The sequence below is a fragment of the Enterococcus pseudoavium NBRC 100491 genome, from assembly GCF_001544295.1.
GTDB lineage: Bacteria > Bacillota > Bacilli > Lactobacillales > Enterococcaceae > Enterococcus_A > Enterococcus_A pseudoavium.
In genome coordinates this window covers 115,189-164,784 of the sequence record NZ_BCQF01000003.1, presented here as the reverse complement: position 1 = coordinate 164,784, position 49,596 = coordinate 115,189, and the positions used below count along the sequence as shown (strand labels likewise).

Genomic DNA, 49,596 nt, shown 5'->3' with positions numbered 1-49,596 from the left:
TTAAAGACAATCTTTTAGATTGTCTTTTTTTTGTGAGCAAAGTAGTAAGTTGATTTTAGATTTCGTGTTATGCTTTGTATGAGGTGATGAGTTTCATGTATATAGAAATAGCAGATGAATTAGTAAAAAAGCTTGAACAATATCAAGACAGTCGAATTGTATTAGATTTGGATGATGGTGTAGGACGCTATTCAAAGTCCGGTAGTTGTGCATTAAATATTAGTTTTCGTTTACTGATTTTGACTAAGGATCAAGATCATTCGGATTATACGTTAGATGTTGAAAGTAATATCGGTAAAATTGCTATTAAGAAACATTCAAAAATGTATTTGGAAGATCAAATGACGTTAACGTTTGATCCTCGGATGTCTTTGATTAAATTAAAGGGCCCGAGCGGTCAGATTGACGGAAATGTTCAAATTATTGATTTACGCGAAAATAAGGAGTGAGCTCGTTTAAGCTCACTCCTTATTTATTTTGGTCTTTTAACATCAATCATTTTTGCGATATGGCTGTAAGTGTTACCAGCTAAACGAGCTAATGGATTCAATGCTAATGGGTCAATATATTCTTTTTCTGAATTAAAAATTTTTTCATCAAAATAGTAGTTTAAAACTTCAAGGATAAATAGATCGCTAATAATCGTATCTTCGTGATCATTGACCGGAATATATTGATGAAGTCGAACTTCAAAACGAATCGGTGCTTCTTGAATAGCGGGCACAGAAACTTCATGGCTGTCTAATAAAGTCAGTTTACTATTAGCTAATTCGCTTTCTTCAGCAGGTAGAGAAGCTGCTGACCAATTCATTTCAGTGAGTAGCTCATCGTTTACCAAATGAATTACAGCTTCTTGTTGATGGAGTAAATTGTATGCTGTATCCTTCATTTCCTGGTCGTTACGATTGATGGATAAACTGACTAAAGGCAATTCTTTAGCAACAACATTAAAGTAGCTAAAAGGAGCTGCATTTACTACTTTTGTCTCTTGATTAAGTGTGGTGATCCAAGCAATCGGGCGAGGAATGATACTGCCAGTCAAAAATTTGTAATTTTGTTTAGTAGTTAACTCTTTGGCGGAATAAAAGAACATCGCAATTCTCCTTATTGCCGTTTTTTATTGGCATCTGATGTATCAAAAGGTCGAACATAGGCTTCAATTTCTGCCCGTTTTGATTGTAGATGTGGAGGTAATGATAAAATCTCTCCGGCATGGTCATAAGTTTCATCTTGTAAAAATCCAGGACCATCGGTTGCTAATTTAAATAAGACACCAGGGGCTGCTAAGAAATATTCGGATTGGAAATAGAACCGATCAACAAAACCAGAATTTGGGAATTCAAGGGCATTGATTTTTTCAATCCAGTCTCGGAGGACCGTGTCATCGGCAACTCGTAAAGCTAAATGATGGACATTACCATAGCCTTCTTGAGCAGGTAATAGATCAGGCTGATCATCTACTATGATAGTCGCACCATTTCCCCCTTCAGCTACCTCAAACTGGTGTAGACTGCCTTCTGTAGCAGTTTCCTCAAAGCCTAATAGATTTTCTAGAACTAATTTCAAGTGTTCAAATTTAGCAACTGTTACGATGGTTGGTCCTAAACCAAAGATTGCATGTTCAGCAGGAACGTTTGAATTTTTCCAAGGCGTCCCACCGGCAACCCCTTGATTTTTTTCGTCGGAAACTAATTGGAACCATTGATCATCATAGTCCTGAAACTCAAGGTATTTTTTACCAAAGTGTTCTTTAATTTCACCGTGTTCAACCCTTAAATTAGAAAAACGAGTTGCCCAATATTCTAGTGAAGCATCTGTTGGAACACGGAAACCTGTTCGAGAAATTGTATTGGTTCCTTTTTTTCCTTTAGGAATGTTTGGAAAATCAAAGAAGGTCATATCAGTACCGGGAGCTCCCGTATCATCGGTAAAGTATAAATGATAAGTTTCAATATCATCTTGATTGACCGTTTTTTTGATCATCCGTAAACCTAAAATATCAGTAAAGAACCGATAATTCTTTTCGGCGCTAGAAGTCATAGCTGTAACATGGTGTAATCCACGAATTTGTGTGTCCATAATAAATCCCTCCTGTTTCTTACTAAAAGTAAGTTTACGTGAGTTTATTTTTTTAAGCAAGGATTTTGCCTTTAGTTGATATTTTTGGACTGAATCATTAGGATAGAAGTAGGAGGTTGATTATGAAGAAAAATGTTTTATTTGATTTGGATGGGACTTTGACGGATTCAAGTGAAGGCATCTTGAATAGTATTTGTTATATGATGGAAAAATTGGGCTTGGAAATTCCTGATGAGGCAACCTTGCACAGTTTTATTGGACCGCCGTTAAGCGAATCCCTGCATCAATTATACGGAATGTCTTTTACTGAAGCACAGCAAGCGGTGAACGTGTACCGGGAATACTACGGAAATCATGGGATTACGCAATTAACGTTGTATCCTGGGATCACAGAAATGTTGACGGATCTATCGCAGGAGTATCATTTAGCTATTGCTACGTCAAAACCAGAAGCTTTTGCTAAACAAATCATTGAGACTGCCGGATTAACCAACTTTTTTTCTGGAATTTTTGGTGCTGATTTAGCTGGAGAGCGTTCAACAAAAACGGAAGTATTGCGGTATGCTTTAGCACAGCTAGAACAAGTTCCTGGTGTGATGATTGGTGATCGAAAATTTGATATTTTAGGAGCGAAAGCAAACCGGTTGAAGAGTATTGGTGTTTTGTATGGTTTTGGTGATCTGGAAGAGTTACAGGAAGCCAACCCAGATCAAATTATTGAAAAAGTTGAAGATATTGGGGCGGCCATAAGGGAAATATTTTTTGAGGAAATTGAATAAATTCGTTGTTTTAGATAAATAAGTAACCTGTTGAAATAAAAAAATCCCTCAAGCGAGGGATTTTTTTGTTTCTAATTAAACTTCGTCTTAGTACCAGCCGTTTGCTTGCCAGAAAGCTTGAGCACCTTCCCACGAACCGTAGCGAGAAGTTACGTATTGGTCAGCAACGCGTTCTTGGTTAGCAGCAGAGTAGTCACCATTTAAGTATGAAGCTGATAATTGGTAACGTCCGATGTATTGACCGTTAGTGGCTGTGTAAGAGCCGCTAGATTCACGTTGGGCAATCCATTCTTTAGCAGCGTTCGTGCTTGCAGGGGTTGTTGCTTCAGCAGCAGGAGCCGCTTGGGTTTGTTGTGCAGGAGCCGCTTGTTCAACAGCAGCAGTTTCTTCAACCGGAGCGGCTTGGACAGTCGCAGTTTGAGCAGGGGCTACTGTTGCAGAGCCTTTTGCATCCGTATCAATTGTTAAGTTTTGACCTTCAAAAATCATGTCAACATTAGAAATTTTGTTTTCTTTTGCGATTGAATCAATCAAGCTGTTGTCGCCAGCAAATTTGATTGAGATTTTTGATAAAGTATCGCCAGATTGAACAGTGTAGTTTTCAGCAGCGTGAGCATCGTTTGTTCCTAGTGCAAATACTGCACCGGCAGTTAGTAACGTAGTAAGTACAAGCGTTTTTCCAAATTTCATTATGTAAATTCCTCCAAAAAGTTTTTAATTGAATCAGTCATTTCGACTACGAGACATACTTTACCATCCTTCTGTGTGTCTGTGGTTATAAACTAGTAACAAGAAGTTACAGTGTGGTGTAAGAATGTAACAAACGATGTCTAAAATGGAGCTTTTGAAATACTTAAACTCTTTTAAGAATGATTAAATGGCACTGTCAGGTAAAGGTTTTTGGTGTTTTTTTCGGTAGGTTATTTTTGAAAACGCTTAGCAAAACTGCAATCTTGCAACCTTGTTGTAAAAAATCAGAAAATTGAGTCAGTAAAAAACGAATAAAAATAACGCAAGTTCCTTAAGAAATAGTTAACGTAGTAGTGTTATTCACTTTAAATATAAATTTATGGCTAAAAATAATTGTTGATTGGCGGAGCCGGAGCTGAATTTAGTTTCTTGAAACGGAGGTATAAGATATTTCAAGGAAGGGTGTCAGTTTTTTTGGGGACAGAAACGACGGAAGGGGCTGAATAAATCGTGAGCAGCGCTTCTTGACGATTTATTCAGCCTTATTATAGAAGAAAATAGAATAATACTTTAGAGGGACCAGCGAATCAGCTGGCATTTTTTTAGAGATTCAGCCCAAGTGGTATTAGATTTTTTGTTGGTATGATCAAATAAAAAAGAAAAAATGAGATCGCGGATTTTATTTGAAAAAAATTCTCAAATCGAAACGTTGATATAACAACACTTTTTAGCTGTTTAAAAAATAAAAAATAAAATCCATTGACAAAGGTAAAAAAACCACCTTACCATTGGTTTGTGGTTATAACCAGTTAAGGAGATAGGAGAATCCCATGGAAACCTCTTTTAAAAACAAAGCTTTGTATCATCAGCTTGTCGATCTGTTGAAAGAACGGATGGAAAATAGCATGATTCCCCATGACAAGCTACCCTCTGAACGAGAATTGACAGTTCAATATGGAGTCAGTCGGACGACGGTTCGTTTGGCTTTACAAGAATTAGAAAATACCGGTGATATTTATCGCCGTCATGGTAAAGGGACTTTTGTTTCCGATCTAAAAAAAGATGCTGCAGATTTAGCTGGCGCTTATAGTTTTACGGAACAGATGAAAAACCTTGGAAGAAATCCTGAGACAAGAATATTATCTTTTGAAAAGATTGAAGCGGATAAGTTTATCGCTCAGCATTTGAATCTTTCGTTAGGTGAGGCAGTCTTTAAGTTAAGTCGCTTGCGGATTGCGGATCGTGAACCGTTAATGGTGGAAGAGACTTATTTACCAGTCAAGTTTTTCTTGGATTTGGATGATCGATTGTTACGTAGCAAACCGCTGTATGATCTTTTTTCAGAGAACTTTGATCAAACTGTTCGATTAGCTGATGAAGAATTATATGCCAGCATCGCCGCAAAAGATGATGCCAAACAATTGATGATTCCAGAAGGGGCACCAGTTCTTCATCTAGCTCGACAAACCTATAATATGAAAAATGAAATTATTGAATTTACTTTGAGTGTTGCACGAGCGGATCAGTTTCATTATCAGATTCGCCATATTCGAAATAGTTAGGAGCGTTAAGAGATGTTCACATTAGAGAAAGAAAAATTAGAACAAATGGGTGCGGAAATTACCACCCGTGAGATTTACCAACAACCAGAACTTTGGGAAGAAATGATTGGTCTTTATCAAGCAGCAAAACCCGCATTGCAGGACTTTTTAGCTGAAGTTAAAGAGCAAGCCAAAGGTCAACGGACACGTGTAATCTTCACCGGTGCAGGTACTTCACAATATGTGGGAGATACCGTAGTTCCCTATTTGCGTAAACATGGAGATTTAAAAACTTTTAGTTTTGAAAGTATTGGTACGACCGATATTGTGGCCGAACCATTGGAATATTTGATTAAGGATGAACCAACTTTGTTAGTTTCCTTTGCTCGTAGTGGGAATAGTCCAGAAAGCTTGGCAGCAGTTGAAATTGCGAATCAAGTGGTTGATACGATCCACCATTTATCGATTACTTGTGCTGAAGCAGGCAAGTTGGCCCAAATCAGTAAAAAAGAAGCTAACAGCTTTCTATTTTTGATGCCAGAACGTTCGAATGACGATGGTTTTGCGATGACCGGCAGCTTCTCTTGTATGTCATTAGGCGCATTATTAACCTTTGACCAAACTGACTTTGAAGCAAAGCAAAAATATATTGAAACATTAACTACATTAGGTAGAGAAGTCATTGCACGGGAAAATGAGATTCAAAAAATTGTGGAGCTAGATTTTGAACGGGTAGTTTATGTGGGTTCTGGTAGCCTAGCTGGCCTGACTAGAGAAGCACAGTTAAAACTCTTGGAACTAACGGCTGGTAAAATTGCAACAGTCTTTGATTCATCCATGGGCTTCCGGCATGGTCCTAAATCATTCATTAATGAAAAAACTGTGATGTTCGGATTTGTGAACAACGATTCTTACACGCGTGATTATGACTTAGATGTCTTAGAAGAAGTTCATGGCGATAAAATTGCTGCAGGCGTCTTTGCGATTGGTCAAGCCGGGGTCCGGAATTTTTCTGGCGATACGTTTGAATTTGCGACTGAGGCTCAATTATTACCGGATGGCTACTTAGCTTTAGCAGATATCATGGTTGCTCAGACCTTTGCTTTAATGACATCGGTAAAAGTAGCCAATAAACCAGATACGCCATCACCAACAGGAACTGTAAACCGTGTTGTAAAAGGTGTAATTATTCACGAATATAACAAGTAGGAAGCATTCATTTGGGAGGAAAAGTCATGCACACATTAACCGCAGGAAAAAAAGCAGCGATGGATCGTTTATCAACAAAAGAAGGAATTATCAGTGCCTTAGCCATCGATCAACGAGGCGCTTTGAAAAAAATGATCAAAGCTTTGGGTGTCGAGCCAACAAGTGAACATATCGAACAATTTAAGAAGTTGGTTTCTAGTGAATTGACAGCGTATGCATCCGCAATTCTATTAGATCCTGAATATGGCTTACCGGCTGCACAAGCACGCCACGAAGAAGCTGGCTTGCTACTAGCCTATGAAAAGACCGGGTACGATGCAACGACACCGGGACGTTTACCGGATTTACTAGCTGATTGGTCAGTTTTACGTTTGAAAGAACAAGGTGCTGATGCAATTAAGTTCTTGCTTTATTATGATGTCGATGAAGATCCGGCAATCAACCATCAAAAACACGTGTTCATTGAACGTTTAGGCAGCGAATGTGCAGCAGAAGATCTGCCGTTTTATTTGGAATTGGTTTCCTATGATGCTCAAAATGCTGATGCAAATTCACTTGAATATGCGAAAGTCAAACCACACAAAGTAAATGAAATGATGAAGGAATTCTCAAAAGACCAGTATAAAGTGGATGTTTTAAAAGTTGAAGTTCCGGTCAATATGAATTATGTCGAAGGCTTTGCTACTGGCGAAATAGCCTATACAAAAGCTGAAGCAGCGAATTATTTCTTGGAACAAAGTCAAGCAACCGACTTACCCTTCATTTTCTTGAGTGCAGGTGTCTCTACCGAATTATTCCAGCAAACGCTAGTCTTTGCTAAAGCAGCCGGATCAACTTTTAATGGGGTACTTTGCGGCCGGGCAACTTGGAAAAATGGCGTAAAACCGTTTGTTGAATCAGGAGAAGCAGCGGCTCGCGAATGGCTGCAAAATGAAGGACGCGATAATATTGAAAGTTTGAATAAGATTGTCGCTGAAACGGCCAGTTCATGGCATACGAAGTTGCCGATTGCTGAAGCAGTCGTAAAATAGGAGGAAAACTTGTGATAGTAACCGTAACGCTGAATCCTTCGATTGATATTTCTTATCCATTGGACAACTTGAAGCTTGATACGGTCAATCGGGCTCCTCAAGTAAGCAAAACGGCTGGTGGAAAAGGGTTGAATGTCACTCGCGTCATTCATGATTTAAAAGGGGATGTGTTGGCGACGGGGGTGCTGGGAGGATTTCATGGAGCCTTTATCGCCGCAGAATTAGAAAAGGCCGGAATCAAACAGGACTTTACCCCAATCAAAGAAGAAACCCGGGATTCTATTGCTATTTTGCATGAAGGGTTTCAGACGGAGATTTTAGAAACGGGTCCCACCGTTGCCAGTGCAGAACAGACAGAGTTTCTAGATAAATTTCAAGAATTGTTAAAGCAAGCAACGATTGTTACTATTTCTGGCAGCTTAGCTAAAGGGTTTCCCTCGAACTTTTATCAAACGTTAGTGGGATTGGCACAGGCAGAAAATGTGAATACTTTAGTAGACACTTCAGGAGCTAGTTTAAAAAATGTTTTAGCTGGCCCCCAAAAACCGTATTTGATTAAACCCAATTTGGAAGAGTTGGAGGCTTTGTTAGGTCGGACTTTCTCAGTAGAGCGCCTGACTGAACTACAAAGTGCTTTACTAGAGCCGCTATTTGTGGGAATCGAATGGATCGTTGTGTCTTTAGGCAAAGCTGGCGCACTGGCAAAACATAACGACACCTTTTATCGGGTCACTATTCCAACAATTAAAGCCGTTAATCCGGTCGGTTCGGGTGATGCTACGATTGCCGGTTTTGCTTATGGACTTTCCCAAAAGCTCACGGATCAGGAGTTATTAAAAATGTGCATGGCAACCGGAATGGCGAATGCCCAAGAACAAACTACGGGCCATGTTGACCCAAGCAATGTCACAGAACATTTCAAAAAGATTGATATAAAAAAGATCGAGCAATAGCTCGATCTAAACGTTAAGTGTTATTAGAGACTAATTCAATCTTATAAAAGTTCCATTTCTTATAGGACTCCACGTATTCCAAGACTTGCTGCGTATCTTTACGCCTGGTTACACGAATTTGTAAGACCGTTGGTTCAGTCGAAGCTATTTGTAGCTTTGCGGCTTTTTCATCAGGGGTTGGAAATTTAATTTCATTGGTTTCGGTAAAAGCTTCTTCATTCATATGGATATTATAATCCAACTTGAAACGTTGATAAATAGAGCTGTAATAGCTTAATTCAGGATAATTCGGGTTCACGTATTGTTCGGGCAAATATGTTTGATGGTAGATATAAGGAACGCACTCCGTCGTGCGGAGCCGCTCAATGCAGTAATAAAATCCACTACTGGGTAAATTTAATTTGCTTAGAAATTTAGGATCATTGCCGCGTTCAATCGATAAGACTTTCACCTGATCGTTACTAATTGGGAAAAGCTCAATATCGGAAAACTCGACTAGTTTCCCTTTACGAGCCCGCGAGACGAATGAGCCGCGACCTTGATGGCGCACTAAAAAGCCATCTTTTACTAAATCGTTCAATGCCCGAATGACTGTAATTGAACTGACGTTGAACATTTCAGTCAATTCAGCTTCCGTATAAAATTTATCACCGTTTTCGAATTTTCCGGAAATGATTTGCTGTTTCAGCTCATCTTTTATGATTTGATATTTTGGAATTGCCATAGTCTTCCTCCAAATAATGAATAGAGATTAAAAATTCCATTAGATTTTTGAAAATCTCTTCAATAAATTGATTTTAACACATCGAGAGAGAATAAAAAGGATTGACTTTCGATTCGGAATAATTTAATATATTAATATATTAAAAACGCTTTCAAGAAGAGGTGAGGATTTGAATACATTTGAAATTAAAGAAGATTTTTTGTTGAATGATGAGGCCTTTAAGATTATGTCCGGCGCGATTCACTATTTTCGGGTGGAACCTTCCGATTGGTATCATTCACTTTATAATTTGAAAGCATTAGGATTTAACACCGTTGAGACATACGTGCCTTGGAATTTACATGAGCCAAAAAAAGGTGAGTTTCATTTTGAAGGTATTTTAGATTTGGAACGCTTTTTAACGTTGGCTCAGGAATTAGGGCTGTATGCGATTGTTCGTCCGTCTCCTTACATTTGTGCAGAATGGGAATTTGGTGGTTTTCCCGCTTGGTTGTTGCAAGCACCACTGAGTATCCGCCGGAATGAAACCGCTTATTTGGAACATGTTGCTGATTATTACGATGTCTTAATGAAAAAAATCGTCCCTCATCAGCTAGCCAATGGCGGAAATATTTTAATGATTCAAATTGAAAATGAGTATGGTTCTTTTGGAGAAGACAAGGACTATTTACGTTCGATTCGAGACTTGATGGTTGAACGGGGAATTACAGCGCCCTTCTTTACTTCCGATGGTCCATGGCGAGCAACCTTGCGTGCCGGCAGTATGATCGAAGAAGATATTTTAGTTACTGGAAATTTCGGATCAAAGGCAAAAGAGAACTTCGCCTCAATGCAGCAATTTTTTGATGAACACGGGAAGAAATGGCCACTGATGTGTATGGAGTTTTGGGATGGCTGGTTCAATCGTTGGAAAGAGCCGATTATTCAACGTGACCCTAAAGAGTTAGCAGAGGCTGTCAAGGAAGTTTTGGCCCAAGGCAGTATTAATCTATATATGTTTCATGGCGGGACCAATTTTGGCTTTATGAATGGTTGTTCTGCTCGTGGGGTGTTCGATTTACCCCAGATTACTTCCTATGATTATGGCGCACCGTTGGATGAACAAGGCAATCCAACGGAAAAATATTTCGCCTTGTATCAGATGATTCATGAAACTTATCCAGAGCTTGAGCAGCTAGAACCTTTAACAAAGCGATCAATCGAAAAGAATAAGATTCCATTGACTGATAAAGTCAGTCTTTTTGAAACATTGGAGACTATCAGTCAACCGCTTCAATCCACGTATCCACAAACCATGGAAGCCTTAGGACAAAATACCGGCTACTTGCTTTATCGTACGATGATTGAAAGGGATGCGGACGAAGAACGGCTGCGAGTGATCGATGGTCGTGATCGTAGTCAGGTGTTTCTTAACCAAGAATTGCAAGCAACTCAATATCAAACAGAAATTGGTGAAGATATTCATGTTGCTATGCCAGAAGCAGTCAATCAACTTGACGTTCTAATTGAAAATATGGGGCGAGTCAATTATGGTCACAAGCTCTTTGCCGACACACAGAAAAAAGGAATCCGGACAGGTGTGATGGCTGATCTGCATTTCATTACGAATTGGCAACAGTATTCATTGCCGTTAGAAAGTTGTGAGACTGTTGATTATTCACGTGATTGGCATCCGCAGCAGCCAAGTTTTTATCGCTATGAATTTACTTTAGCTGAAGTAGGTGACTGTTTCATTGATTTAACTAAATTTGGTAAGGGAAGTGTCTTTGTCAATCAGACAAATATCGGTCGTTTTTGGGAAGTTGGACCGACCCTGTCACTGTATATTCCCAACGGTTTGTTAAAAGTCGGTAATAATGAGATCGAGATCTTTGAAACAGAAGGCACGTATCAGCCGGAAATAAGTTTATTAAAAGCACCACTATATAAAGAAATGAGAGAGGGATAAAGATGAGTATTATCGGAGTAAGAATTGATGGACGTTTAATTCACGGTCAAGTAGCAAATTTATGGACAACCAAATTGAACATTACTCGTATTATGGTTGTTGACGATGAGGTAGCACAAAACGATATTGAAAAAAGTGGGTTGAAGTTAGCGACTCCAGCAGGCGTGAAGTTAAGTGTTCTACCGATTGAAAAAGCAGCGACCAATATTTTGGCAGGTAAATACGATTCTCAACGGTTATTGATCGTTGTGCGAAAACCTGATCGTTTATTAAAATTGGTTGAATTAGGTGTGCCAATTGAAGAAATTAATGTAGGAAATATGTCTCAAACCGATGAAACCCGCTCGATTACTAAGTCGATCAATGTCGTTGATGAAGATGTAGCAGTATTTAATGAGTTAAATGCTAAAGGTGTGCATTTAATTGCACAAATGGTTCCAAGTGATAAAGCAGAAGACTTTATGAGTCTTTTAGCTAAGTAGGGGGAATAGAAAAATGGATATCTTATGGTGGCAGATCTTATTATTAACATTATATGCAGGGTATCAAATTTTAGATGAATTACAAATTTATTCTTCATTAAGTGCACCCGTTTTTGCCGGTTTATTTGCGGGAATAGTTATGGGGGACTTAAAAGCTGGTCTTATTATTGGTGGTAGTATGCAATTAACCGTTTTAGGTGTAGGGACATTCGGAGGTGCGTCAAAAATTGATGCCAACTCTGGAACGATTTTAGCAACCGCCTTTTCAGTGGCTTTAGGGATGAACCCGGAACAAGCGATTGCAGCCATCGCAGTACCGGTTGCCAGCTTGATGATTCAATTGGATATTTTAGCTCGTTTTGCCAATACTTATTTTGCACATCGAATCGATAAGTTAGTCGAAGATATGAATTATAAAGGAATTGAACGGAATTTCTTAATGGGCGCTCTTCCTTGGTCATTATCGCGGATGGTTCCAGTCTTTCTAGCCTTGGCATTCGGTGGTGGTTTAGTCGAAAAAGTCGTTGCAGTTTTAAACGGCGATTTGAAATGGTTAGGTGATGGCTTATCTGTTGCGGGGGCTGTTTTACCAGCAGTCGGTTTTGCGATTCTGTTACGTTATTTACCAGTCAAAAAACATTTCCCTTATTTGATTCTAGGCTTTACGTTAACCGCGTTATTAGGAACCGTCTTCACCAATATGCAAGTTTTAGGTACTGGAGTTGCTAGTGTCGTGAAAGATTTCGACGGGATCTTCAATTCACTACCAATGTTGGCTGTTGCGTTGATTGGTTTCGCGCTAGCAGCAATCAGCTATAAGAATGGACAGTTGGTACCGAATGTGTCAGTTTCGAAGAAAGACGGCAGTTCCGACGATTCAGATGAAGGAGAGATTGAAGATGACGAAATCTAATTACAAGTTAACGAAGGAAGACTTTAAACAGATCAATCGCAGAAGTTTGTTCACTTTCCAGCTAGGTTGGAACTATGAACGGATGCAAGGCTCAGGGTATCTTTATACGATTTTGCCACAATTACGTAAAATCTATGGCGATGATACCCCTGAATTAAAAGAAGTGATGAAGACACATACACAATTTTTTAATACGTCAAACTTCTTTAATACAATTATTACTGGGATTGACTTAGCGATCGAAGAAAAAGAAGGAATCAGCGGAAAAGAAACCGTTTCTGGTTTGAAAGCTGGTTTGATGGGACCGTTTGCCGCAATTGGTGATTCGATTTTTGCCGCTTTGATTCCAACAATTTTTGGGGCATTAGCTGCGAATATGGCAATCAATGGTAATCCAACAGGGATCTTTATCTGGATCATTGCACAAATCGCAGTCATGATTTTCCGTTGGAAACAATTGGAGTTTGCTTATCGTGAAGGGATCTCTCTAGTGACGACGATGCAGCATCGCTTGACTGCCTTAACCGATGCAGCAACGTTACTTGGGGTCTTCATGGTTGGCGCATTGGTGGCGACCATGATTAATGTGAAATTCTCATGGGCACCAAGTATTGGAGATGTTACCTTAAATATGCAAAATAATCTCGACATGATCTTGCCGCGGCTCTTGCCAGCTGGGATCGTGGGGGCAGTCTATTGGATGCTTGGTAAAAAGAATATGACTTCAACTAAAGCAATTTTTATCGTGTTAGTAGTCTGTGTGGCACTATCTGCTTTAGGCGTTATTTCTAAATAATTCAGACGGAGGAAAAGCAATGAGTAAAGCCTTAGTTTTAATAAGTCATGGATTATTTTGTGAAGAGTTAAAAAAGAGTACGGAAATGATTATGGGACAACAAGCTAATATCTATACAGTCAGTTTGCTTCCTTCAGAGTCAGCTGAAGATTTTCGTCAAAAATTCGAAGCAACAATCGCAGATTTAACGGATTTTGTTGTATTGGCTGATTTGATGGGTGGAACACCTTGCAACGTCGTTTCCAGAATGATCTTAGAAGGCCAAGCAATCGATCTGTATGCTGGAATGAATATGCCGATGGTGATTGATTTCATCAATAGTGAATTGATTGGTTCAGAGATGGCTTTGGTCGAAGCGGCTACGAGCAATACTGTTCATGTTAATGAACGCATCAATAATGATGATGATGACGAGGATGAATAGATTCGGATAAAACGATTATTGATTAAGCCAGGGAAATGATTCCCTGGCTTTTTTGTCTGTCGCACCTTTTTTTGTACTGTGATTCAGTTAAACAATGTTAATGGAACTGGGGAATCAACGTGAATTTTAGCGGGAAAACTGCAACAATCACGTCAAAACAACGATTGGATACCAGAAGAGCTAGTTAAAAAACTATTTATCTCACAGAGTACGGTCTCTTTAGGACTATCGCCCGTTGCTTGCTATGTTGTAGCTAGTGAAAGAAAGACTGAAGGCAAAAAAAGAACGTTGATTTCTCAACGTTCTTAGAAGAGCCACCTGTCGGGCTTGAACCGACGACCTCTTCCTTACCATGGAAACGCTCTACCAGCTGAGCTAAGGCGGCATAGTTATTTAATACAAGATATAGAATAGCGAAGTAAGGACTATTTGTCAACTAGTTAAGTAGAAAAAATTCTAGCATTGAATCTTCTAAATTCTTTATTTTTAACAAAATCGGCGCTTAAAAGCTAGCGTCGATTTTGTTATAGAGGCGAGAAATAAGTGCGTTGTATCCCTGTGATTGATTCCAAACATTTGATAGTAAAATAATGCCGCTTTGTCCATCTTTGGAAAAATCGACAACTGTTTCAAAACGAGCCTTAACGCCACGTGTATGGTAACTATGGGTCATAGTATAAATACCACTAGCATATTTTTCACCAGGATAGGTTTGCCACAGTTGCATACGCTCTTGATTGGTTAAAAATTCATCATTGAAGAGGTTTTGAAAATAGCGGTAAAGATCCCCAGCCGACATAAAGACATTGCCTGTTCCTAATTCATCCGCGTAAGATGAAACAGTTGTGGGTGCGTAGACTGGGCCGTTGGCACTTTGTGAGTAAGAAAGTGCCTGTTTTTTATTCGTTTCTGAATAAAAACTGGTTTCTTTTAATTTCATGGGTTCCTTCAGCTGTTTATCAAAGAGCGAACGGTAGTCGGTTTGATAGACTGCTTCTAAAATTCCGGCTAGTAAAACATAATTCACTGGTTGATAGGAATAATTGGTGTTTGGTGCCGTGCTTGTTTGGTGAATGGTCTCGGATAATATTTTTTTGGTATCGGTAGTATTCAAAGCAGTAACTTTTTTTTCGTTAACACGTAGGCCGGAGCTCATATTCAGCATATCCTTAATAGAAATATTTTCGCTGTTAGGGATTTGTGGATAAAAGGAGCTGAGTTTTTGATCCAAGAATAGTTTACCGGCTTTGACAGCTTGCATAATCAGATAAGCGGTCTGGCCTTTTTGGACCGAGCCGATACAGTATTCAGTATTGATCGTATTGTGAATCCTTTTTGACTGATCTTTCCAGCCGTATGCTTTGTTTAAAATGACTTGTCCATTTTTAAAAACTAAAGCAGTTCCGCTGAAATTTTTTTCGACAAGAGTCTGTTCTAGATTGGCCGCTAAAGCATCTCTTGGTTCTATTGTTTTCTGGTTGTTTAGATTGGCCAAGTTTTTCAGTTGGCTGTCGGTTTCGCTTGAAGTTCGTGTTGCTAAGTGCGCTTTGTGGAGCTGCTCAACATAAATTCCACCTAGTGCTAGGATGAGAATTAACAAAAGTGAGAGACCCAATTTTAGGCTAAGTTTTTTTCTTTTTTGACGATGTCTTCCCGGCATAAAAATTCCCCTAGTTCTTATTGGAATTGCTCAATTTATTATTTCCATAATCCTAGCTTTATTTTGTAAAAATAGGATTGCATCATGAAATAAAAATTGATATTATAGTAGAGTATTCTTCCGGCATAGCTCAGTTGGTAGTAGCGCATGACTGTTAATCATGATGTCGTAGGTTCGAGTCCTACTGCCGGAGTTCTTGGAGGCGATCTTTAGATCGTCTCTATTTTTTTACACCTAAAAAGTGAATTTTGTATGAATAAAAATCTTAAATGTGAGGGAATTGTTGAGAAAAGCATGACCTTTTTTTAAAACCAGTCTGATCCCTTTGAACCTTGAAAAAATCCTCGTTATACTGACTAAACAAGGATGTCAGTTCAACCTTTCGCAGGATACACAGGAGACTAAGAAGAGGAATAATTTTCCCGAAATTGAGCAAACCTCTGGTATGTCCACATTAGTTGAATGATCTGGGGCATTCGAATGAACTAAATTTCTGTGAAAGTTTAGTGCTACGAATAAGGAGGGGTTCGATGGCAAAACGCGATGCCTATTTTGACAACGCAAAATTTTTCTTGATGATCTTAGTTGTGTTTGGTCATTTTCTGCAGCCATTTGCAAATGATCATCCCCTATACAATGATTTGTACTATTTCATTTTTACTTTTCATATGCCGGCATTTATCTTAATCGCGGGTTATTTTGCCAAAAGGGGGCCAAAACCGATCAAAAGCCTAGTGAAAAAGCTATTGCTTCCTTACATCTTTTTCCAACTGCTTTATTCAGGATATTACACATTGATTGGTTTGCAGGATGATTTTAGTTTCGATCTAGGAATTCCTCAGTGGTCGCTCTGGTTTTTATTGAGCTTGTTCTGTTGGAACGTTTTCTTACATTTGATCAATAAGTTTTCTGTCAAACAAGTTTTGATTGGTAGTGTGATCGTGGCATTATTAGTTGGCTATTTTCCCATTTTTGATCGTTACTTAGCGATTCAACGGACACTGACCTTTTTTCCATACTTTATGGTAGGATACGCAGTTCCCAAAAGCTGGATCGAAAAGTTGAAAACTTATCCAAAAAGAGGGGTCGCGCTCTTCTTATTTGCTGGACTGTTCCTATTTATCCAAGGGAATGATTTAATCAATAAATACTGGGTGTTTGGCTCTAAACCATATGAAGCTTATTTGAATCAACCATTACTTGGCGGACCGCAGCGCTTGCTTTTTTTAGCGGCGGGTCTAGTCGGGATAGTCGCTTTCCTAATGCTTGTTCCAAAAGAACACCATTTCTTCTCTAATTGGGGGAAAAATACACTGACGGTATACTTGCTACACGGTTTTCTAGTAAAGGGTCTGAGGGCCATGGAGCTGGATTTTGAAATCAGTTCGTTGGAAGTTCTCTTATTATTTATCGGCAGTATGCTGTTGACCGTGCTGTTATCAAGTAAGCGGGTTGGTCAGTGGATCAAAAAAGGTAAACAGGTTTTACAGCCGAGTTTGTAAACTAATTGTCTCTTTGTCCTATTAAGCGTAAAATGGGGGCAAGGAGGCGTTTTTTTTATGGCAAAAATTACGAATGAACGAACGCAAGCTTTACGTGAAGCTTTTGAAAAAAATCCGAAGCAAGTCGCCTTGCAACGAGGCGTAGTAAAAAATGGAATCCGGGCATCGGCAGAAAATATACAAACACATGTGGAGAATACACCAGTTTTCTCAATTGATTTAGCAACTGGGAAAGTAGCCAATCAGAAACAATCGGGGCGCTGCTGGATGTTTGCGGCATTAAATACCTTCCGTCACAAAATGCTGACGACCTTCCAAATGAAGGATTTCGAACTTTCCCAAAACTATACTTTCTTTTGGGATAAATACGAAAAAGCCAATTATTTCTATGAAAATATATTAAATACGGCTGAGCAGGCAACAGATAGTCGGGAAGTCGCCTTTTTACTGCAGACTCCCCAACAAGACGGCGGTCAATGGGATATGATCGTTTCGTTGTTCCAAAAATACGGGGTCGTACCGAAAAGTGTCATGCCTGAAAGCAGTAGTAGTTCAAATTCTCGTGACTTGAATAATTATTTGAATAAGCTATTGAGAAAGCATGCGGTGTTACTTCGTCAAATGGTGGCGGAAAAAGCAACTGCCGAAGAAATCCAAGCGAATCGTGAAGCGATGCTGCAAGAAGTGTATAATCTGTTGGCTATTTCATTAGGCACACCACCAACAGTTTTTGATTTTGAATATCGTGATGAAGAGAAGAATTATCATTTGGATCAAGGCTTAACACCGCAAAGTTTTTATGAAAAATATGTCGGAGTTAATTTAGACGAGTATGTTAGCATCATCAATGCACCCACGGAAGATAAACCATTCATGAAATCTTACACGGTTTCAATGCTGGGCAATGTCGTCGGTGGCAAACAAGTGAAATACTTGAATCTTGAAATGGATGAGTTCAAAGCATTAGCAGTTAAGCAATTAGAACAAGGTGAATCGGTTTGGTTCGGCTGTGATGTTGGTCAATCCTCAACGCGTGACAGCGGGATCATGGCTTTGGATGCTTATGATGTGGAAGATTTGTTTGACGTTGATTTAACGATGTCTAAAGCTGAGCGTTTAGATTATGGGGAAAGTATGATGACCCATGCGATGGTTCTAACAGGTGTGGATCTAATTGAGGGTCAAGCGAAGAAATGGAAAGTTGAGAATAGCTGGGGTGAAAAAGTCGGTGAAAAGGGCTTCTTTGTGATGAGTGATGAATGGATGGATGAATACACTTATCAAATCGTTGTTCGTAAAGAATTTTTGACGGCTGAGCAATTAGCAGCCTTCAACACTGAACCCATTGTTCTAGCCCCATGGGATCCAATGGGAGCTTTGGCATAAAATAAAAGAGACGCAAAACAACAGAAATTGTTTTGCGTCTCTTTTTAATGGAATAAGCGTTTTCTTTCTTACTGTGCTATACTTTTTAGAAAAAGGAGGGAGATCGGATGTCTAAAATATTAGCGGTCCGTCACGCTGAAAATATTCGGGAGTTGGGTGGCTATAAAACTAAAGATGGCAGGGAAATTGCTCAACACAAACTAATTCGTTCAGCTAGCATCAATCATTTAGACAGACAAGATAAAAAATATTTAGCAGAATATGGAATTAAAAAAGTAGTTGATTTCCGTTCGCTTGAGGAACGGAATACCCAACCTGATCAAGCAATCCCAGCAGCTGAAAATATTTTTTTGCCGATTTTTCCACTGGAAGAATCAAAGACTGCTTCGGCTTCTCCGAAAAAAATGTTGCAGCGAATGCAGGCGGGGGATACAGCCTTTCAGCAAATGGTGGAGGTATATCAACATTTCGTAACCGATCAGCATATCCGAGGACAGTATCGAAAATTTTTTGATTTAGTCTTGGCGAATGAGAAAGCTAATGAAAGTCTTCTATTTCATTGCACGGCTGGCAAGGATCGGACAGGTTTTGCTGCGCTATTATTGTTAACTTCTTTAGGGGTGGATCAGGAGACAATCATTCAGGACTACCTTGCTACCAATCGCTATTTAAAAAAGGTCGTCCAAGAAATGTACAAAAAGGCTGAATTGGCAGGTGTTTCGGCTGATGCTATCCATGGAATCGAAGATATGATGACTGCGAAAGAAATTTATCTACAGACTAGCTTTGATCAAATCAAAGAAAACTATGGAACAGTGATGGCGTTTATTCATGAAGGGATCGGAGTATCTCGGCAAGAAATCAATGATCTGCAAAAAATCTATTTGTTGTAAGGAGCTGAGGAGATGGAGGCATTACTAAAGCAGTTAGAATTGCAGACAAAGGCCATACCAATCGGCGGTGGTGATATTAATCAAGCCTATCGGGTCACAGATGGCCAGAAAGATTATTTTTTAAAGTATCATCCACAAATGTCCGCCGATTTTTTTCAAGCAGAAGTCGATGGTTTAGCCGAGTTGGCTGAAGTCGTTCACGTACCCAAAGTTTATCGCCACGGGAGTTATGCAGATGCGGCCTTTCTCTTGATGGAATGGATCGAACCGGGTGAAGGGGATCAAAAAGACCTAGCCCGGGAATTAAGCAAAGTACATGGAATCAAAGCACTTAAATTCGGTTATAAGCGAAATAATTTTATGGGACTGCTACCACAGATCAATACTCGCATGGCTGACTGGTGGGATTTTTATTTTACGAATCGGTTAGAAGTCCAAATCAAAATTGCTCAGGAACGAAATCGCTGGAATACGTCTCGAGAAAAAAATTATCAGTTATTTAAAGAGCGGGTTTATCAAAAGTGGGGTACAATGTCTTTTGAACCCACTTTATTACACGGTGATTTTTGGAGCGGGAATACTTTTTTTGATAGACAGGGACAGCCGATCTTTATTGATCCAGCCGTTTCTTTCGGTCATCGTGAAATGGATCTTGCAATGGCTCAGCTGTTTGGTGGTTTTCGTCGGGAGTTTATCGCCAGCTACCAGGAAATTGCACCGATGCGAGCTGGTTGGCAGGAACGTTTAACGATTTATCAACTGTATTATTTACTTGTTCATCTAAATATTTTTGGGGAGAGCTATGGTGAGGCAGTAGACCGCAGCTTAAGCATAGGGTAGTCCTGCTTATCAGCGATTTATGGAAGCCTGTATACGCTAGAGTGGATAAGTCTAGCAAATGACTAAATTATTTTTTGAACAAGTTAGAATTTGTACGAAATAGCAGGAGGGAAATAATTGGGAAAAAGATACACAATGGAACACGAAGTCGCTTATTATCAATGTGACATCAATCAAAACATGACCTTCCCCGCTTTGTTAAGTGTGGTCATCAAAGCTTCATCCGATCAAAGCGATCAATTAGAACGGGGAACAGAATACATCAATACATTGGGGCTCACTTGGGTGATTACCCAAACGGAGATCGCAATCAAGCGCTTGCCACAAGTTGGTGAAAAGATCACGATCATGACCGATCCAACCGAATTCAATCGTTTCTTTTGTTACCGCAGTTTCTTTATCTATGACCAAGCAGGCAGTGAATTGGTAAAAATCGATATGTCTTTTGTTTTAATGGATATTGAAAATCGTAAGATGAGTAGTGTAGATGCCGAACTGATGGCCCCTTACGAATCTTCACAAGTCAAGAAGATTCGCCGTTGGCCGAAAATTGAAAGTGTTACAGGCGACCAACACCAACTTTATCACGTTCGCTATTATGATTTAGACAGCAACCATCACGTCAATAATGCGATGTATTTTAATTGGCTGATTGATGTATTGGGCTATGATTTTATGACAGAGCATGAGGCGACATACGTGAATGTCAAATTCGATAAAGAAGTCTTGTACGGCAACGATATCGAAAGTTTTTATGAAGTTCTTGAAGAAGATCCCATCAAATCACGGCATGAAATTCGTCTAGGTGATCAGCTTGCCTGCGAAGCCAATATTTTATGGAAAAAAAGAAGTTGATCGAAAAATTCTTCGATTCAACTTCTTTTTTGATTTGCCAGAAGGGCTGTTTATTCTTCCATAAAGCGTTGTAATTCTTCTTTTGGTAGCTGAGCATTTAATGCAATCAATAATTTCAAACGGGCTTTTTGACTATTGATCCCGCTACAGAAGATCACTCCGTGTTGGGCCAATTCGACACCGCCGCCATGATAATCATAGACTGGTTCAGCCAGTCCATTAAAACAGCGAGAAACTAATACGATTGGTAGCCCTTTGTCTAATAAACGATAAAAAGGTGGTAACGTTTGAGGCGGCAAGTTGCCCGCACCTAAAGCTTCGACGACGATGCCATCGACACTGATCGCATTCTCTAAAAGTTCGAAAAAATCACCTTGCATGCCGGCGAAAACTTTTATAATCGGAATCATGGCATCGATACTAGTGATATCGTAACGAGTGCTTTTAGGCAATTCTTGTTTAAATAAAATTTTTGATTTGGTAACAAGACCGATAGGACCCAATGTTGGTGTCCTAAAAGTAGCGACATTGGTGGTATGTGTTTTGGTTACATAACGTGCACTGTGGATTTCATCGTTCATCACGATCAGGACACCCTTGTCGATGGCATTGTCTGAAGCAGCTACGCGAATCGCACACTCAAAATTATAGAGACCATCACTCCCTAGTTCATTGATAGAACGCATGGCGCCTGTCAAAATGATCGGGAGCAAATCGCCAATTGTAACATCGAGAAAGTACGCCGTCTCCTCTAATGTATCGGTTCCGTGGGTGATAACGACACTATCAATCCCAGCGGCTTTAGCGGCTTTGATTCGTTCTTTCAATTGAAACATAATTTCAACGGTAATATGCGGTGAAGGCAGGTTCGAAAAGTCTTCTACGATCAATTCGATGTCAGCCGGTAAACGCAATTCTTGACCAGCTGCCAGTAAAGGATTTTTTTTATCAGGCCGGACAGCCCCATCAGCATCTTGACTCATGGAGATCGTTCCACCTGTGTGTAAAATCAAAATTCGTTTCATTTGTATTACTCCATTCGTTATTAGCGCATTGTGGCTAACTTTTTGCTAAGCTTATTGTATACTATGAAACAGGAGGCGGCTAGGATACTATGATTCGAATTGGATTAACTTCTTTTAATGAACACAGCAGTTTGACGGGTAAAAAGAGCTCTTCATTGTATGAATATGCGGGCTATTTGCCGTTAGTTGAGTTGGATACCAACTATTATGGCATCACCACTAAGAAAGCAGTCGAAAACTGGTTATCACAAGTTCCGGCCGATTTTCGTTTCGTAGTGAAATTATATGCTGGTTTTACTGGGCAAAGTAAATGGCAGGATAGTTATCCATCGATGACGGCGATGCAAGAGCATTTTTTGGAAACCTTGGCATCGATGATCGACAGTGGAAAATTATTTTGCTTTTTAGCGCAATTTCCGGCACAATTTAAGTGTACGAAAGAAAGCGTGGCTTATTTAGAAACCTTGCGGGAATTATTTCCCGATTTACCTGTGGCGATCGAGTTGCGGGATTACAGCTGGTACGCCAAAGAGTTCCGTGAAAAGACCCAACAACTGATGCGTACCTTGAATTTTAGCTTAGTAATGGTAGATGAGCCACAACTACCGGACACCGTTCCTTTAGATCCGACCATCACTAACCAGGCTTTTAGTTTATTTCGCTTCCATGGACGCAACCAAGCATATTGGAATGACCGAACAGGGGATTGGCGGAAAAAACGCACCTTGTATCGTTACAATGAAGCGGAATTGAAAATTTTAGCGGAAAAGGTTCGAAATGTTGCTGACCATTCAAAGGAAGTCGGCATCATTTTCAATAATAACTCTGGCGGAGATGCCGCCGATAATGCCATACAAATGAAAAAAATCCTTCAATTAAAGTATGAAGGACTGAATCCAAGTCAAATTGATTTATTTTAAATGAGGGAGTGCCATGATAAAAGCTATTTTTTTTGATATTGACGGAACATTGACCACAACCGATTCCAAAGTGTTAGCAAGCACCCGTGAAGCGATCCGTTTAGCTCAAGCGCAAGGAATTTATTGCGGAGTCGCGACTGGCCGAGGCGCGGTTAACATTGAAACGCGGATCGATCATTTAGCATTGGATGTCTTTGTTTTGTATAATGGACAATTGGTCTTTACGAAAGATCGGGATATTTATCTGCGTCCCTTCGCTCCCGAAGTATTACAGCAGATCGTGACCTTTGCCGATAAAGAACATCGACAGATTATGTTTGGCGGACGTTATCGAACAGATGGTAGCCATTTGATGAAGTGGTCGCAAAATTCATTGCTGAAAAAGGTGGCAGGCTGGATGCCTAGATGGTTTCCTGTTCGCTCGACCCGCAGGCTACTGCAGGATTTTAGCCCGAATCGACAAAAGAGTCGGTATCAAAAGTTATCGATTATCCAAGAACCGATCTATCAATGTGTTCTATTCAGTGCTGAGAATGAAGCCCAGCGTTTACAAGAATTGTTACCAGACTGTTCGTTTCAACGTTCAAATCCTTACGCGGTGGACATCGTGCCAAAAAATGGTTCAAAGTATCGTGGCATTTTAGAATTTATCAAAGCTAGTGGGATCAAACCCGAGGAAGTGATGGTTTTTGGCGATCACTACAATGATATTGAAATGATTCAAAAGGTCGGTATCGGCGTCGCAATGGGCAACGCTTTACCTGAAGTAAAAGCGCAAGCGAATTATGTGACCGCAACGAACGAAAAAGATGGCATTTATCAAGCGATGAAACATTTTGGGATTATTTAAGATGGAGAGAAATGGATATGACAGAACCTTATCAAATGGCTCGCGAATTTCACCAGAGATTTGCGCCGGAACCACCGGCAAAGCCGATTTCTTTTTCAAAAGAACGGGGAAGTTTTCGAGCAGGATTTAAAGCCGAAGAAGTGGTTGAATTTTTATATGGGGTCGCAGCAGGCGATGAAGCGACGTTTAATGAATTAGTGGGACAGCTCCACGAAAGTATTGATCAGGCAAAAGAAAAAGTTTTAGCCAAAGGCGAACGGGTAGAAGATCCTTTGATTTCGCAAGTCGATGCCTTGACTGATTTGCTGTACTTTACGTATGGTTCTTTTGCTTTGATTGGGGTTGATCCTAAGCCGATTTTTGAAATTGTTCATCGGGCGAATATGGGAAAATTATTTCCTGATGGCCAACCACGGTATCATCCGGTCACAAATAAAGTATTGAAACCGGCTGATTGGCAAGAAAAATATGCTCCAGAACCTTTGATTAAAAAAGAAATAGACCGACAAAAAGGAAAGGCTGAATGAGGCTTTTCCTTTTTTGTTGGTCTATCTGATTGATCTGAGAGTGAGCTGGTTTAATCAAAAAATGTGTAATAAAGTGAGCGCACAGCTAAACGTTCTTGCTCGCTACGGATCGCAAAGATGATACTACGTTCGTCGGCTCCTTGAGAGATCATCCGTAAATTGACATTTTTTCTTGCTAACGCTGCAGTACTGTCAGAGGTTGTGCCAGGTCTTTCCCGCATTCCTTCACCAACAAGCGCTACAACTGAGAGTCCGTGCTCAATCGATAGCTGATCGGGCTGGATTTTTTCTTCAATCTGTTTCATTAATTCGGCTTCGATATCGCGGGTTAATTGACGTTCACGTAAAATGATTGAGATATCATCGATTCCTGAAGGCATATGTTCAAAGCCGATGTTGAGATCTTCTAAAATTTGTAAGATTCGGCGAACGATTCCGACTTCACGGTTTAACAAGTATTTCCCGATAGTAATTCCGCAGAAACCATCATCACTAGCAACACCCACCACCTCATTGCGAGTCTCGCAATTAAAATCTTTCTTGATGAGCGTTCCTTGACAGTCAGGATTATTGGTATTTTTAATAATCACCGGAATCTGCGCTTTGAAGGCCGGCATCAAAGCTTCATCATGGAAAACAGTGAAACCAGCGTAAGTCAATTCACGAATCTCACGATAAGTAGCATATTCGATCAACTCAGGTTCATGGATGTATTTGGGACTGGCAGCAAAGATCCCATCGACATCGGTAAAGTTTTCATACAAATCAACTTTCATACCGGCTGCGATAATCGAGCCGGAAATGTCTGATCCACCACGGGAGAACGTGCATAAGTGGCCGTCTTTCGTGTAGCCAAAGAAACCTGGGATGATCAAGATTTCTTCCGAATCACGCCACTGATAAATTTTTTCGTAGGATTCAGCTAAAATCCGAGCATTTTGGGGCTCATTTGAAACCGTGATACCTAGTTCTCGTGGATTGATATAGCGAGCATTAACGCCTTTTTTTTGAAAGCAAGCAGCGATTAGTTGAGCATTCAAGTTCTCACCACTGGCTAAAAAGCTATCTAAGGCATAAGGATCGGTGGGGTCAAACTTTTCTTGCAGTGCTTTCAGCTCAGCATAAAAAAGTTTTCCCAGTTCATTATCTAGATGAAAGGCTGCTGCGATTTCAGTATATCGAGCAACGATTTCTTGGATGAGTTCTTCAGTATCTTGTTGGTATAAAACAGCATTGTAAAAACGAATCAATAAGTCGGTGACTTTTTTGTCTTTATTATTACGTTTTCCTGGAGCAGAAACGACCACGAAACGGCGGCCAGAGTCGCCAGTTACGATCGCTAAGACTTTTTTAAGCTGTTCAGCTGATGCGACAGAGCTTCCGCCAAATTTGATCACTTTCACTTTAATCACCTCTTATTTTAATGTGGTTTTAATATTATCTGAAAAGTTACATAATTTCAAGGGGCAGAGCAGTTTTCCTGAAGATAAAATTTTATAAAATTACTCTTTTCTTAAATTTATGGGAATTGAAGCGGCCTGTAAAAAATGCTAGTATGAGAATGACTGTGGTGAAGACATTTTGACAGGTTTTATAAACTAGCTAGTGAAGCCAAAAGTCTTTTGTGTTATAATCTACGTTAGATGTTTTCGCAAAAAAACAGAAAATGATGAAGGATTAAATAAACTGAATCTTGATAGTTGAAAGGAAAATCATACATGGGAAGTAATGTAATCATAGGGATTGTTATCGGTTTAGTCGTCTTGGCGGCCGTTTTGTACTTGATTGGTTATCTGATGAAGAAAAAGAATCAAGAACGCTTAAAAGAACTCGATAAGAGGAAAGAAGCGTTGTTCGATCTGCCAGTTGTGGAAGAAGTCGATGAAGTGAAGAAAATGCATCTCGTCGGCCAAAGTCAGAATACTTTCCGTGAATGGAATCAAAAATGGACGGATGTTTCGACAAAGTCATTTGCAGAATTGGAAAGCCAAATTTTTGAGGTTGAAAGGCAAAATGAAACGTTCCGTTTTATGAAGGGCAAATCAGCAATTGAAAGTGCCGAACGTACGATGACTGAAATGGAAGAAGAAGTTGAAAAAATCCGGACCGGTTTGAAAGAATTACGTGAAACAGAAGAACGCAATTCATTAGCGGTGCAACAAGCCTTAGATGTATTTGAAGATTTAAAGAAAGATCTAAAAGAAAAGAAAACCAGCTTTGGACCGGCCTTACCAGAGATTCAAAAACAAGTAAAAAATGTTGAGATTGAATTTACGCAATTTGTTACGTTGAATACTTCGGGTGATCCGATTGAAGCACGGGAAGTTTTGGATGATGCGGAGAAACATACGTATGAAGTTCAAGCAACCATGGAAAAAGTGCCGGTAATCTATGAAGATCTTGAAAAAACATTTCCAAGTCAGATCGATGAACTAGAAAAAACGCACAAAAAAATGTTGAATGAGCATTTTGTCTTACCAGAAGATGATTTTGAAGGTCGGCTTGAACAAGTAAAAAAACAGATCGAACGTTCATTGGAAGACATAGAAAAAATCGAGTTAGAGACAGTCGAAGCAGCCAACAAAGAAACTGCCGAATTAATCGACGATCTCTATGCTGAATTGGAAAAAGAATTTGAAGCGAAGAAATATGTGTTAACTAATCGCAAGACAGTGGGAGAATATATTTCCCATGCAGCTCGTAATAATCATCAATTAATGGTGGAATTAGATCATACTTCTCAAAGCTATGCGTTGAACAATAATGAGCTAGGTCGAGCACGCGGCTTCCAAACTGAGATTGAGGAATTAGAACGGCGCAATCGCAATATGGAACCACAAATCGACAAACATGAATTAGCTTACTCAGAAATTCAAGTCTTCTATAAAGATGCCTTCAAAGTATTAGACGACATCGAAACGAAGCAAGTCGAAATCGATGAAGACTTACATGAGTTGCGTAAAGGGGAAAAAACGGCCTCTGAAAAAATTGAAAAATATGAATTCCGCTTACGTAATCTGAAACGTTATGTAGAACAACAACGTTTACCAGGCCTACCAGGAGATTACTTAGAATTCTTCTTCGTAGCAACTGACCGAGTTGAAGAATTAAGTCAAGCTCTGAATAAGATTCGGATCAATATGCAAGACATTAATAAACTAGTCAGTCTGTGTGATGAAGACATGGAAATGCTGGATCAAAAAACTTATGACTTGATTGACGCGGCTGCACTGACTGAACAGATGATGCAATATGCCAATCGTTACCGTCATACGCATCCAGAAATTAAAGATGCAATCGATACTAGTTTAGAACTCTTTAATAAGGAATACCGTTACCAAGACGCATTGGATGAAATCGGTACAGCGCTTGAACGTGTCGAACCAGGTGCCTTTAAACGGATTGAAGATTTCTATTTTAATAACCGTGATTTAGTTTAAGCTGAGCTTTTGCTCAGCTTTTTTTGTGAGTTTCAGCGCAGTATAGGGGAATAGTAGAGCTACTTGTTTAATTAAACTGTGATTCGGCAGGAATACTTGAAGACTTACAGTATTCTCGCTATAATAGGAAAGAATTTTTGAAGGAAGGTTAGACAATGATTTATTTTGATAATAGTGCAACCACAGCAATTTATCCGTTAGCACTTGATACATATGTAAAAACAAGTCAGCGTATTATGGGGAATCCCTCTAGTTTACATGACTTAGGTACGCAAGCGAATCGCTTATTACAACAAGCTCGGAAACAAATCGCTGAATTGATGAACGTCCAGGCCAATGAGATCTTTTTTACCAGCGGCGGTACAGAAGGCGATAATTGGGTTTTGAAAGGTACCGCGATCGAAAAACGCGAGTATGGCAATCATCTGATCATTTCCAGTGTAGAACATCCTGCTGTCAGTCGCACAGCGGCCCAGTTAAAAGAGTTGGGTTATGAAGTCAGCGTTGCGCCTGTCGATCAGCAGGGGTTTGTTCAAGTGGATAAATTAGTAGAATTGATTCGCCCGGAAACCATTTTAGTTTCGGTGATGGGGGTTAATAATGAAATCGGAGCGATCCAGCCGATTGAAGCGATCAGTGAAGTGCTGGAGGCTTATCCAACGATTCATTTCCATGTGGATGCGGTCCAAGCGCTTGGAAAAGTTGATCAGGCCAAGTGGTTGACGCCACGGGTCGATTTTGCCACGTTTTCTGCGCATAAATTCCATGGTCCCCGCGGAGTTGGGTTTATTTATTGGAAAGCTGGTCGAAAATTGGCACCATTGTTAAATGGTGGTGGACAAGAAAGTGGCCAACGTGCAACGACCGAAAATCTTCCAGCAATCGTAGCGATGAGTCGCGCTTTACGAATGCACCTTGAAAAGAAGGCCGAACGCCCAAACCATACCGCGGTGATTCGCCAGTATTTAAAAGAAGCTTTATCAAGTTATGATAAAGTAACGATCTTTTCCGGTGAAGAGAACTTTGCACCGCATATTTTGACCTTTGGGATCAAAGGGATTCGAGGAGAAGTACTGGTGCATGCATTAGAAGAGAAGCAAATTTTTGTTTCCACAACGAGTGCTTGCTCAAGTCGGAAAAAAGTCGATAGTTCGACCTTGCATGCCATGAACGTTCCCCATGATCTTGCGACAACAGCCGTGCGAGTAAGTTTGGATGAAGCCAATACAATGGCGGAAGCAGAACAGTTTATGGTGATCTTCAATCATCTCTATACTAAATTTTCAAAAATCAATTAATAGAACGAGGAGAATAATCGTGCAATATACTGAAATCATGGTACGTTATGGTGAACTGTCGACTAAGGGGAAAAATCGGCGCAGTTTCATTATGCAATTAGCCCAAAATGTTCGGGGCGCATTGGCTGAATTTCCCAAGTTAAAGATTCATGCAGATCGAGATCGGATGCACATCTTACTAAATGGGGAAGATAGTCGTTTAGTTATTCCAAAACTGGAAAAAGTTTTTGGTATCCAAAATTTTTCGCCAAGTATTCAAGTGGAGAAAAACCTTGAGGCGTTAAAAGAAATGACACAACAGATCATGACAGAAATCTATACTGGCAAAGAGACTTTCAAGATTACAGCCAAACGTAGTGATCATAGTTTTGAATTAGACAGCCACGGATTACAGCAGTTTTTAGGCGATGCGGTAATTGATGCCTGTCCGGAGATTCAAGCAAAAATGAAACAACCGGATATTAATCTACGAGTGGAGATTCGCCGAGAGTATGCGTATCTTTCTTATGAAACGATTAAAGGAGCCGGTGGTTTGCCGGTTGGAACAAGCGGTCGCGGCATGTTGATGCTGTCTGGTGGGATCGATTCACCAGTGGCCGGTTATTTAGCAATGAAACGGGGCGTAGAAATCGAGGCCGTTCATTTTGCCAGCCCGCCATACACCAGTGAGCAAGCACTACAAAAAGCGAAAGATTTAACTGAAAAACTAACGCCTTATGTTGGCAGTATTCAATTTATCGAAGTTCCCTTCACCGAAATCCAAGAAGAAATCAAAAAGCGCAGCCCACAAGGCTATTGGATGACCTTAACACGTCGGATGATGCTACGCCTCACTGATGCTATTCGTGAGCGCCGTCATGGCTTAGTGATCGTCAATGGTGAATCATTGGGCCAAGTCGCCTCACAAACGCTACATAGTATGGTAGCAATCAATGAAGTTACGACGACGCCGATTATTCGTCCGGTCGTCACAATGGATAAAATTGAAATTATCGAGTTAGCTGAAAAAATCGACACCTTTGAATTAGCGATCCAGCCTTTTGAAGACTGCTGTACGATTTTTGCGCCGCCACAGCCTAAAACGCGCCCAGACTTAGAAAAAGTTTTGGAATTAGAGCAACGTTTTGACATTGAAGGTTTGATGGCTCGTTGTTTAGCCGGTTTAAAAATCGAAAAAATTGCACCTGGCCAAGCAAAAGCGGCAGACGAATTTGCAGATTTATTATAATATCTTTGAGGATGTGGCAAAGTCTTGGCACATCCTCTTTTTTTGAATAAATCCTCTTGTTAGCAAAAAAATGTTGAAACGGATCACTGCTGTCACCAACTCTTTTTTGTAAACAATTGTTATTAGAATTCGTCCGTGGTAAAATTACTTATGTGAATGAGTTAACAAAGAGTTGGTGCTGATCCTCGTGAAAAAAGCATTAACCTGAATTTATTCAAGAAAAAAGAGTGAGGGGAACAATCAATGGATCGGATTATTCAAAAGCCGCAATTATCGAAAGCAACTACGAAACGCTTGTCGTTATATTTGCGTTGTTTGAAAGGATTGGAAAAAAATGGAATCAGCCGGGTTAAGTCTTCGGAGCTAAGTAAAATGACACAAGTTGGTTCGGCGACGATTCGACGCGATTTTTCTCATTTTGGTGAGCTTGGCCGGAGTGGTTATGGCTATGACGTGAGTGATTTGATCAAAGTCTTCAGCGATATGTTGGAGACGAAAGAAGAAAAACGGATCGCATTGATCGGCTGTGGAAACCTCGGTCAGGCGTTGTTAAATAATAATTTTCGTCGCAATGAAAATCTAAACATTGTTTGTGCCTTTGATAATGATCCTGAAAAAATTGATCAAGAGCTTTGCGGCTATCAAGTTCATTCGATTGATGAGATGCAGACGGTTTTAGCTGAAGAAAAAATCACGGTAGCTATTTCAACGGTTCCTAGTCAGAATGCCCAAAAAGCTATTGATAAAGTAGTGGAAAATGGGATTACTGCGATTTTAAATTTTGCACCGGACCCTTTGAAGGTACCGGATAATGTTCATGTTCATTATATTGATTTAACTTCAGAATTACAGACCTTAATCTATTTTGATGGGCAATAGGACTTTACAAGTTTCGGTCTTCATTGTAGAATGATTCAGACGATGATCAAGAGGAGTACATGAGTAAAGAAAGTTCTAGAGAGAAAATGCTTGGCTGAAACATTTTTACTTTGACTCATGGAAGGTAGCTTGGGAGTTTGTGTTCTGAAGAAAGTAAGAGCACACGGCACATGTCCGTTAGCACATGTTTGAGAGGCAGAAATCTTTTTCTGCAATTTAGGTGGTACCGCGTAATTTACGTCCTAGAATACATTTGTATTCTAGGACTTTTTTATTGGTTCAGCTAGTGTGATGAAAAAGTGTCTGGATAACGACTCCAGCTCACTTTTTGAAAAACGCGCTGTAAGTGATACCCTAATTTGCGCTGTCTAAAGAAATTTGGATCGAAAAATAATTGATAAAAAATAGGAGGAACAACGATGACTGAAAATTTACCAACAAAGTTTAATCCACAAGAAGTTGAAGCAGGTCGTTACCAAAAATGGTTGGATCAAGATTTATTCAAACCATCCGAAGATAAAAAAGCGAAGCCTTATTCGATCGTGATTCCACCGCCCAATGTAACGGGAAAATTGCACTTAGGTCATGCTTGGGATACGACTTTGCAAGATATGATTATTCGCCAAAAACGGATGCAAGGTTTTGATACGTTGTGGTTACCGGGAATGGACCATGCCGGGATCGCGACACAAGCCAAAGTAGAAGAAAAGTTAAGAGAGCAAGAAATTTCTCGCTACGATCTTGGTCGCGAAAAATTTGTCGATCAAGTCTGGGAGTGGAAAGAAGAATACGCAGGTCACATCCGAGAACAATGGGCAAAATTAGGGTTATCATTGGATTATAGTCGTGAACGTTTTACCCTTGATAATGGCTTGTCAGATGCGGTTCGCAAAGTTTTTGTTTCATTATATGAAAAAGATTTGATCTATCGTGGTGAATACATCATTAACTGGGATCCACAAGCGAAAACAGCATTGTCTGATATCGAAGTAATCCATAAAGATGTAGAGGGTGCTTTTTACCATGTTTCTTATCCGCTAGCAGATGGCAGTGGTGTTTTGGAAATTGCGACGACACGTCCGGAAACAATGTTAGGCGATACAGCGATTGCGGTCCATCCTGATGATGAACGTTATCAAGATTTAATCGGAAAAACGGCGATTTTACCATTAGTCGACAAAGAAATTCCGATTATTGCTGATAGTTATGTAGATCGTGAATTTGGAACAGGGGCCGTGAAGATTACACCGGCGCATGACCCAAATGACTTTGAGGTTGGTAATCGTCATGACTTGCCACGGGTAAATGTCATGAATCCTGACGGTAGCATGAATGAGCTTGCTGGTAAATATGCAGGTATGGATCGTTTTGCTGCTCGTAAAGCGATCGTTGAAGATTTACAGGAAATCGGTCGTTTAATCAAAGTTGAAAAAATGGTTCACAGCGTAGGTCATTCAGAAAGAACCGGTGTTGTAGTGGAACCGCGCTTATCGACACAATGGTTCGTTAAAATGGGGCCGTTAGCTGATCAAGCCGTTAAAAATCAAAGTACCGATAATGCGGTGGAATTCTTCCCGCCACGTTTTAATAATACGTTTATGACTTGGATGGAAAATGTCCACGATTGGGTTATCTCCCGTCAATTATGGTGGGGTCATCGGATCCCAGCTTGGTATCATAAAGAAACTGGCGAAATGTATGTGGGGATGGATGCGCCGGCGGACAGCGAAAATTGGGAGCAAGATCCTGATGTATTGGATACGTGGTTTAGCTCTGCTTTATGGCCGTTTTCAACAATGGGCTGGCCGGATGAAAACAGCGCAGATTACCAGCGCTATTTCCCAACTAGTACGCTAGTAACCGGTTATGATATTATTTTCTTCTGGGTTAGTCGGATGATCTTCCAAAGTTTGGAATTCACTGGCGAACGTCCGTTTAAAAATGTCTTGATCCATGGTCTGATCCGTGATGAACAAGGCCGTAAAATGAGCAAATCATTAGGTAACGGGATCGATCCTATGGATGTGATTGAAAAATATGGTGCCGATGCATTGCGTTGGTTCTTATCAACGGGGTCTGCCCCCGGTCAAGATGTGCGTTTCAGTTATGAAAAAATGGACGCGGCTTGGAACTTCATCAATAAAATCTGGAATGCTTCTCGTTTTGTAATCATGAATGTTGAAGGCTTCACAGCTGCAGATATTGATTTTTCTGGTGAGAAAACGGTAGCAGATCGCTGGATCTTGACTCGTCTAAACGAAACGATCGAAAAAGTAACCAACTTATTTGACCAATTTGAATTTGGTGAAGCTGGTCGTCAATTGTATAACTTCATGTGGGATGATTTTTGTGATTGGTACATCGAGATGAGTAAAGAAATCCTTTATGGTGAAGATGAAGAGGCCAAACAAACAACCAAGAGCATTTTGGTTTACGTATTGGATCAAACCTTACGCCTATTGCACCCAATCATGCCATTCGTGACGGAAGAAATTTGGGCGAAGATTCCGCATAACGGGGAATCGTTAGTCGTAGCCGATTATCCAGTCGTTCATTCAGAGAACAATGACGAAACTGCCGCTAAAGGCATGGAAGTTTTAAAAGAACTGATTCGCTCTGTTCGAAATATTCGGGCAGAAGTAAATACACCGCTGTCAAAACCAATCACGTTATTGATCAAAACCAATGATCCTAAGATTGATGAATTTTTGATCGAAAATACTAGCTATATCGAACGTTTCTGTAATCCAGAAGAATTAGTGATTTCAAGTGAAATTACGGCACCAGATTTGGCGATGTCAGCTGTCTTGACGGGCGCTGAAATTTACCTGCCACTAGCTGGTTTGATCAATATTGAAGAAGAAATCAAACGTTTAGAAAAAGAATTAGCTAAATGGAATGGTGAAGTCAAACGAGTTCAAGGAAAATTAGCCAATGAACGTTTTGTTGCTAATGCACCGGAAAACGTAGTGGCGGAAGAACGGGCCAAAGAAAAAGACTATTTAGAAAAACAAGCAGCCGTTCAAGAACGGATCGAAAGCTTACGAACGATTTCTTAAAAAAGCGAAAACTTTGAACAAAATGGATGTGGCTATACTAGCCACATCCATTTTGTTAATAATATAAAATCAATGATCCTTAACAATCTTTCTTGGAAAAACTTTGCTATACTAGAGAAAAGTAAAAAAAGAGATAAACGAGGCGAGTAATTTGACGATAACAGAAGCGATTGATTGGATTCATAGTCGAAAAAAATTTGGTTCACGTCCAGGTTTAGAGCGGATCCAAGCGTTACTAAATAAAGTCGGTCATCCTGAAAAAAAAGTTCCGGTCATCCATATTGCTGGAACAAACGGGAAAGGTTCAACGGTTGCTTATTTACGCAGCATGATGATTGAAGCGGGGATAACCGTCGGTAGTTTCACTTCTCCTTATATTGAAGAATTCAGTGAACGGATCGCGATTGATGCCCAACCGATTCCTGATGATGAATTAATCCGTTATGTAGAAAAATATCAGCCAATTGTAGCAGAGTTAGATCAAGATCCGGCGATTAGCGGAATCACTGAATTTGAGATTTTAACGGCCATTATGCTGGATTATTTTGCGACTGAACAAGTTAATGTCGCGATCGTAGAAGTCGGCTTAGGTGGCTTGCTAGACTCCACCAATGTAGTAGTGCCCATGTTAACGGCAATTACGACGATTGGATATGATCATATGGATATTTTAGGTGATACGCTAAATGAAATTGCCCAGCAAAAAGCTGGAATCATTAAAAAAAATATTCCTGTAGTCACCGGGAAGATTGCGAAGGGACCATTAATTGAGATTGTTGAGCAGGCGGCTGCTAAAACAGCGAAAGTTTATCGCTACGGGGAAGAATATCAAGTTGATTATTTGCGGCCGGATGCAACTTGGGGTGAATTGTTTCATTTTATTGACTCAGCCGGCAAGCTTTCTTCATTAAAAGTGCCTTTGTTAGGCCGCCATCAAGTAGAAAATGCCGGAGTTGCGATTGAACTGTTCCATCTTTACTGTGAACAGCAGAACTTACCATTTGAAGAAAAAACGATTCAAAAAGGGTTATTACATGCGCAGTGGCCCGCACGGATGGAGAAAATCAGTGATGAACCGCTGATTGTAATGGATGGGGCTCACAATGGTCATGCGATTAAACGCTTAGTCGAAAATATGAAACGGGAATTTCATGATTACAACGTGAAGATCTTATTCTCCGCTTTGGAGACCAAGGATGTCGATCAAATGTTGGCACAATTGGGAGAAATTCCGAATGTTCAAATTTACTTGACCACTTTTGAATATCCTAAAGCATTGGATCTTAGTCGCTTTGACCATCTAGACAGCCGTTTTGAAGTTGTATCATTGTGGCAATTCGGCCTAGGTGAGTTGTTAGAAGAATTAGGTGCAGACGATTTGTTACTGATTACAGGATCATTGTACTTTGTTTCTGAAGTACGTCAATTATTATTAACCTTAGGAGGTTCGAATGAAAAAAGTTAAAGGGATTATTTTTGATATGGATGGTTTATTGTTCGATACGGAATCCATTTACTGTGAAACCAGTTTAGCGGTGGCAGATAAATATAATATTCCGTTTACCGAAGAAGTCTATGAACGTTTTATCGGAATTTCTGATGAAGAAGTTTGGGCAGCCTATCATAAATTGTATGGAAGTCATGGTAAAGAGACGGTCCAAAAATTTATTGATGAGAGTTGGCAGCAGGCACATGAGCGCTTTAAGTCAGGGAAAGTAGCTTTAAAACCAGGCGTCCATGAATTATTGGCTTTTCTAGAAGAAAAACAAATTCCTCGGGTTGTCGCCTCTAGCAATGTTCGTCCCATCATTGAAATTTTATTAGAACACGCGGGCATTCGCGAGCAGTTTTCTGATGTTGTTTCGGCCGAAGATGTCAAGTTTGCCAAGCCTAATCCAGAAATTTTTATGATTGCAGCGGAGCGCTTAGGAGTCGCTAATGGCGAGGCGTTAGTATTGGAAGATTCTAGAAATGGTATCTTAGCCGCAGAAGGTGCGGGAATTCCTGTTATTATGGTACCGGATATCTTACCACCGACTGCAGAGTTAATAGAAAAAACAGCAGCAGTCTTTCCTTCATTGAACGAAGTGATTGATTATTTAGAAGCATAGAGTAGCTCCTTTGCGTACTTTAAAGAAAAGTAGGCAAAGGAGCTTTTTATGGAGAAAAGTTTATTATTACAAGAGTTGCCTGAAAGTTCATGGCCGCGGGAGCGTTTGCTGAGAGAAGGGGAAAAACATTTATCCGAGCAGGAATTACTGGCAATCATTTTACGAAGTGGCACACGTCAGCAAAATGTGATGGAATTGGCCGGTAGTATTTTGCGAGAATATCCCGCACTTTATGATTTAAAACAAGCTACGCTGCAAGAATTGCAGCAATTTAAAGGGATAGGTGAGACACGCGCGATTGAGTTGAAGGCCATGATGGAGTTTGGCTGTCGAATCAATCGTGCCTTGCAGCCAAAGATGGGACAGGTCCGATCCAGCCTTTCTTTAGGACAACAACTGATAAACGAATTAAAGGATTACCAGCAAGAACACTTAGTAGCTTTCTTTTTAAATACGAAAAATGAGATCATTTTACAAAAAACGCTATTTATTGGCTCATTGAACCAAAGTATTGCACACCCGCGGGAGATTTTTCGAGAGGCGGTTCGGATCAGTGCTGCTCGTGTTGTATTAGGACATAATCATCCTTCGGGAAATCCTACACCTTCGCAAAATGATTTAGAGTTTACAGAACGAGTTCGCGAATGTGGAGCCTTGATGGGCATTGAGTTATTAGATCATATTATCGTTGGAGAAACCAAATATTTCAGCTTGCGTGAAGAAAAGTACTTGAAGTAGTAATTGAAACCTCTTGCGCATAGAATAAGACCAGTGTTAAAATATTATTGTAATTTTGTTTGTGTTGCGAGTTGGTGTACAGATGTTTCCCTTTTCGTAGTCCAGCAATGTTACAATCAATTAGTGCTTAGGCACGAGGAGGATTTTATTCATGGAAAACGGAACAGTAAAATGGTTTAACGCAGAAAAAGGTTTTGGCTTCATCACTCGTGAAGATGGCAGCGATGTATTCGTACATTTCTCAGCTATCCAAGGCGACGGCTTCAAAACATTAGAAGAAGGACAAGCAGTAACTTTCGATGTTGAAGAAAGCGATCGCGGACCTCAAGCAACTAACGTAGTTAAAGCATAAAATGATAAGGGGGTGTGACAAAATTTTTGTCACACCCCCTTTTTTTATTTGATTTAGTTAATTATCGAAAGAAAATTGAAAAAAGCGTTCTTCTTCCAAACTATCAACATGATGACTATGATTGATTGCTAAGGCTGCTTTACCGATGCAATATTGCCAGAAAAAATCAAAGAGCAATGAATTCTTTTTTTCGGGCTGGATAGACGTAAAAATAGTATTAGTTACTTGTTTGACTAATTGGAGCGTATGGACATCTTGTAAGAAGAAACGATAGAATTCATCGGGATAATCAGTCGCATAATTCATAATTGCTGTCGATAACGCCTGCAATGTCTTAGGCTCCTGATCTTCTAGAAAGTCCGTATACTTTACTAAGATCCGATTGGTCAAAACAGATTTTAATTCGGCCAAATTGGAAAATTCGCGATAAATTGGCTGGGTCGAGCAAGAAATATGTTGAGCGATATTACGAGCATGAAATTTTTTAAAGCCCTCATCAATAATCAGTTGATAAGCACCATCAATAATGTGGCTTCGTTGCACGCGTTGAGTTCTTACCATAATTAATCTTCCTTTATCTTAAAATTCAAGAGACTATAAAATAACTAATGATAGTTATTAATTATTTCTACTAACTTTCATTGTGCTAATAATTTGATAGTTTGTCAATCTGTTTTTTGGTGTTTTTGGGAAAATAATCTTTTTTTTTGCGAAAAAACAGGGGTTGTTGGGCTTTTAGTTATACACTCATTTTATTTCTATCATATAAAAAAACATCTATCTGATTTCAGATAGATGTTTTTACTATTTATCAGGCGTCATGATCATGGGTAAGATCATCGGGTGCCGTTCAGTTTGATCAAATAAGAAAGGTTGTAAGGCGGCGACCATTGCATTTTTCAATTTGGCTTCGGTACAACCGGCTTCATTGACAGCCTCACGCAAAGCATGAAATAAAATCCGCTGTCCTTCGCTGATCATTTCACCAGATTCTCGCATATAAACAAAGCCGCGGGATAAGATATCTGGACCAGCTAAAATTTCTTTTTTCTCGATGTCGACTGTTGCGACTGCAAGAACGAGACCTTCTTCTGAAAGGATTCGTCGGTCACGTAACACCACATTACCAATGTCACCGATTCCGCTACCATCAACGTAAACATCGCTTGCGTTGAAATGTCCAGCACGGCGAGCGCTGTCAGCCGTTAAAGCCAACATGTCACCATTTTCCATAATGAAGCAATTTTCTGCTGGAACACCAGTATCTTGAGCCAATCCGGAATGTATTTTCAACATCCGATATTCTCCGTGAATGGGTACAAAATATTTTGGTTTCATTAAGCGCAACATCAGTTTTTGTTCTTGTTGACTTCCGTGACCTGAAGTATGGATGTTGTTGACTTTTCCGTGGATTACTTCAGCTCCCGCTTCAGAAAGCAGGTTGATCAAATGATTGACGCTAGTAGTATTACCAGGGATTGGTGAACTTGAAAAGATCACCGTATCATCTGGTTGAATTTGAATTTGTCGATGAGTTCCGTTAGCGATCCGTGAAAGAGCCGCCATTGGTTCACCTTGCGAACCAGTACATAGAATCATTAATTCATTAGCTGGTAGATAATTGATTTCGTGAGCATCGACAAAAGTCCCTTCAGGAACTGTAATATATCCTAATTTTTGCCCATTCACGATGGCATTTTCCATACTGCGCCCAAAGACTGCAATTTTTCTGCCCGTCGCAACAGCAGCAGAAGCCGCTTGTTGCAGACGCGAAATATTGGAAGCGAAAGTCGCGAAGATGATTCGACCTTCCACTTTTTCGACGATTCGTAAAATTGATTGGCCAATCGTCTGCTCAGATTTAGTAAAAGTTGGAACTTCGGCATTGGTACTATCAGAAAGTAGACACAAGACGCCTTCCTCACCAAGTTTAGCCATCCGATGCAAATTGGCCGGTTCACCGACGGGAGTGAAATCGAATTTGAAGTCACCAGTTTCGACGATATTACCAGACGGTGTCTTAACGACAACACCTAATGGATCCGGAATACTGTGAGTGGTCCGGAAAAAACTTACGGATGTTTTACGGAAACGAATCACAGAATCTTCGTTGATTTCGTGTAATTCGGCATCGCGTAATAAACCATGCTCATCCAATTTGTTTTTGATCAAAGCTAAAGCTAGCGCGCCCGCATAGATCGGAATATTGGCTTGCTTCAATAGGTAAGGGACACCACCGATATGGTCTTCGTGACCATGGGTGATAACGAGTGCTTTGACTTTGTTGATATTTTGGACAACGTAACTAAAATCGGGAATGACATAATCAATTCCTAAAAGATCATCTTCAGGAAATTTTATTCCGGCATCAATGATAATGATCTCATCTTGAAATTGGACCCCATACATATTTTTTCCGATCTCGCCAAGTCCACCAAGCGCAAAAACGCCCGTTTCATTATTTTTTAGCGAAAGTTTCATATTAGAACTCCGTTAACTTGAAGTCGGCATTTTCTTTTTCGTATTCCAAGTGATTGCCTTCTAAAAGTTGAATGTATTCCACGTTATATGGGGTGTTCTCGCGTAATAAATTGTGAACCATTTCTTCTCCGTCAGCTTCAACGTACAGCGATTGTGTTTGCTCGCGTTTTGGGTTGCGTTCTTTGGTTTCTTGATAATAAACTTTGTAAATCATGAATCTATCTCCTTTATTTGCATAATAGCAATTTTTTCCACGACAAAATGAGGGGCGCCTGCCACCTATTTTTTATGCTTACCGACTTAGTCAGTGCTAAAGTAGTAAGAAGAAGCCTCGTCTTTGCTTCTTGCTTGAAAAAACAATTTCACCGTTCTTTGGGTTGTTCTTACAACAATTACTTGTAGTTTATCACAGAATAAATCAGAAGTATAGAAAGTAGGAAGCGAATTGAGGTTTCCTTAGAAATTTTCAGAAAGGTAAAAAAACAAAAGGGGAAGCAGACAGGAGCATTTTATTTATGCTATATTGGAAGCATTACGTTATAGGAAGAGGCGAGAAAAAATGAAGTTGATGTTACGGTATACCTTGCGTTATAAGAAGCTATTATTATTTGATTTCATCAGTGTTTTTGGATTTATTTTGATCGAGTTGGGGTTGCCGACAATTTTGGCCATGATGATCGATAAAGGAATTGGCAATAGTGATTTTAATTATATCCAAAAAATGGGGATCCTGATGATTGCCATTACAGTCATCGGAATCATCATGAGTATTTCCTTGCGTTACTTCAGTTCTCAGATCACCTCTAGAATGGTGGCGGATATTCGTGACGATCTTTTTGAAAAGATTCAAACTTTTTCGCATTCAGAGTACGAGCAGATTGGTGTTTCTTCATTAATTACACGAACAACAAATGATGCCTATCAGATCATGTTGTTCATGCAAAATATTTTAACAACAGGTTTCATGACGCCGATGATGTTTGGGATGAGTTTGTATCTGATCATGCGCACCAGTCCGGGCTTGGGTCTATATGTTTTGCTAGCGCTGCCGGTATTATTATTGGCAGTATTATTGATTGCAAAATATTCGGAACCGCTATCGACGAAACAGCAGAAAAACTTAGACAATATTAATAGTATCTTGCGGGAGAACCTTTCAGGCTTACGGGTAATCCGAGCATTTGTAAATGAAAAATTTGAAGAAATGCGTTTCCGATTAGTCAATGATGCCTATACGAATAGTTCAAAAAGTTTGTTTCATTTAATGGCTGTCGCACAGCCGGGCTTTTTCTTTCTATTTAATGTGGTCATGGTTTTGATTATTTGGAATGGGACGATTCAGATCAGCCACGGTTCTTTGGCAGTCGGAACCTTGATTGCCTTTATTGAATACATTTTCCACGCATTATTTTCATTTATGTTGTTTGCTACGGTCTTTATGATGTATCCACGGGCCAATGTTTCGGCACAGCGGATTCAAGAAATTTTTGATTTGGAGCCGTTGATTAAAGACAATTCTGGAAAAATTGTCGAACCAACTGAAAAAAGTTCCTTGGAGTTTCGAAATGTGACCTTTGCCTATCCGGGGCATGCAGAAAGTCCAGTGATCCGTAACGTTAGCTTTACGGCCAAACCAGGCGAAACGGTTGCCTTTATCGGGAGTACAGGATCAGGAAAATCAACTTTGATTCAATTGATTCCCCGTTTCTATGATGTGACAGAAGGTCAAGTCTTAGTCGATGGAGTAGATGTTCGGGACTATCGCTTGAAAGATTTGCGAGAAAAAATTGGTTACATCCCACAAAAAGCTCAATTGTTTACTGGGACGATTGCCGATAATTTACGTTATGGGAAAAAAGATGCTACGCAAGCTGAGTTGGAACAAGCCGTAGAAATCGCACAAGCAGCGGAATTTATCAGCCAAAAGCCAAAAGGCTATCAAGAAGAATTATCGGAAGGCGGCAGCAATTTTTCCGGCGGTCAGAAACAGCGGCTAGCCATTGCGCGAGCGATTATTCGCCGGCCGGAGATTTATATTTTCGATGATAGTTTCTCGGCCTTAGATTATCAGACGGATGCGAAACTCCGGGCACGTTTGAAAAAAGAAACGACTGAATCGGCCGTCTTGATCGTGGCACAACGAGTGGGGACGATTATGCAGGCGGATAAAATTGTTGTCTTAAACGAAGGCGATGTCGTGGGAATCGGCACTCATCGTGAGCTGTTAGCAAACTGTCCAATCTATTATGATATCGCTGCATCTCAATTATCGAAGGAGGAATTAGCATGAAAAAATACACTTCTTCTTTAAAAAGACTGATGCATTACATTAATCCTTATAAAAAAACGTTTATGCTAGTCTTACTGCTGGCGGTGGGAACCTTGGTATTAGGAACCTGGATGCCGTATTTAACGGGCTTACCGACGACGGAAATCAGCAAAAATATTGCCCAAGGCGAAGCGCTTAATTTTGATTATGTTTTTAAATGGTTAATCGTGATCGTAATTGTCGGAATTGTTTATTGTGGCACTCAATTAGGGACCGGTTGGTTGATGGCCAATGTAGTACAGTCGGCGATGCGGGATTTACGGGAAGATATTGAGACGAAAATCAATCGTTTGCCAGTATCGTATTTTGATCGTAATCAACAAGGAGATATTCTTTCGCGGGTAACTAACGATGTGGATGCGGTCAGCAATGCGATGCAGCAGGCCATTATTAAATCCATCAATGCCGTTCTGGGAATTTTATTAGCAGTAGCGATGATGTTTTACATCAATCCGCTGATGGCAGTTTTCTCGCTAATCATGATTCCTTTGTCGATTGTCATTTCACGTAAGATCGTGCAAGTTTCGCAAAAAGATTTTCAAGAGATGCAAAATTCGCTGGGAGAATTAAATGGTTTTGTACAAGAAAATATGACTGGCTTCAGCGTACTGAAACTTTATGGTCGCGAGCAGGAAACGTTAGCTGGTTTTAGTGAAGTCAATCATAAATTACGACATTATGGTTTCCGGGCAGCTTTCGTCTCTAGTATGATGCAGCCGTTGGTTCAATTAACAGCTTATAGCACTTATATTGCCATGGCGATTTTAGGGAGCTGGAACGTGATCCACGGCGTAATCTTAGTCGGGCAACTGCAAGCCTTTATCCAATACATTTGGCAAGTCAGTCAGCCGATGGGGGAAATTACTCAGTTATCTTCAATGATCCAGAGCGCTTCGGCTTCAGCTAAACGAGTTTTTGAAATTTTAGATGAACCGGAGGAAGAATTGAATGCTCAGGATTTGACTTTATCGGAGCCAGTCCAAGGCAATGTTGTTTTTGACCATGTAAAATTTAGTTACGATTCCCAAAAACCGTTAATTGAAGACTTGAGTTTTGAAGTGCAAGCCGGAGAAACGGTCGCAATCGTTGGTCCGACTGGAGCTGGTAAGACGACCTTGATCAATTTATTAATGCGTTTTTATGATATCGATAGTGGGAAAATTTTAATTGATGGTGTAAATACTCAAGAGATGAATCGTTCCGATGTGCGTTCTTTATTTGGAATGGTTTTACAAGATGCTTGGTTGTATGAAGGCACGATTAGCGACAATATCCGTTTTGGCCGTTTAGCTGCGACGGATTACGAAGTTGTGGATGCTGCTAAGACCGCAAATGTCGATCATTTTATTCGGACGATGCCGGGCGGCTACGAAATGGAAATTAATTCTGAAGGGGATAATATTTCACTGGGACAAAAGCAGTTGTTGACAATCGCCCGGGCGATTATTTCAGATCCGAAAATTTTGATTTTGGATGAAGCGACCAGTTCAGTTGATACGCGCTTAGAAGGATTGATTCAAAAAGCGATGGACCGGGTAATGAAAGGTCGGACCAGTTTTGTGATTGCCCATCGCTTGTCGACGATCCGTGAGGCAGATCATATTTTAGTGATGCGCGATGGTCAAATCATTGAACATGGAACACATAATGAGTTATTGGCCCAAGGCGGTTTTTACGAACAACTTTATAATAGTCAATTTGCAGAAGAGACTGAATAAAAAGAGGGAGGTGTGGCAAAATGTCACATCTCCCTTTTCCTAATAAATGGTTTTAAGGGATGCTTATGATAGCGTGATTTTGCTGAGATGAATGAGAAAAAAGAGTTCTTGGCAATCTGGAGAGATTCTTCTCGTGCTATACTATTCTTGAGGTGAAAACGATGACAGAATTTATTGCTAACAGTGCCGATGTGTACGGCGATGTGACATTAGGAAGCGGTTCAACAATTTGGTTTCAAAGTGTTTTACGAGGGGACAGTAACAGTATTTCAATTGGGAAAAAAAGTAATATTCAAGATGGAACGATTGTTCACGTAGATCACGATGCGCCTACTTTAATTGAAGATTACGTTACAGTCGGCCATGCGTGCATTATCCATGGCTGCACGATTCGTTCAGGAGCATTGATTGGAATGGGCTCAACTATTTTAAATCATGCGGAGATTGGCGAGAATAGTTTGATTGGTGCGGGTTCTTTAGTTACAGAAGGAACAGTTATCCCAGCCAATTCATTAGCTTTCGGTTCACCGGCAAGAGTGATCCGACAGCTGACTTTGGAAGAGATTGAGAAAAATCGGCAAAACGCGGAACATTATTATGAATTGGGGCAAAATTATTTGGCGCAAACAATTTTTCCGCGAAAAGGATTTGTCAATGAAAGAGAGTAGTTTTTTATTGTTACAAGCCCAATTACGGACGCTCTTTCCAAATGAAGGCTTGCATCAATTAGCGATTTATGAAGATCAGACAGGAAAAATTTTGATTTTTTCTACTCGTGGGCTACACGTCTTAGAAGAAGACGATTTAACAAAAGCACCGCGGGATGTCTATTTTACGATCGATGGCTTGAAACCCTTCGCTTTAAGACAGCGAGCCGGTGTTTTTGAACTGGTCATCGAGACCGTGGGAAACCGCTGTTTTACTTTAGCCTTTCCGGACCAAGCTGAGGCCCACCAAACATTACAGACATTGGTGGACCTTTTCACATGACGAGACGATTTAGTGTGAATTTTTTTCGATTCCTTATATAATCTTCCTTAAAGGAAGCTATTTCAACTTTTTTGTTTGTCGTGAAGTTTTTAGTTAGAAAAGAAACATAGTCGAATAAAAAAGGCTAGGTGACTGAAAAAGTGGAACTAAAGGGGATTCTTTATAGTCTTTGGGAAATAGGTTCCTAATTAAAAGCGAGGAAGTGATAAAAATGGATGGAAGTAAATTTGACCAAGAACCAGTAACCGAAGCGAAATTAGTAGCTGAAGGGTATCGCAAGTATCAAGGTGAAGGCATTGATATTTATTACAATAAAGATATTTGCGCCCATATTGGGAATTGTGTTCGAGGAAATCCAGAAATTTTTGAGGTGGGACGTAGACCTTGGATTATTCCTGACAATGGCAGTGTCGGAAATGCCAGTTATGTCGTGGACACGTGTCCAAGTGGCGCTCTGAAGTATATTATTAAAAAGTAAAACAAAAATGTTGAATCAGACAAGGGAGATTATTATGGAAATCAAAGAAGAAAAAGATCGTTTTGTATTATTGAATGATGCTGGCGAAGAAGCTGGAGAAATGACTTGGTCAAATGCTGGTTCAGAGATTATGATTATTGATCATACATTTGTAGATCCTACTTATCGCGGACAACAACTAGCACAAAAACTAGTTGCAGCTGGGGTTGAAAAAGCGCGTAAGGAAGGCAAGAAGATTATTCCGTTGTGCCCATTTGCCAAAAAAGAGTTTGAAGAAAAATCAGAATATGCAGATGTTTTAAGAAAATAAGTTTGGGATCTTCTCTAGTCAAACAACTTCAATTGTGCTAAAGTAAAATTGAGGTAGTTTGGAAATAAGGAGGATCAGCTTTTGTATAATTTTATTTTGGGCGTTATCTTAGTTTTGTCAGTGATCATCGTTATCACGATCATGATGCAACCTAGCAAACAAAATAGTGCTGCAAGTGCTTTTACTGGCGGTGCAGATCAATTGTTCGGAAAGCAGAAAGCACGCGGCTTTGAAGCTGTGATGCAACGATCAACTGCTATTTTAGGCGCGATTTGGATGATCTTGCTCTTCGTGTTAATGTTTCTATCAAGCAAATAAAACCGGCCTCTCGTTTGAGAGGTCTTTTTTATTTTGTATTTACACTAAATCAAGTACACTTTAAGATAGGAGAGACGAACTGGCTGACTGCTTCATAATTTGCATATTTATATAAGTAGAAAAAATTTAGATTCCTACTAATTGTTGCTTACTGTGAGTTTAGCCAACTGAAAAGTGAGGAGTGAAAAAATGGCTCAAGTACCGAATTCAATGTTCATGCCCCATGGCAAGCGAGCGGTATTATTGTTGCATGCTTATTCAGGTAGTCCGAATGATGTGCGCATGTTGGCGCGTTTTTTGGAAAAATTAAACTATACCGTGTATAGTCCTCTATATACGGGACATGGAACCGCCGATCCATTGGATATTTTACAAGAAACTGCTGAGCAATGGTGGCAGGATAGTCAAGAGGCAGTTAAATTTTTACAAAAGAAGGGGTATCAAGAGATCGCCGTTTTCGGCCTTTCAATGGGCGGAATTTTTGCAACTCGCTTGCTCAGTGTAATGCCGGCTGAATTTGTGGGTGGGGGATTTTTCTGCTCGCCGATTGCACCAGTCAAAACGAATGTAACAACGAACTTCTTATTATATGCACAACAAGTTTTAGAACGAACGGGTGCAGAAATGTTAGAAAAAAAGGTCGAAAGTTATCGTCCTTTAGTCGAACAACAGTTAGCAACAATTGAAGAACAAGCGGATTATACTTTTGAAAATTTAAACAAAATTGAGCAGCCTTTTTTTATGGCTCAGTCGGGACAGGATGAAATGGTTGAGGCAGAAGGAGTATTTCAAACGGCAGCGCGACTACAGCAGGTTCCTTTTACCTTAAAGTGGTATCCTGAAAGTGGTCACGTGATTACGGTAGGACCTGAGAGAAGACAATTAGAACAAGACGTAGCTGATTTTTTAGCTGGTCTTAGCTGGAGAGAAAATAATGGAGAGAAAAACAATTAAAGCAGAAATATTGGCCGGGTTGAAAGCGGCTAGTAAAAAAAGCCTTTCAATGGAAGAGTTAGCAGAAGTATTAAACATGCGTAAAAGTGAGGATTACAAATTATTAGTCCAGACGGTTGCACAGTTAGAACGCGAAAAAGCGGTGGAATTTAATAAAAAGGGTCGCATCAAGTTACCTTTCCAGCCAATTGAAGTGGAAGGGATTTTCCGACGCAATGAACGAGGTTTTGGTTTTGTAACGATTGATCCAGAAGAGCCAGATGTTTTTATACCGAAAGACGCGACCAATTTTGCGATGGACGGTGACATCGTCATGATCGATATTCAAAAGACGGCAGATCTTTTTTCAGATCGCGGAGCAGAAGGCCGGGTTGTTTCCATCAAAGAACGTAAAATTCAACAGCTCGTCGGTGAATTTACGGCGTTTGATGTCGATGAAATTGCTGAATCGGATTTATTTGGTTATGTGACACCTAAAGATAAAAAAAGTGCGCAGTTTAAAGTATTTATTGCAGCTGAAGGAGTTCAGCCGGTAGATGGCAGTATTGTTATCGTAGAAATTACTCATTATCCAGAAAAAGGCTATGCCACAAGCTTGGAAGGTCTGGTTACTAAAGTAATTGGTCATAAGAATGATCCGGGAATGGACATTTTATCGATTGTGATTGCTCAAGGGATTCCAACCGCTTTTCCTGAGGACGTTCAAACGGCTTCTGAAGAGGTACCCGATAAAATTTCCGAAGAGGATCTGATTGGTCGCCGTGATTTGCGAGATCAACAGATTGTTACGATTGACGGTGCGGATGCAAAAGACTTAGACGATGCCGTGACGGTTCGAAAATTAGACAACGGCAATTACTTTTTAGGTGTGCATATTGCAGACGTTTCTTATTATGTTACTGAGAATGGTCTGTTGGATAAGGAAGCTTTTGAGCGGGGAACGAGTGTATATTTGACGGATCGAGTGATCCCGATGATTCCTCAACGTCTATCTAATGGCATCTGTTCGTTGAATCCGCAAGTTTCGCGGTTAACCATGAGTTGTGAAATGGAAATTGATTCCAATGGAACGATCGTTCACCATGAAATCTTCCAAAGTGTTATCCAGACGACCGAACGGATGACTTATACCGCAGTCAATGAAATCTTAGCAGAAGAAAACGCAGAAACAACTAAACGTTATCAAGCGTTAGTTCCAATGTTCCAGTTGATGAAAGAACTGCATCAAATCCTTGAAGCTCGCCGTAATCAGCGCGGAGCCATTAATTTTGAAGACCGTGAGGCCAAAATTTTGGTTGATCCTGAAGGTCATCCGCTAGATATTGAATTGCGAGAACGAGGAGTCGGGGAGCGTTTAATTGAATCCTTTATGCTGGCAGCGAATGAAACGGTAGCAGAACACTTTAATCGCTTGAAACTGCCGTTTATTTACCGCATTCATGAACAACCAAAAGAAGAAAAAATGCAGCGCTTTTTTGATTTTGCGGCTGCGCTAGGAATTTTAGTCAAAGGGACAAAGAATACGATCACGCCGAAGGATTTACAGCAGGTAATTCAGGAGGTAGAGAATAAACCAGAAGCGGCTGTCATTAACACGATGTTACTACGTAGTATGCAGCAGGCACGTTATTCAGAAGATAATTATGGGCATTATGGCTTGGCGGCAGAATATTACACGCACTTTACTTCACCAATTCGCCGCTATCCCGATTTGATCGTCCATCGTTTGATTCGGTCTTATGGTCAAGATCAAAGTGAAACGGTCAAAGAAAAATGGGCGGAAAGTTTGCCGGAAATCGCAGATCACAGTTCTAAAATGGAACGCCGAGCAGTGGAAGCTGAACGAGAAGTTGATAGCATGAAGAAAGCTGAATATATGGCAGAAAAAGTTGGAGAAGAATTTGATGGGATTATCAGCTCGGTAACCAAATTCGGGATTTTTATCGAATTACCCAATACAGTTGAAGGTATGATTCATTTAAATGAATTAAAGCAAGATTATTTCCACTTCATTGAAAATCAATTGGCACTAGTTGGGGAACGAACGCGACAAACCTTTAAAATCGGTCAGAAGGTTCGGGTGAAGGTGACCAAATCTGATCCAGTAACACGAGAAATTGATTTTGAACTATTAGAAGCTGAAGAAATTCCATCTTTGGAAGTGCCAGGAAATAATCGTCATCAAAAACGCCGCAAACCAACGGGTGGGCGTAAAAATACTCAGAGTGGGAACAAGCATCACGGCAACAATGCTGAGCGTCCGAAAACTTCTGATAAGAAAAATAAAAAAGGGAAAAAACCATTCTATAAATCGGTTGCCAAAAAGAAGAAACCTGGTAGGAAGAAGGGATAGACATGCCAAAAGGTGAAGGAAAGCTAGTCGCACAAAACAAAAAAGCTCGCCACGATTATACGATCATCGATACGATCGAAGCGGGAATCGTGTTGCAAGGAACAGAAATCAAATCGATCCGAAACAGTCGGATAAACTTAAAAGATGGGTTTGCTCGTATCCGTAACGGTGAAGCTTTTTTATACAACGTTCATATCAGTCCTTATGAACAAGGCAATATTTTTAATCATGATCCTGTCAGAACGCGCAAGTTATTGATGCATAAAAAGCAAATTGCTCGTCTTGCCGGTGAAGTGAAAAATACCGGAATTACGCTCGTTCCGTTAAAAGTATATTTGAAAGACGGTTATGCGAAGGTTCTGATCGGTGTTGCAAAAGGAAAACATCAATACGATAAACGGGAAACCCTGAAGCGTAAAGATGTTGATCGGCAAATCAGCCGAACGTTAAAAAATTATTCCCGTTAACAAAATATTCTTTTTCGCATATTTAATGATAAATTCTTTACTTAAAATTGAATTTTGATAGGATTG

48 protein-coding genes, 2 tRNA genes and 1 other annotated feature are annotated in these 49,596 nt (G+C 40.0%); of the genes, 39 read left to right on the top strand and 11 right to left on the bottom strand.

Annotated features, from left to right (window positions below):
- Positions 1–95 precede the first annotated feature (95 nt).
- Positions 96–449 carry an iron-sulfur cluster biosynthesis family protein gene (locus EP1_RS02900; protein WP_067623176.1) on the top strand — a complete coding sequence of 118 codons (354 nt, stop codon included), beginning with the start codon at positions 96–98 and terminating at the stop codon, positions 447–449.
- Positions 450–472: 23 nt separating this feature from the next.
- On the opposite strand, the gene EP1_RS02895 is transcribed toward EP1_RS02900, so the two are convergent.
- Both EP1_RS02895 and EP1_RS02890 read right to left on the bottom strand, forming a co-directional pair.
- A complete protein-coding gene (locus EP1_RS02895) occupies positions 473–1,093 on the bottom strand; it encodes a flavin reductase family protein (RefSeq protein ID WP_067623174.1) in 621 nt (206 codons plus the stop codon).
- Positions 1,094–1,104: 11 nt separating this feature from the next.
- Positions 1,105–2,079, bottom strand: a complete 975-nt coding sequence (locus EP1_RS02890) for a ring-cleaving dioxygenase (protein WP_067623172.1) — start codon at positions 2,077–2,079, stop codon at positions 1,105–1,107.
- 122 nt (positions 2,080–2,201) lie between these two features.
- Between EP1_RS02890 and EP1_RS02885 the strand changes: the two genes are divergently transcribed.
- Positions 2,202–2,858: an HAD hydrolase-like protein gene (locus tag EP1_RS02885; RefSeq protein ID WP_067623171.1), complete on the top strand. Its 657-nt coding sequence runs from the start codon at positions 2,202–2,204 to the stop codon at positions 2,856–2,858.
- A gap of 87 nt (positions 2,859–2,945) precedes the next feature.
- Here the strand turns inward: EP1_RS02885 and apf are convergent, their stop codons facing one another.
- Complete coding sequence (gene apf, locus EP1_RS02880) at positions 2,946–3,548, bottom strand: aggregation-promoting factor (protein ID WP_067623168.1); 603 nt, start codon at positions 3,546–3,548, stop codon at positions 2,946–2,948.
- An 830-nt stretch (positions 3,549–4,378) separates the two neighbouring features.
- Here apf and EP1_RS02875 point away from each other — a divergent pair.
- From EP1_RS02875 to EP1_RS02860, 4 genes are read left to right on the top strand one after another with little or no spacing between them, the layout of a single operon-like run.
- Positions 4,379–5,110, top strand: coding sequence for a GntR family transcriptional regulator (locus EP1_RS02875; RefSeq protein ID WP_067623164.1), 732 nt, complete (start codon positions 4,379–4,381; stop codon positions 5,108–5,110).
- Between the two features lie 12 nt (positions 5,111–5,122).
- Complete coding sequence (locus EP1_RS02870; protein WP_067623162.1) at positions 5,123–6,298, top strand: SIS domain-containing protein; 1,176 nt, start codon at positions 5,123–5,125, stop codon at positions 6,296–6,298.
- A gap of 26 nt (positions 6,299–6,324) precedes the next feature.
- Complete coding sequence (gene lacD / locus EP1_RS02865; protein ID WP_067623159.1) at positions 6,325–7,329, top strand: tagatose-bisphosphate aldolase; 1,005 nt, start codon at positions 6,325–6,327, stop codon at positions 7,327–7,329.
- 11 nt (positions 7,330–7,340) lie between these two features.
- On the top strand, positions 7,341–8,282 hold the full coding sequence (locus EP1_RS02860) for a hexose kinase (RefSeq protein WP_067623156.1): 942 nt from the start codon (positions 7,341–7,343) through the stop codon (positions 8,280–8,282).
- A 13-nt stretch (positions 8,283–8,295) separates the two neighbouring features.
- Here the strand turns inward: EP1_RS02860 and EP1_RS02855 are convergent, their stop codons facing one another.
- Positions 8,296–9,006: a GntR family transcriptional regulator gene (locus EP1_RS02855; protein WP_067623153.1), complete on the bottom strand. Its 711-nt coding sequence runs from the start codon at positions 9,004–9,006 to the stop codon at positions 8,296–8,298.
- Positions 9,007–9,175: 169 nt separating this feature from the next.
- Between EP1_RS02855 and EP1_RS02850 the strand changes: the two genes are divergently transcribed.
- From EP1_RS02850 to EP1_RS02830, 5 genes are read left to right on the top strand one after another with little or no spacing between them, the layout of a single operon-like run.
- Positions 9,176–10,954 carry a glycoside hydrolase family 35 protein gene (locus EP1_RS02850; protein WP_067623150.1) on the top strand — a complete coding sequence of 593 codons (1,779 nt, stop codon included), beginning with the start codon at positions 9,176–9,178 and terminating at the stop codon, positions 10,952–10,954.
- A gap of 2 nt (positions 10,955–10,956) precedes the next feature.
- A complete protein-coding gene (locus tag EP1_RS02845; protein WP_067623146.1) occupies positions 10,957–11,436 on the top strand; it encodes a PTS sugar transporter subunit IIB in 480 nt (159 codons plus the stop codon).
- Between the two features lie 13 nt (positions 11,437–11,449).
- Positions 11,450–12,349, top strand: coding sequence for a PTS mannose/fructose/sorbose/N-acetylgalactosamine transporter subunit IIC (locus tag EP1_RS02840; protein WP_067623143.1), 900 nt, complete (start codon positions 11,450–11,452; stop codon positions 12,347–12,349).
- A complete protein-coding gene (locus EP1_RS02835; RefSeq protein WP_067623140.1) occupies positions 12,336–13,145 on the top strand; it encodes a PTS system mannose/fructose/sorbose family transporter subunit IID in 810 nt (269 codons plus the stop codon). The genes EP1_RS02840 and EP1_RS02835 overlap by 14 nt, the downstream gene beginning before the upstream one ends.
- A gap of 19 nt (positions 13,146–13,164) precedes the next feature.
- Complete coding sequence (locus EP1_RS02830; protein ID WP_067623138.1) at positions 13,165–13,569, top strand: PTS sugar transporter subunit IIA; 405 nt, start codon at positions 13,165–13,167, stop codon at positions 13,567–13,569.
- Between the two features lie 312 nt (positions 13,570–13,881).
- Here EP1_RS02830 and EP1_RS02825 read toward each other — a convergent pair.
- Together EP1_RS02825 and EP1_RS02820 are read right to left on the bottom strand one after the other, a co-directional pair.
- A tRNA-Thr gene (locus EP1_RS02825) sits at positions 13,882–13,954 on the bottom strand.
- Between the two features lie 117 nt (positions 13,955–14,071).
- Complete coding sequence (locus EP1_RS02820) at positions 14,072–15,229, bottom strand: serine hydrolase domain-containing protein (protein WP_067623136.1); 1,158 nt, start codon at positions 15,227–15,229, stop codon at positions 14,072–14,074.
- A 119-nt stretch (positions 15,230–15,348) separates the two neighbouring features.
- Between EP1_RS02820 and EP1_RS02815 the strand changes: the two genes are divergently transcribed.
- From EP1_RS02815 to EP1_RS02790, 6 genes are all read left to right on the top strand, one after another.
- Positions 15,349–15,422 (top strand) — tRNA-Asn (locus tag EP1_RS02815).
- A gap of 337 nt (positions 15,423–15,759) precedes the next feature.
- On the top strand, positions 15,760–16,731 hold the full coding sequence (locus EP1_RS02810; RefSeq protein ID WP_067623129.1) for an acyltransferase family protein: 972 nt from the start codon (positions 15,760–15,762) through the stop codon (positions 16,729–16,731).
- Between the two features lie 57 nt (positions 16,732–16,788).
- Positions 16,789–18,117 carry a C1 family peptidase gene (locus EP1_RS02805; RefSeq protein WP_067623125.1) on the top strand — a complete coding sequence of 443 codons (1,329 nt, stop codon included), beginning with the start codon at positions 16,789–16,791 and terminating at the stop codon, positions 18,115–18,117.
- Between the two features lie 107 nt (positions 18,118–18,224).
- Positions 18,225–19,010: a tyrosine-protein phosphatase gene (locus EP1_RS02800; RefSeq protein WP_067623122.1), complete on the top strand. Its 786-nt coding sequence runs from the start codon at positions 18,225–18,227 to the stop codon at positions 19,008–19,010.
- Positions 19,011–19,022: 12 nt separating this feature from the next.
- On the top strand, positions 19,023–19,850 hold the full coding sequence (locus EP1_RS02795) for a fructosamine kinase family protein (protein ID WP_067623119.1): 828 nt from the start codon (positions 19,023–19,025) through the stop codon (positions 19,848–19,850).
- 117 nt (positions 19,851–19,967) lie between these two features.
- Positions 19,968–20,705: an acyl-[acyl-carrier-protein] thioesterase gene (locus tag EP1_RS02790; protein WP_067623116.1), complete on the top strand. Its 738-nt coding sequence runs from the start codon at positions 19,968–19,970 to the stop codon at positions 20,703–20,705.
- Between the two features lie 50 nt (positions 20,706–20,755).
- On the opposite strand, the gene EP1_RS02785 is transcribed toward EP1_RS02790, so the two are convergent.
- Positions 20,756–21,730, bottom strand: a complete 975-nt coding sequence (locus tag EP1_RS02785) for an asparaginase (RefSeq protein WP_067623112.1) — start codon at positions 21,728–21,730, stop codon at positions 20,756–20,758.
- An 89-nt stretch (positions 21,731–21,819) separates the two neighbouring features.
- Between EP1_RS02785 and EP1_RS02780 the strand changes: the two genes are divergently transcribed.
- From EP1_RS02780 to EP1_RS02770, 3 genes are read left to right on the top strand one after another with little or no spacing between them, the layout of a single operon-like run.
- On the top strand, positions 21,820–22,650 hold the full coding sequence (locus tag EP1_RS02780; RefSeq protein WP_067623109.1) for a DUF72 domain-containing protein: 831 nt from the start codon (positions 21,820–21,822) through the stop codon (positions 22,648–22,650).
- Positions 22,651–22,663: 13 nt separating this feature from the next.
- Positions 22,664–23,500, top strand: coding sequence for a Cof-type HAD-IIB family hydrolase (locus tag EP1_RS02775; RefSeq protein ID WP_067623106.1), 837 nt, complete (start codon positions 22,664–22,666; stop codon positions 23,498–23,500).
- A gap of 17 nt (positions 23,501–23,517) precedes the next feature.
- Positions 23,518–24,027: a pyrophosphohydrolase domain-containing protein gene (locus tag EP1_RS02770; RefSeq protein WP_083507477.1), complete on the top strand. Its 510-nt coding sequence runs from the start codon at positions 23,518–23,520 to the stop codon at positions 24,025–24,027.
- A gap of 50 nt (positions 24,028–24,077) precedes the next feature.
- On the opposite strand, the gene EP1_RS02765 is transcribed toward EP1_RS02770, so the two are convergent.
- Positions 24,078–25,430, bottom strand: a complete 1,353-nt coding sequence (locus EP1_RS02765; RefSeq protein ID WP_067623099.1) for an aspartate kinase — start codon at positions 25,428–25,430, stop codon at positions 24,078–24,080.
- A gap of 315 nt (positions 25,431–25,745) precedes the next feature.
- On the opposite strand from EP1_RS02765, the gene EP1_RS02760 reads away from it, so the two are divergent.
- The 9 genes from EP1_RS02760 to EP1_RS02720 all read left to right on the top strand — a co-directional run bounded on the left by EP1_RS02760 (position 25,746) and on the right by EP1_RS02720 (position 37,132).
- Positions 25,746–27,467, top strand: coding sequence for a septation ring formation regulator EzrA (locus tag EP1_RS02760; protein ID WP_067623096.1), 1,722 nt, complete (start codon positions 25,746–25,748; stop codon positions 27,465–27,467).
- A gap of 155 nt (positions 27,468–27,622) precedes the next feature.
- Complete coding sequence (locus EP1_RS02755; protein WP_067623092.1) at positions 27,623–28,765, top strand: cysteine desulfurase family protein; 1,143 nt, start codon at positions 27,623–27,625, stop codon at positions 28,763–28,765.
- Positions 28,766–28,784: 19 nt separating this feature from the next.
- Complete coding sequence (gene thiI, locus EP1_RS02750) at positions 28,785–29,993, top strand: tRNA uracil 4-sulfurtransferase ThiI (protein ID WP_067623089.1); 1,209 nt, start codon at positions 28,785–28,787, stop codon at positions 29,991–29,993.
- A gap of 243 nt (positions 29,994–30,236) precedes the next feature.
- Positions 30,237–30,872 carry a redox-sensing transcriptional repressor Rex gene (locus tag EP1_RS02745; RefSeq protein ID WP_067623086.1) on the top strand — a complete coding sequence of 212 codons (636 nt, stop codon included), beginning with the start codon at positions 30,237–30,239 and terminating at the stop codon, positions 30,870–30,872.
- A 33-nt stretch (positions 30,873–30,905) separates the two neighbouring features.
- Positions 30,906–31,120: a binding site (T-box leader), on the top strand.
- Positions 31,121–31,291: 171 nt separating this feature from the next.
- A complete protein-coding gene (locus tag EP1_RS02740) occupies positions 31,292–33,931 on the top strand; it encodes a valine--tRNA ligase (protein WP_067623083.1) in 2,640 nt (879 codons plus the stop codon).
- Positions 33,932–34,082: 151 nt separating this feature from the next.
- On the top strand, positions 34,083–35,396 hold the full coding sequence (locus tag EP1_RS02735; RefSeq protein WP_067623082.1) for a bifunctional folylpolyglutamate synthase/dihydrofolate synthase: 1,314 nt from the start codon (positions 34,083–34,085) through the stop codon (positions 35,394–35,396).
- Positions 35,383–36,042, top strand: coding sequence for an HAD family hydrolase (locus EP1_RS02730; protein WP_067623080.1), 660 nt, complete (start codon positions 35,383–35,385; stop codon positions 36,040–36,042). The genes EP1_RS02735 and EP1_RS02730 overlap by 14 nt, the downstream gene beginning before the upstream one ends.
- 48 nt (positions 36,043–36,090) lie before the next feature.
- Positions 36,091–36,780, top strand: coding sequence for a RadC family protein (gene radC, locus EP1_RS02725; protein WP_067623078.1), 690 nt, complete (start codon positions 36,091–36,093; stop codon positions 36,778–36,780).
- Between the two features lie 151 nt (positions 36,781–36,931).
- On the top strand, positions 36,932–37,132 hold the full coding sequence (locus EP1_RS02720; RefSeq protein ID WP_067623071.1) for a cold-shock protein: 201 nt from the start codon (positions 36,932–36,934) through the stop codon (positions 37,130–37,132).
- Positions 37,133–37,189: 57 nt separating this feature from the next.
- Here EP1_RS02720 and EP1_RS02715 read toward each other — a convergent pair whose 3' ends face one another.
- The 3 genes from EP1_RS02715 to EP1_RS02705 form a co-directional block, all read right to left on the bottom strand.
- Positions 37,190–37,693 carry a TetR/AcrR family transcriptional regulator gene (locus EP1_RS02715; protein WP_067623068.1) on the bottom strand — a complete coding sequence of 168 codons (504 nt, stop codon included), beginning with the start codon at positions 37,691–37,693 and terminating at the stop codon, positions 37,190–37,192.
- Positions 37,694–37,936: 243 nt separating this feature from the next.
- Positions 37,937–39,613 (bottom strand): ribonuclease J1, encoded by a 1,677-nt coding sequence (rnjA, locus tag EP1_RS02710; RefSeq protein WP_067623065.1) that lies wholly within the window; start codon positions 39,611–39,613, stop codon positions 37,937–37,939.
- A 1-nt stretch (position 39,614) separates the two neighbouring features.
- Entirely contained in the window at positions 39,615–39,827 is a 213-nt protein-coding gene (locus tag EP1_RS02705; RefSeq protein ID WP_067623062.1) for a DNA-directed RNA polymerase subunit epsilon, read from the bottom strand.
- Positions 39,828–40,172: 345 nt separating this feature from the next.
- On the opposite strand from EP1_RS02705, the gene EP1_RS02700 reads away from it, so the two are divergent.
- From EP1_RS02700 to smpB, 10 genes are all read left to right on the top strand, one after another.
- Positions 40,173–41,903, top strand: coding sequence for an ABC transporter ATP-binding protein (locus EP1_RS02700; RefSeq protein WP_067623058.1), 1,731 nt, complete (start codon positions 40,173–40,175; stop codon positions 41,901–41,903).
- Positions 41,900–43,660, top strand: a complete 1,761-nt coding sequence (locus EP1_RS02695; protein WP_067623055.1) for an ABC transporter ATP-binding protein — start codon at positions 41,900–41,902, stop codon at positions 43,658–43,660. The genes EP1_RS02700 and EP1_RS02695 overlap by 4 nt, the downstream gene beginning before the upstream one ends.
- A gap of 161 nt (positions 43,661–43,821) precedes the next feature.
- Positions 43,822–44,328: a gamma carbonic anhydrase family protein gene (locus EP1_RS02690; RefSeq protein ID WP_067623051.1), complete on the top strand. Its 507-nt coding sequence runs from the start codon at positions 43,822–43,824 to the stop codon at positions 44,326–44,328.
- Positions 44,315–44,650 carry a hypothetical protein gene (locus EP1_RS02685; protein WP_067623049.1) on the top strand — a complete coding sequence of 112 codons (336 nt, stop codon included), beginning with the start codon at positions 44,315–44,317 and terminating at the stop codon, positions 44,648–44,650. Before EP1_RS02690 ends, EP1_RS02685 begins: the two co-directional genes overlap by 14 nt.
- 211 nt (positions 44,651–44,861) lie before the next feature.
- Entirely contained in the window at positions 44,862–45,128 is a 267-nt protein-coding gene (locus EP1_RS02680; RefSeq protein ID WP_067623046.1) for a (4Fe-4S)-binding protein, read from the top strand.
- Positions 45,129–45,162: 34 nt separating this feature from the next.
- Entirely contained in the window at positions 45,163–45,438 is a 276-nt protein-coding gene (locus EP1_RS02675) for a GNAT family N-acetyltransferase (RefSeq protein WP_067623043.1), read from the top strand.
- 81 nt (positions 45,439–45,519) lie between these two features.
- On the top strand, positions 45,520–45,756 hold the full coding sequence (secG, locus tag EP1_RS02670; RefSeq protein ID WP_067623040.1) for a preprotein translocase subunit SecG: 237 nt from the start codon (positions 45,520–45,522) through the stop codon (positions 45,754–45,756).
- A gap of 189 nt (positions 45,757–45,945) precedes the next feature.
- Positions 45,946–46,710, top strand: a complete 765-nt coding sequence (locus EP1_RS02665; RefSeq protein WP_067623037.1) for an alpha/beta hydrolase — start codon at positions 45,946–45,948, stop codon at positions 46,708–46,710.
- Positions 46,691–49,063: a ribonuclease R gene (gene rnr / locus EP1_RS02660; RefSeq protein WP_067623033.1), complete on the top strand. Its 2,373-nt coding sequence runs from the start codon at positions 46,691–46,693 to the stop codon at positions 49,061–49,063. The genes EP1_RS02665 and rnr overlap by 20 nt, the downstream gene beginning before the upstream one ends.
- A gap of 2 nt (positions 49,064–49,065) precedes the next feature.
- On the top strand, positions 49,066–49,530 hold the full coding sequence (smpB, locus tag EP1_RS02655) for an SsrA-binding protein SmpB (RefSeq protein WP_067623030.1): 465 nt from the start codon (positions 49,066–49,068) through the stop codon (positions 49,528–49,530).
- Positions 49,531–49,596 lie beyond the last annotated feature (66 nt).

Excerpts from the sequence above, each read along its gene's own strand:
- EP1_RS02890 (WP_067623172.1), bottom strand. The coding sequence starts at position 2,079 with ATGGACACACAAATTCGTGGATTACACCATGTTACAGCTATGACTTCT.
- EP1_RS02720 (WP_067623071.1), top strand. The coding sequence starts at position 36,932 with ATGGAAAACGGAACAGTAAAATGGTTTAACGCAGAAAAAGGTTTTGGC.
- EP1_RS02715 (WP_067623068.1), bottom strand. The coding sequence starts at position 37,693 with ATGGTAAGAACTCAACGCGTGCAACGAAGCCACATTATTGATGGTGCT.
- EP1_RS02900 (WP_067623176.1), top strand. The coding sequence starts at position 96 with ATGTATATAGAAATAGCAGATGAATTAGTAAAAAAGCTTGAACAATAT.
- EP1_RS02810 (WP_067623129.1), top strand. The coding sequence starts at position 15,760 with ATGGCAAAACGCGATGCCTATTTTGACAACGCAAAATTTTTCTTGATG.
- EP1_RS02780 (WP_067623109.1), top strand. The coding sequence starts at position 21,820 with ATGATTCGAATTGGATTAACTTCTTTTAATGAACACAGCAGTTTGACG.
- apf (WP_067623168.1), bottom strand. The coding sequence starts at position 3,548 with ATGAAATTTGGAAAAACGCTTGTACTTACTACGTTACTAACTGCCGGT.
- EP1_RS02875 (WP_067623164.1), top strand. The coding sequence starts at position 4,379 with ATGGAAACCTCTTTTAAAAACAAAGCTTTGTATCATCAGCTTGTCGAT.
- radC (WP_067623078.1), top strand. The coding sequence starts at position 36,091 with ATGGAGAAAAGTTTATTATTACAAGAGTTGCCTGAAAGTTCATGGCCG.
- rnjA (WP_067623065.1), bottom strand. The coding sequence starts at position 39,613 with ATGAAACTTTCGCTAAAAAATAATGAAACGGGCGTTTTTGCGCTTGGT.
- EP1_RS02870 (WP_067623162.1), top strand. The coding sequence starts at position 5,123 with ATGTTCACATTAGAGAAAGAAAAATTAGAACAAATGGGTGCGGAAATT.
- EP1_RS02835 (WP_067623140.1), top strand. The coding sequence starts at position 12,336 with ATGACGAAATCTAATTACAAGTTAACGAAGGAAGACTTTAAACAGATC.
- EP1_RS02770 (WP_083507477.1), top strand. The coding sequence starts at position 23,518 with ATGACAGAACCTTATCAAATGGCTCGCGAATTTCACCAGAGATTTGCG.
- EP1_RS02785 (WP_067623112.1), bottom strand. The coding sequence starts at position 21,730 with ATGAAACGAATTTTGATTTTACACACAGGTGGAACGATCTCCATGAGT.
- EP1_RS02675 (WP_067623043.1), top strand. The coding sequence starts at position 45,163 with ATGGAAATCAAAGAAGAAAAAGATCGTTTTGTATTATTGAATGATGCT.
- EP1_RS02685 (WP_067623049.1), top strand. The coding sequence starts at position 44,315 with ATGAAAGAGAGTAGTTTTTTATTGTTACAAGCCCAATTACGGACGCTC.
- EP1_RS02755 (WP_067623092.1), top strand. The coding sequence starts at position 27,623 with ATGATTTATTTTGATAATAGTGCAACCACAGCAATTTATCCGTTAGCA.
- EP1_RS02745 (WP_067623086.1), top strand. The coding sequence starts at position 30,237 with ATGGATCGGATTATTCAAAAGCCGCAATTATCGAAAGCAACTACGAAA.
- EP1_RS02800 (WP_067623122.1), top strand. The coding sequence starts at position 18,225 with ATGTCTAAAATATTAGCGGTCCGTCACGCTGAAAATATTCGGGAGTTG.
- EP1_RS02820 (WP_067623136.1), bottom strand. The coding sequence starts at position 15,229 with ATGCCGGGAAGACATCGTCAAAAAAGAAAAAAACTTAGCCTAAAATTG.
- EP1_RS02805 (WP_067623125.1), top strand. The coding sequence starts at position 16,789 with ATGGCAAAAATTACGAATGAACGAACGCAAGCTTTACGTGAAGCTTTT.
- EP1_RS02740 (WP_067623083.1), top strand. The coding sequence starts at position 31,292 with ATGACTGAAAATTTACCAACAAAGTTTAATCCACAAGAAGTTGAAGCA.
- EP1_RS02700 (WP_067623058.1), top strand. The coding sequence starts at position 40,173 with ATGAAGTTGATGTTACGGTATACCTTGCGTTATAAGAAGCTATTATTA.
- EP1_RS02840 (WP_067623143.1), top strand. The coding sequence starts at position 11,450 with ATGGATATCTTATGGTGGCAGATCTTATTATTAACATTATATGCAGGG.
- EP1_RS02690 (WP_067623051.1), top strand. The coding sequence starts at position 43,822 with ATGACAGAATTTATTGCTAACAGTGCCGATGTGTACGGCGATGTGACA.
- EP1_RS02705 (WP_067623062.1), bottom strand. The coding sequence starts at position 39,827 with ATGATTTACAAAGTTTATTATCAAGAAACCAAAGAACGCAACCCAAAA.
- EP1_RS02760 (WP_067623096.1), top strand. The coding sequence starts at position 25,746 with ATGGGAAGTAATGTAATCATAGGGATTGTTATCGGTTTAGTCGTCTTG.
- smpB (WP_067623030.1), top strand. The coding sequence starts at position 49,066 with ATGCCAAAAGGTGAAGGAAAGCTAGTCGCACAAAACAAAAAAGCTCGC.
- lacD (WP_067623159.1), top strand. The coding sequence starts at position 6,325 with ATGCACACATTAACCGCAGGAAAAAAAGCAGCGATGGATCGTTTATCA.
- EP1_RS02695 (WP_067623055.1), top strand. The coding sequence starts at position 41,900 with ATGAAAAAATACACTTCTTCTTTAAAAAGACTGATGCATTACATTAAT.
- EP1_RS02830 (WP_067623138.1), top strand. The coding sequence starts at position 13,165 with ATGAGTAAAGCCTTAGTTTTAATAAGTCATGGATTATTTTGTGAAGAG.
- rnr (WP_067623033.1), top strand. The coding sequence starts at position 46,691 with ATGGAGAGAAAAACAATTAAAGCAGAAATATTGGCCGGGTTGAAAGCG.
- EP1_RS02680 (WP_067623046.1), top strand. The coding sequence starts at position 44,862 with ATGGATGGAAGTAAATTTGACCAAGAACCAGTAACCGAAGCGAAATTA.
- EP1_RS02775 (WP_067623106.1), top strand. The coding sequence starts at position 22,664 with ATGATAAAAGCTATTTTTTTTGATATTGACGGAACATTGACCACAACC.
- EP1_RS02665 (WP_067623037.1), top strand. The coding sequence starts at position 45,946 with ATGGCTCAAGTACCGAATTCAATGTTCATGCCCCATGGCAAGCGAGCG.
- EP1_RS02730 (WP_067623080.1), top strand. The coding sequence starts at position 35,383 with ATGAAAAAAGTTAAAGGGATTATTTTTGATATGGATGGTTTATTGTTC.
- EP1_RS02885 (WP_067623171.1), top strand. The coding sequence starts at position 2,202 with ATGAAGAAAAATGTTTTATTTGATTTGGATGGGACTTTGACGGATTCA.
- EP1_RS02795 (WP_067623119.1), top strand. The coding sequence starts at position 19,023 with ATGGAGGCATTACTAAAGCAGTTAGAATTGCAGACAAAGGCCATACCA.
- EP1_RS02855 (WP_067623153.1), bottom strand. The coding sequence starts at position 9,006 with ATGGCAATTCCAAAATATCAAATCATAAAAGATGAGCTGAAACAGCAA.
- EP1_RS02895 (WP_067623174.1), bottom strand. The coding sequence starts at position 1,093 with ATGTTCTTTTATTCCGCCAAAGAGTTAACTACTAAACAAAATTACAAA.
- EP1_RS02845 (WP_067623146.1), top strand. The coding sequence starts at position 10,957 with ATGAGTATTATCGGAGTAAGAATTGATGGACGTTTAATTCACGGTCAA.